General features: G+C 69.8%; 56 protein-coding genes and 1 riboswitch (2 of these 57 cut by a window edge). Of the genes, 32 read left to right on the top strand and 24 right to left on the bottom strand.

Features of this window, described 5'->3' with window-relative positions:
- The 6 genes from ASG52_RS15140 to thiO form a co-directional block, all read right to left on the bottom strand.
- Positions 1 to 445: the 5' portion of an adenine phosphoribosyltransferase gene (locus tag ASG52_RS15140; protein WP_056244670.1), read on the bottom strand. The gene continues 101 nt to the left of window position 1, outside the view; only the first 445 of its 546 coding nucleotides appear in the window; the start codon lies at positions 443 to 445; its stop codon lies off the left edge, out of view.
- 200 nt (positions 446 to 645) lie between these two features.
- Complete coding sequence (locus ASG52_RS15135; protein ID WP_056244667.1) at positions 646 to 1,443, bottom strand: inositol monophosphatase family protein; 798 nt, start codon at positions 1,441 to 1,443, stop codon at positions 646 to 648.
- Positions 1,444 to 1,582: 139 nt separating this feature from the next.
- Positions 1,583 to 2,212, bottom strand: coding sequence for a thiamine phosphate synthase (locus ASG52_RS15130; RefSeq protein ID WP_286159057.1), 630 nt, complete (start codon positions 2,210 to 2,212; stop codon positions 1,583 to 1,585).
- Positions 2,209 to 3,012, bottom strand: coding sequence for a thiazole synthase (locus tag ASG52_RS15125; RefSeq protein ID WP_056244664.1), 804 nt, complete (start codon positions 3,010 to 3,012; stop codon positions 2,209 to 2,211). The genes ASG52_RS15130 and ASG52_RS15125 overlap by 4 nt, the downstream gene beginning before the upstream one ends.
- 4 nt (positions 3,013 to 3,016) lie before the next feature.
- Positions 3,017 to 3,229: a sulfur carrier protein ThiS gene (thiS, locus tag ASG52_RS15120; protein WP_056244661.1), complete on the bottom strand. Its 213-nt coding sequence runs from the start codon at positions 3,227 to 3,229 to the stop codon at positions 3,017 to 3,019.
- Positions 3,226 to 4,440, bottom strand: coding sequence for a glycine oxidase ThiO (thiO, locus tag ASG52_RS15115; protein ID WP_056244657.1), 1,215 nt, complete (start codon positions 4,438 to 4,440; stop codon positions 3,226 to 3,228). The genes thiS and thiO overlap by 4 nt, the downstream gene beginning before the upstream one ends.
- Positions 4,441 to 4,513: 73 nt before the next feature.
- Positions 4,514 to 4,636, bottom strand: a riboswitch (TPP riboswitch).
- Between the two features lie 173 nt (positions 4,637 to 4,809).
- On the opposite strand from thiO, the gene ASG52_RS15110 reads away from it, so the two are divergent.
- Together ASG52_RS15110 and ASG52_RS15105 are read left to right on the top strand one after the other, a co-directional pair.
- Positions 4,810 to 5,316: a retropepsin-like aspartic protease family protein gene (locus ASG52_RS15110; protein WP_056244654.1), complete on the top strand. Its 507-nt coding sequence runs from the start codon at positions 4,810 to 4,812 to the stop codon at positions 5,314 to 5,316.
- 294 nt (positions 5,317 to 5,610) lie between these two features.
- Entirely contained in the window at positions 5,611 to 6,342 is a 732-nt protein-coding gene (locus ASG52_RS15105) for a sulfotransferase domain-containing protein (RefSeq protein WP_200945613.1), read from the top strand.
- Between the two features lie 50 nt (positions 6,343 to 6,392).
- Here ASG52_RS15105 and ASG52_RS15100 read toward each other — a convergent pair whose 3' ends face one another.
- A complete protein-coding gene (locus ASG52_RS15100) occupies positions 6,393 to 7,058 on the bottom strand; it encodes a sulfotransferase family 2 domain-containing protein (RefSeq protein WP_056244648.1) in 666 nt (221 codons plus the stop codon).
- Between the two features lie 484 nt (positions 7,059 to 7,542).
- On the opposite strand from ASG52_RS15100, the gene ASG52_RS15095 reads away from it, so the two are divergent.
- Entirely contained in the window at positions 7,543 to 8,247 is a 705-nt protein-coding gene (locus ASG52_RS15095; protein ID WP_286159056.1) for a right-handed parallel beta-helix repeat-containing protein, read from the top strand.
- 384 nt (positions 8,248 to 8,631) lie between these two features.
- Here ASG52_RS15095 and ASG52_RS15090 read toward each other — a convergent pair whose 3' ends face one another.
- The gene (locus ASG52_RS15090; RefSeq protein ID WP_056244642.1) at positions 8,632 to 9,897 is read right to left on the bottom strand and encodes an adenylate/guanylate cyclase domain-containing protein; all 1,266 of its coding nucleotides are present in this window, start codon (positions 9,895 to 9,897) and stop codon (positions 8,632 to 8,634) included.
- Between the two features lie 206 nt (positions 9,898 to 10,103).
- On the opposite strand from ASG52_RS15090, the gene ASG52_RS15085 reads away from it, so the two are divergent.
- The 3 genes from ASG52_RS15085 (at position 10,104) to ASG52_RS15075 (ending at position 13,037) form a co-directional block, all read left to right on the top strand.
- Complete coding sequence (locus ASG52_RS15085) at positions 10,104 to 10,472, top strand: hypothetical protein (protein ID WP_056244639.1); 369 nt, start codon at positions 10,104 to 10,106, stop codon at positions 10,470 to 10,472.
- A 269-nt stretch (positions 10,473 to 10,741) separates the two neighbouring features.
- Positions 10,742 to 11,722 carry a helix-turn-helix domain-containing protein gene (locus ASG52_RS15080; RefSeq protein WP_056244763.1) on the top strand — a complete coding sequence of 327 codons (981 nt, stop codon included), beginning with the start codon at positions 10,742 to 10,744 and terminating at the stop codon, positions 11,720 to 11,722.
- Between the two features lie 13 nt (positions 11,723 to 11,735).
- Complete coding sequence (locus ASG52_RS15075; RefSeq protein WP_056244632.1) at positions 11,736 to 13,037, top strand: MFS transporter; 1,302 nt, start codon at positions 11,736 to 11,738, stop codon at positions 13,035 to 13,037.
- Here ASG52_RS15075 and carA read toward each other — a convergent pair.
- A complete protein-coding gene (carA, locus tag ASG52_RS15070; RefSeq protein ID WP_056244629.1) occupies positions 12,983 to 14,227 on the bottom strand; it encodes a glutamine-hydrolyzing carbamoyl-phosphate synthase small subunit in 1,245 nt (414 codons plus the stop codon). The genes ASG52_RS15075 and carA overlap by 55 nt on opposite strands.
- 193 nt (positions 14,228 to 14,420) lie before the next feature.
- On the opposite strand from carA, the gene ASG52_RS15065 reads away from it, so the two are divergent.
- Positions 14,421 to 14,879 carry a GatB/YqeY domain-containing protein gene (locus tag ASG52_RS15065; protein WP_056244760.1) on the top strand — a complete coding sequence of 153 codons (459 nt, stop codon included), beginning with the start codon at positions 14,421 to 14,423 and terminating at the stop codon, positions 14,877 to 14,879.
- 3 nt (positions 14,880 to 14,882) lie between these two features.
- Here the strand turns inward: ASG52_RS15065 and ASG52_RS15060 are convergent, their stop codons facing one another.
- Together ASG52_RS15060 and ASG52_RS15055 are read right to left on the bottom strand one after the other, a co-directional pair.
- On the bottom strand, positions 14,883 to 16,037 hold the full coding sequence (locus tag ASG52_RS15060; protein WP_056244626.1) for an L-dopachrome tautomerase-related protein: 1,155 nt from the start codon (positions 16,035 to 16,037) through the stop codon (positions 14,883 to 14,885).
- A gap of 184 nt (positions 16,038 to 16,221) precedes the next feature.
- Positions 16,222 to 17,133 carry an SMP-30/gluconolactonase/LRE family protein gene (locus ASG52_RS15055; protein ID WP_056244756.1) on the bottom strand — a complete coding sequence of 304 codons (912 nt, stop codon included), beginning with the start codon at positions 17,131 to 17,133 and terminating at the stop codon, positions 16,222 to 16,224.
- Positions 17,134 to 17,297: 164 nt separating this feature from the next.
- Between ASG52_RS15055 and dnaG the strand changes: the two genes are divergently transcribed.
- From dnaG to ASG52_RS15040, 3 genes are all read left to right on the top strand, one after another.
- Positions 17,298 to 19,205, top strand: a complete 1,908-nt coding sequence (dnaG, locus tag ASG52_RS15050; RefSeq protein ID WP_056244623.1) for a DNA primase — start codon at positions 17,298 to 17,300, stop codon at positions 19,203 to 19,205.
- 210 nt (positions 19,206 to 19,415) lie between these two features.
- Entirely contained in the window at positions 19,416 to 21,416 is a 2,001-nt protein-coding gene (rpoD, locus tag ASG52_RS15045; RefSeq protein ID WP_056244620.1) for an RNA polymerase sigma factor RpoD, read from the top strand.
- Positions 21,417 to 21,607: 191 nt separating this feature from the next.
- Positions 21,608 to 21,982: a hypothetical protein gene (locus ASG52_RS15040; RefSeq protein ID WP_056244617.1), complete on the top strand. Its 375-nt coding sequence runs from the start codon at positions 21,608 to 21,610 to the stop codon at positions 21,980 to 21,982.
- Positions 21,983 to 22,086: 104 nt separating this feature from the next.
- Here the strand turns inward: ASG52_RS15040 and ASG52_RS15035 are convergent, their stop codons facing one another.
- On the bottom strand, positions 22,087 to 24,744 hold the full coding sequence (locus ASG52_RS15035) for a heparinase II/III domain-containing protein (RefSeq protein WP_056244614.1): 2,658 nt from the start codon (positions 24,742 to 24,744) through the stop codon (positions 22,087 to 22,089).
- A gap of 141 nt (positions 24,745 to 24,885) precedes the next feature.
- Between ASG52_RS15035 and flgB the strand changes: the two genes are divergently transcribed.
- The 10 genes from flgB to fliP all read left to right on the top strand — a co-directional run bounded on the left by flgB (position 24,886) and on the right by fliP (position 31,305).
- A complete protein-coding gene (flgB, locus tag ASG52_RS15030; RefSeq protein ID WP_056244611.1) occupies positions 24,886 to 25,272 on the top strand; it encodes a flagellar basal body rod protein FlgB in 387 nt (128 codons plus the stop codon).
- Positions 25,269 to 25,685, top strand: a complete 417-nt coding sequence (gene flgC / locus ASG52_RS15025) for a flagellar basal body rod protein FlgC (RefSeq protein WP_056244609.1) — start codon at positions 25,269 to 25,271, stop codon at positions 25,683 to 25,685. Before flgB ends, flgC begins: the two co-directional genes overlap by 4 nt.
- Positions 25,686 to 25,695: 10 nt before the next feature.
- Positions 25,696 to 26,031 (top strand): flagellar hook-basal body complex protein FliE, encoded by a 336-nt coding sequence (gene fliE, locus ASG52_RS15020; RefSeq protein WP_056244606.1) that lies wholly within the window; start codon positions 25,696 to 25,698, stop codon positions 26,029 to 26,031.
- A 12-nt stretch (positions 26,032 to 26,043) separates the two neighbouring features.
- Positions 26,044 to 26,832 carry a flagellar basal-body rod protein FlgG gene (gene flgG / locus ASG52_RS15015; protein WP_056244604.1) on the top strand — a complete coding sequence of 263 codons (789 nt, stop codon included), beginning with the start codon at positions 26,044 to 26,046 and terminating at the stop codon, positions 26,830 to 26,832.
- A 59-nt stretch (positions 26,833 to 26,891) separates the two neighbouring features.
- Positions 26,892 to 27,413: a flagellar basal body P-ring formation chaperone FlgA gene (gene flgA / locus ASG52_RS15010; RefSeq protein ID WP_056244601.1), complete on the top strand. Its 522-nt coding sequence runs from the start codon at positions 26,892 to 26,894 to the stop codon at positions 27,411 to 27,413.
- The gene (flgI, locus tag ASG52_RS15005; protein ID WP_056244599.1) at positions 27,413 to 28,555 is read left to right on the top strand and encodes a flagellar basal body P-ring protein FlgI; all 1,143 of its coding nucleotides are present in this window, start codon (positions 27,413 to 27,415) and stop codon (positions 28,553 to 28,555) included. The genes flgA and flgI overlap by 1 nt, the downstream gene beginning before the upstream one ends.
- On the top strand, positions 28,552 to 29,148 hold the full coding sequence (locus ASG52_RS15000) for a MotE family protein (RefSeq protein WP_056244596.1): 597 nt from the start codon (positions 28,552 to 28,554) through the stop codon (positions 29,146 to 29,148). The genes flgI and ASG52_RS15000 overlap by 4 nt, the downstream gene beginning before the upstream one ends.
- The gene (flgH, locus tag ASG52_RS14995) at positions 29,148 to 29,861 is read left to right on the top strand and encodes a flagellar basal body L-ring protein FlgH (RefSeq protein WP_056244593.1); all 714 of its coding nucleotides are present in this window, start codon (positions 29,148 to 29,150) and stop codon (positions 29,859 to 29,861) included. Before ASG52_RS15000 ends, flgH begins: the two co-directional genes overlap by 1 nt.
- 173 nt (positions 29,862 to 30,034) lie before the next feature.
- Positions 30,035 to 30,520: a flagellar basal body-associated FliL family protein gene (locus ASG52_RS14990; RefSeq protein WP_056244590.1), complete on the top strand. Its 486-nt coding sequence runs from the start codon at positions 30,035 to 30,037 to the stop codon at positions 30,518 to 30,520.
- Positions 30,517 to 31,305: a flagellar type III secretion system pore protein FliP gene (fliP, locus tag ASG52_RS14985; protein WP_056244588.1), complete on the top strand. Its 789-nt coding sequence runs from the start codon at positions 30,517 to 30,519 to the stop codon at positions 31,303 to 31,305. The genes ASG52_RS14990 and fliP overlap by 4 nt, the downstream gene beginning before the upstream one ends.
- Positions 31,306 to 31,320: 15 nt before the next feature.
- Here the strand turns inward: fliP and ASG52_RS14980 are convergent, their stop codons facing one another.
- On the bottom strand, positions 31,321 to 31,614 hold the full coding sequence (locus tag ASG52_RS14980) for a type II toxin-antitoxin system RelE/ParE family toxin (protein ID WP_056244585.1): 294 nt from the start codon (positions 31,612 to 31,614) through the stop codon (positions 31,321 to 31,323).
- Complete coding sequence (locus tag ASG52_RS14975; RefSeq protein WP_056244582.1) at positions 31,611 to 31,838, bottom strand: hypothetical protein; 228 nt, start codon at positions 31,836 to 31,838, stop codon at positions 31,611 to 31,613. The genes ASG52_RS14980 and ASG52_RS14975 overlap by 4 nt, the downstream gene beginning before the upstream one ends.
- A 183-nt stretch (positions 31,839 to 32,021) precedes the next feature.
- On the opposite strand from ASG52_RS14975, the gene fliF reads away from it, so the two are divergent.
- The 6 genes from fliF (at position 32,022) to ASG52_RS14945 (ending at position 40,776) form a co-directional block, all read left to right on the top strand.
- On the top strand, positions 32,022 to 33,743 hold the full coding sequence (fliF, locus tag ASG52_RS14970) for a flagellar basal-body MS-ring/collar protein FliF (protein WP_056244579.1): 1,722 nt from the start codon (positions 32,022 to 32,024) through the stop codon (positions 33,741 to 33,743).
- Complete coding sequence (locus ASG52_RS14965) at positions 33,743 to 34,504, top strand: hypothetical protein (protein WP_056244577.1); 762 nt, start codon at positions 33,743 to 33,745, stop codon at positions 34,502 to 34,504. Before fliF ends, ASG52_RS14965 begins: the two co-directional genes overlap by 1 nt.
- 1 nt (position 34,505) lies before the next feature.
- Entirely contained in the window at positions 34,506 to 35,903 is a 1,398-nt protein-coding gene (locus ASG52_RS14960) for a MotB family protein (protein WP_056244574.1), read from the top strand.
- A gap of 233 nt (positions 35,904 to 36,136) precedes the next feature.
- Positions 36,137 to 37,351, top strand: coding sequence for a MotC family chemotaxis protein (locus ASG52_RS14955; RefSeq protein WP_502691068.1), 1,215 nt, complete (start codon positions 36,137 to 36,139; stop codon positions 37,349 to 37,351).
- 46 nt (positions 37,352 to 37,397) lie between these two features.
- Positions 37,398 to 40,187 (top strand): flagellar hook-length control protein FliK, encoded by a 2,790-nt coding sequence (fliK, locus tag ASG52_RS14950; protein WP_056244570.1) that lies wholly within the window; start codon positions 37,398 to 37,400, stop codon positions 40,185 to 40,187.
- Positions 40,141 to 40,776 carry a transglycosylase SLT domain-containing protein gene (locus tag ASG52_RS14945; RefSeq protein WP_082552574.1) on the top strand — a complete coding sequence of 212 codons (636 nt, stop codon included), beginning with the start codon at positions 40,141 to 40,143 and terminating at the stop codon, positions 40,774 to 40,776. The genes fliK and ASG52_RS14945 overlap by 47 nt, the downstream gene beginning before the upstream one ends.
- A gap of 225 nt (positions 40,777 to 41,001) precedes the next feature.
- On the opposite strand, the gene ASG52_RS14940 is transcribed toward ASG52_RS14945, so the two are convergent.
- From ASG52_RS14940 to ASG52_RS14915, 6 genes are all read right to left on the bottom strand, one after another.
- Positions 41,002 to 41,685: a response regulator transcription factor gene (locus ASG52_RS14940; RefSeq protein WP_056244567.1), complete on the bottom strand. Its 684-nt coding sequence runs from the start codon at positions 41,683 to 41,685 to the stop codon at positions 41,002 to 41,004.
- 310 nt (positions 41,686 to 41,995) lie between these two features.
- Positions 41,996 to 42,442, bottom strand: coding sequence for a BspJ family T4SS effector nucleomodulin (locus ASG52_RS14935; protein ID WP_056244563.1), 447 nt, complete (start codon positions 42,440 to 42,442; stop codon positions 41,996 to 41,998).
- A complete protein-coding gene (flhB, locus tag ASG52_RS14930) occupies positions 42,439 to 43,503 on the bottom strand; it encodes a flagellar biosynthesis protein FlhB (RefSeq protein WP_056244560.1) in 1,065 nt (354 codons plus the stop codon). The genes ASG52_RS14935 and flhB overlap by 4 nt, the downstream gene beginning before the upstream one ends.
- 85 nt (positions 43,504 to 43,588) lie before the next feature.
- Positions 43,589 to 44,632: a flagellar motor switch protein FliG gene (locus tag ASG52_RS14925; RefSeq protein WP_056244557.1), complete on the bottom strand. Its 1,044-nt coding sequence runs from the start codon at positions 44,630 to 44,632 to the stop codon at positions 43,589 to 43,591.
- Positions 44,633 to 44,679: 47 nt separating this feature from the next.
- On the bottom strand, positions 44,680 to 45,000 hold the full coding sequence (gene fliN, locus ASG52_RS14920) for a flagellar motor switch protein FliN (RefSeq protein WP_056244556.1): 321 nt from the start codon (positions 44,998 to 45,000) through the stop codon (positions 44,680 to 44,682).
- 82 nt (positions 45,001 to 45,082) lie between these two features.
- On the bottom strand, positions 45,083 to 45,826 hold the full coding sequence (locus ASG52_RS14915) for a competence/damage-inducible protein A (RefSeq protein WP_056244553.1): 744 nt from the start codon (positions 45,824 to 45,826) through the stop codon (positions 45,083 to 45,085).
- Between the two features lie 97 nt (positions 45,827 to 45,923).
- On the opposite strand from ASG52_RS14915, the gene sfsA reads away from it, so the two are divergent.
- Positions 45,924 to 46,646, top strand: coding sequence for a DNA/RNA nuclease SfsA (sfsA, locus tag ASG52_RS14910; protein WP_056244550.1), 723 nt, complete (start codon positions 45,924 to 45,926; stop codon positions 46,644 to 46,646).
- A gap of 105 nt (positions 46,647 to 46,751) precedes the next feature.
- Positions 46,752 to 47,258 carry an AAA family ATPase gene (locus ASG52_RS26445; protein ID WP_082552573.1) on the top strand — a complete coding sequence of 169 codons (507 nt, stop codon included), beginning with the start codon at positions 46,752 to 46,754 and terminating at the stop codon, positions 47,256 to 47,258.
- A 52-nt stretch (positions 47,259 to 47,310) separates the two neighbouring features.
- Here the strand turns inward: ASG52_RS26445 and ASG52_RS14905 are convergent, their stop codons facing one another.
- Positions 47,311 to 48,141, bottom strand: a complete 831-nt coding sequence (locus ASG52_RS14905; RefSeq protein WP_056244751.1) for an FkbM family methyltransferase — start codon at positions 48,139 to 48,141, stop codon at positions 47,311 to 47,313.
- Positions 48,142 to 48,369: 228 nt separating this feature from the next.
- On the opposite strand from ASG52_RS14905, the gene ASG52_RS14900 reads away from it, so the two are divergent.
- Positions 48,370 to 49,134 (top strand): alpha/beta fold hydrolase, encoded by a 765-nt coding sequence (locus tag ASG52_RS14900; RefSeq protein ID WP_056244546.1) that lies wholly within the window; start codon positions 48,370 to 48,372, stop codon positions 49,132 to 49,134.
- 78 nt (positions 49,135 to 49,212) lie between these two features.
- Here ASG52_RS14900 and ASG52_RS14895 read toward each other — a convergent pair whose 3' ends face one another.
- Together ASG52_RS14895 and ASG52_RS14890 are read right to left on the bottom strand one after the other, a co-directional pair.
- Positions 49,213 to 49,446, bottom strand: a complete 234-nt coding sequence (locus ASG52_RS14895) for a hypothetical protein (RefSeq protein ID WP_056244544.1) — start codon at positions 49,444 to 49,446, stop codon at positions 49,213 to 49,215.
- 402 nt (positions 49,447 to 49,848) lie between these two features.
- Entirely contained in the window at positions 49,849 to 50,526 is a 678-nt protein-coding gene (locus ASG52_RS14890) for an HAD family hydrolase (RefSeq protein WP_056244541.1), read from the bottom strand.
- A 300-nt stretch (positions 50,527 to 50,826) separates the two neighbouring features.
- On the opposite strand from ASG52_RS14890, the gene ASG52_RS14885 reads away from it, so the two are divergent.
- Both ASG52_RS14885 and mepA read left to right on the top strand, forming a co-directional pair.
- The gene (locus tag ASG52_RS14885) at positions 50,827 to 51,174 is read left to right on the top strand and encodes a hypothetical protein (RefSeq protein ID WP_056244538.1); all 348 of its coding nucleotides are present in this window, start codon (positions 50,827 to 50,829) and stop codon (positions 51,172 to 51,174) included.
- Positions 51,175 to 51,354: 180 nt separating this feature from the next.
- Entirely contained in the window at positions 51,355 to 52,290 is a 936-nt protein-coding gene (mepA, locus tag ASG52_RS14880; RefSeq protein ID WP_056244537.1) for a penicillin-insensitive murein endopeptidase, read from the top strand.
- A gap of 53 nt (positions 52,291 to 52,343) precedes the next feature.
- On the opposite strand, the gene msrA is transcribed toward mepA, so the two are convergent.
- Complete coding sequence (gene msrA, locus ASG52_RS14875; RefSeq protein WP_056244533.1) at positions 52,344 to 53,003, bottom strand: peptide-methionine (S)-S-oxide reductase MsrA; 660 nt, start codon at positions 53,001 to 53,003, stop codon at positions 52,344 to 52,346.
- 133 nt (positions 53,004 to 53,136) lie between these two features.
- Here msrA and ASG52_RS14870 point away from each other — a divergent pair, with 133 nt between their 5' ends.
- A protein-coding gene (locus ASG52_RS14870) for a PAS domain-containing protein (RefSeq protein ID WP_056244531.1) crosses the window boundary here: on the top strand, positions 53,137 to 53,780 show its 5' portion. It continues 427 nt past the right edge of the window; 644 of the gene's 1,071 nt are visible here — the first part of the coding sequence; its start codon is at positions 53,137 to 53,139; its stop codon lies off the right edge, out of view.

The raw sequence follows: 53,780 nt of genomic DNA, 5'->3' as shown, positions 1-53,780 counted from the left end.
CCATCACCTCGGCACCGAGCTGGCGCAGGAGGTTCACTGCCGCGGTCGCCGTGCCGCCGGTGGCGATGAGGTCGTCCACGAGGATCACCCGGTCGCCGGGGCGGATGGCGTCGACGTGAATCTCGATTTCGTCGGTGCCGTATTCGAGCGCGTAGGCGGTCGAGACGGTCTTGTGGGGCAGCTTGCCCTTCTTGCGGATCGGCACGAAGCCAGAAGAGAGTTGGTGCGCCACCGCGCCGCCGAGGATGAAGCCGCGCGCCTCGATGCCGGCCACCTGATCGATCCGACCGCCCGCGAAGGGATGCACCAGCGAATCGACCGCCCGGCGGAACGCCCGCGGGTCGCTCAGGAGGGTGGTGATGTCGCGAAAGATGATGCCGGGCTTGGGGTAGTCCGGAATCGAGCGGATCGATTCCTTGAGGGCGGAGTGGCGGCGGACTTCCATGCTCGAACTCGTTCTCAAACAGCTGCCGCGGGTTAGATCAGATGGCGGCGCTTGAAGCCAGCGCCACGAAGCAGGAGGCACGGCCGGATGGCCCAGCGCGAAGAGCGCCGCGCGCAGCGGGTCTCGGCGAAGCCGAGGCCGTCTAGCGGAGCGTTAGCCTAAGCCCGCGGATGCGGGCGCCGGCAATTGAGGCCAAACAATCAAGACGCGTTCGCCTTGCGCAGTAACGCGATCAGCTCGCGTTGCAGCACTTCGTTGCCGCAGGCGACGGAGCGGGCGGCGAGCGGCTCGGCGCCGCCGTCCGCGCTGGAGACGAAGCCGCCGGCCTCGCGCACGAGGATGATGCCCGCCGCGATGTCCCAGGTCTGGAGGTCGCGCTCCCAGTAGAGGTCGGTGCGGCCGCAGGCGACGTAGGCGAGGTCGAGCGCTGCCGAGCCGAAGCGGCGGGTGCCGCCCGACACCGCCATCACGGCGGCGACTTCCTTGAGGAGCCGGCCGTGGCTGCCGCGACCGAGATAGGGCGTGCCGTAGGCGACCAGCGCGTCGGCGAAGTCCTGGCGGCCGGAGACGCGCAGGCGGCGGTTGTTGAGGTAGGCGCCCTTGCCCCGCTCGGCGATGAACAGCTCGTCCTTGATCGGATCGTAGATCACTCCGGCCACGATCTGCCCGTCGCGCTCCAGCCCGACCGAGATCGCGAAATGCGGGATGCCGTGGAGGAAGTTGGTGGTGCCGTCGAGGGGATCGACGTGCCAGGTGTGGCTCTTGTCGGTGCCCTCAACGTTGCCGGTCTCCTCCAGGATGAGGCCGTAGCCGGGGCGCGCCTTCATCAGCGCTTCCTTCAGCACCTCCTCGGCCTTCCGGTCGGCGGCGGAGACGAAGTTGCCCGGCCCCTTGCGCGAGACCTGCAGGTTCTCGATCTCGCCGAAGTCGCGCTTGAGCCCGCGGGCGGCCTTGCGCACGGCATCGACCATCACGGTCATGAGGGGGGAGTTGATCATGCGGTCTGGCTCGGGGCGCCCGGCAAGGGCGCGCTCATGGATCGTTCGGGATTGATTCTCGGCCCGGTTCTATACGGGTTGGCGCCGCGCGCCATGGCCCTTCCGCAGATCGGGCATGTCGCCGCCCCCAAAAAGGGGTTCAGCCGCCGAGGGATCGCAGCAGCGCACGGGTCTCGGCTTCGGGATCGGTCGCACGCATCAGCCCGCCCATCACGGCGATTCCGGCCGCACCCGAGGCAAGACAGGCGGGCGCCTGCGCCGCACCGACCCCACCCAGCGCGAAGACCAGGATCGGCAGGGCGCGGCATGCGTCCAGGGCGGAGAGGCCGAGCGCCGGGCCGTAGCCGGGCTTGCTGGTGGTCAAAAAAATCGGGCTCAGCGTCGCGTAGTCCGCGCCAGCACCGGCCGCCGCTGCAACATCGGCGGGTTTGTGCGCCGAGACGCCGATCAAGGCATTCGGGCCGAGCGCAGCTCGTGCCTGCGCGATGTCCACCGCCCCCGCCGCACCGCCGAGATGGACGCCGTGAGCTCCCGTTTCCGCCGCCAGCGCAACGTCGCCACCGACGACGAGGCGCCCCCCAAGCGGCGCCAGAACCGCCAAAGAATCGAGGGCGAGGGCCCGGCGTGCCACGCATTCGAGGTCGCGGTCGCGCAGCCAGACGAAGCGGGCGCCGCCCGCCGCCACCGCCCGCACGGTCTCAGCGAGCGAGCGGGGCGCGCCGTGCCGGTCGGTGACGACGAGAAGCGGCGGCAGCGCCGCACCGGTCACGAGCCGACGAGGCCGAGCTGCGGGCTCGACGGGTCGGCCCGGCCGCGGCGGGGGATGCGGCCGGCGAGATGCGCGAGGCGGCCGGCTTCGACCGCGTGGCGCATGGCACCCGCCATCCGCACCGGATCGTCGGCCTTGGCGACCGCCGTGTTGATAAGGCAGGCGGCGGCGCCGAGTTCCATGGCGATCACCGCGTCCGAGGCGGTGCCGATGCCGGCATCCACGATCACCGGCACCTTGGCCCGGCGGCAGATGAGTTCGATGTTGGCCGGGTTGGCGATGCCCATGCCCGAGCCGATGAGCGAGCCCATCGGCATCACCGCGGCGCAGCCGATGTCGGCCAGCCGCTCGCAGATGACGGGATCGTCGTTGCAATAGGGCAGCACGGTGAAGCCGTCCTCGATCAGATGGCGGCAGGCCTCCATCAGCTCGGTGACGTCCGGGTAGAGCGTCTCGCGGTCGCCGATCACTTCGACCTTGATCCAGGTGGTGCCCAAAGCCTCGCGGGCGAGTTCGGCGGTCATGATCGCGTCGCGGGCCGTCTCGCAGCCGGCGGTGTTGGGCAGGAAGCGGGCGCCTTTCAGCTTCTGGAACGTGTCCGAGCCGTGGCCCTGGAGCGAGACCCGGCGGATCGAGGCGGTGACGACCTCGGCACCGGAGGCGCGCACCGACTGGGCCATGATCTCCTGGCTCGGATAGCCCGCGGTGCCGATGAACAGGCGCGAATTCAGCCGCACGCCCGCGATCTCGAGCACGTCGTCGGCCGCCTTGGGATGCAGCGCGGTATCGTGATGGTTCATGGCCTCAGCCTCCCTGCATGGCACGGACGATCTCGATGCGGTCGCCCTCGTTGATCGCCGTCTCACCCCAGGCGGCACGGCGTACGACGCGGCCGTTGAGCGCGATTGCGATGCCCTCCGGGCTCTCGATGCCCCGCTCCTCGGCCTCCGCGGCGAACAGGGCGGCGAGGTCCGCCGCCTCCCGCTCGCAAGCCTCTCCGTTGACGGTCAGCCTCACGCGACGGCCCTCCCCTCGCCTGCCATTCCAAAGCGCGCCCGGCCGAAGTTTCGGGCGAAGTCCGGCAGTGCCCCCTCATTCACCAGAGCGGCGACGGCGTCGGCGGTGGCCGGCGCCAGCAGATAGCCGTTGCGGTGATGCCCGGTGGCGACGACGAGGCCGGGCGCGGCCTCCTCGATGATCGGCGCGTCGTCGTCCGAGGTTGGGCGGAAGCCGCTCCAGACCGCCTCGATCTCCATCTCCTCGACGCCCGGCAGGATGCGTCGCGCGCCTTCGAGCAGCGCGAACAGGCCGCCCGCGGTGACGCCGGGCTTGAAGCCGCAATCCTCCACCGTGGCGCCGACGATGAGTCCGCCGTCGCCCTTCGGCGCCATGTGCACCTCGGCGGTCCAGACCATGCCGGAGAGCGTGCCGGTGCGGCGCGTGGTGCGCAGCGCCAACGACTGTCCCTTCAGCGGGCGAACCGGGAGAGCGAGGCCGTCCGGCAGAAAGCCGGGCTGCCCGCTCCAGGCGCCGGCGGCGAGGATCACCGTTTCGGCGGCGACCGTGTTCTCACCGGCCCGCACCCCGACGACCCGGCCACCGCGGCGCTCCAGACCATCGACGGCGGTTTCTTCAACGATGACGACGCCCGCCGCTTCGCAGGCGCGTAGCAGCGCGGCCATGACGAGGCGGGGATCGACCTGGGCGTCCAGCGGGCAGAGGATGCCCGCGGTCACGTTCGGCCGCAGCAGCGGCTCGCGGGCACGGACCTGGGAGCCGGACAGCCACTGCGCGGCCACACCCGAGCGCGTCTGCAGATCGAAGCGGAAGCGCAGGCGCTCCACCTCGTCGCGGCCGACCGCCAGCACCACCGTGCCGTCCTCGCGATAATCGACATCCGTACCCGATGCTGCCCGAAGCCTATCGCGGAAAAGCGGCCATCGGCGCAAAGATTCGAGCGCCAGCGGCAGAAGATGGTCGGAGCCGGGCTCGTGCTCGGCGGCCGGGGCCAGCATGCCGGTCGCGGCCAGGCTCGCGCCGTCGCCGACACGGCCGCGCTCGATCACCGCGACGGAGCGGCCGGCCTCGGCCAACCGCCACGCGATCGACAGGCCGATCAACCCGCCGCCGATCACGACGGCGTCGGCGCGCGGGGGCAGGACGGCGGAACGCGGGCGCGTAGCGAGGCCGCGGCGCCGCTCGAATGGGGACGTCAGAATCTCGGACATGGTCAAGCAGTCCGCGGGGTTGCCCGCAGGAACCGGATACCGTGAGCTTCCGATGAAGCGGGCGCGCCTTGCGGCGACGCGTCAGGTCCAATCCCTACGCCGGTATGAGCCGGATCAGGTTCGAAGGATTTCCGCGCTGCCGGTGACGGCTCTAGCGGTTTCTCAGCCCCTTGACGGGGATCTCCCTGGAACGGTTTTCGATTTGGGCCCGCGGGCGCCGTCGGTCAATCCCCTCTGCGGCGTTCGGCGCAAATCGCGCGTTTCGATAGAGGCGCGCGACACCCTCGCCCCAAGCTCGGTTTGGACGGCGACGCTTCCTTCGCCAGGGCGGTCGTCGGGTGAAGCCTGGTAGTGGTCGGAGCGGTTGGCATGGGTCTCAGGGAGATTGCGGTGCTGCTCGGGCTCGCCGTCGCGGCCGGGGCGATGGCGCCCGCACTCGTCAAGGCGCGGTTGTCGGACTCGGCAAGCCCGGCCAAGGCCGCCAGCCCGACCGCTGCGGCGGAGACCGGCACGGTGGCCTTGCACGCGGCGAGCCACGGCCACTTCTACGCCGACGCCGTGATCGAGGGCCGGACGCTGCGGATGGTGGTCGATACCGGTGCGAGCCTGTGCGCGCTGCCCGAGGAGGACGCCGAGCGGCTCGGCCTCCGGCTGCGGCCGGGCGACTTCACACGCGAAGTCTCCACGGCCAACGGCTTGTTGCGCGTCGCGCCCGTCCGGCTCGGATCGGTGCAGATCGGGTCGATCGTGGTGCGCGATGTCGAGGCCGTGGTGGTGCCGCGCGGCCGGCTCGGAACCGGGCTGCTCGGCATGTCCTTCCTCAAGCGCCTGCGCGACTTCAGCATCGCCGGGGGGCGGCTCACGCTGAGGGGGTAGGGTCGAAACCCGATCGGCTTGACTGTGTGGAGGGCGGCCCAGGGTGGAAAGCCGCTATCCAACGTACTCCCGCTCAACGACGGCTTCGTGCTATTACCATTGCTGTCAGCGCTCAATCCCGAAGATAGCATATGAATGAGCATAGCAACGAGTTCATGGGTCATTCTAACTTATCCATAAGAAACAGTTGTAATGCGCCACCATGCCAACCAGTGATGCAAAAAACTTCCTATCGGCCTATTTTGTATAATCGAGCGTGGTGTTGGGCACAGATTTTCGATGCACGATCAGCGCTTGAAGTTTCTGGTGGCCGGCGTTCAGAAAGGCGCCACCACGGCATTGTTTTTCTATCTCGCTCGCCATCCGGATTTACAAGCGCCGCAAATAAAAGAACTGCACATCTTCGATGACGACAATTGGTTGGACACCGCGCCACCCTTCGATCGGTTGCATGCGGCCTACCCCATTGCTGATGATCGACTGAGGTTCGAAGCCACGCCCATCACGATCTACTGGCCGAACGCGCTGGAACGGGTCCGGCGTTATCGCACCGACATTCGCCTCATCTTCCTGTTCAGGGATCCGGTCGAGCGTGCCTTCTCACACTGGAAGATGGAATTCGCCCGCTGCCGTGAGGATCAGTCCTTCGCATGGTGCGTCGGGCCGGGACGCAAGCGGGTAGGGACCGCCCACCGCGTCTACAGCTATGTCGAGCGCGGCTTCTATGGGACGCAGCTCGAACGGATCCGGGCCCTGTTCCCGCGTGAGCAGATCCTGTGTCTCACGACGACGGCGCTGAGGTACGCTCCCGCAGCAACGCTCGAACGCATCACCGACTTCCTCGGGATTCGACCGTTTCCCCCTCTGGAGTACAGGATAGTGCGGCCGGAGATTTCGGCCGTGCGTGAGCCGTCGGACGTGCTCGATCCGGTCCTTGCCGCCGAGTTGCGAGACCTGTATGCCGACGAGATGATCTTGTTCGAAAAGCTCAGCGGTATTTCGGCAGAAGAGCTTGTAGAGCAATAACGTCCTGGAGCCTGTTTGACTTGTTTCTTCAAGCAGGCCCCAAGAGACGTTTACGCCGTCCATTGCCTGTAGAACGCGATCTCGTCGGCCAGCAGTTCCGCGAGTGCCGGGCGGGCGCGTTCGATTTCCTCCTGCGATCGCGCCTCGCCGCGCATACGGCCCGCGTTGACGGCGAGCACCGGGACCGTCGTCTCCAGCACATCTCCGATCGCCCCAGCGATCCCGGCAAAGTCTTCTGCCCGGCCGACGAAGGAAAAGTCTTGGAGCTGCAGCCCTCCGAAGTAGGTTCGGTGGAGGAAGAAGCGCGAGAACGGCAATCGGGCGAAGTCGATCAGACTGAGTTCGTGACGCAGGACGTAATCCCGGATCGGATGCGATGCGAAGCCAGCGTCCTGCTTCCAGAAAAAATAGTGGGAGATCAGGCGATCGATCGGATCACGCAGGACCGTCATCCAACGCGCTTCGGGCCAGACGGCGCGATACTTCGCGGGGTGGAGGTGGCCGTACGCGATGCGGCGACCCAACAGGGCAGCCGCGCCGTCGGCAAAGCGACGCGCGCTGCCCTCCGGATCAATCCGGTGGGCGCTGGCGGGATTGGCGGGATTGTTGTCGTAGTCGAGGAATATGCGATCCTCACCGATCGCGGCGGCGATGCCTTGGCGCAAGGAAGTCCCGGCACATTTCGGCACGTGGACGAACACGATCGGAGGCGTCATCTCATCTCCACGCCGCTCAATGGAGCATGCGGCATCACCGGGAAACGGGATGGGGTCGACACCCCGGACCTTCGTTTCGAGGCAGGTTTAGAGCGGGTTTTCGTTGTCCGCCAGGCAGGACCGCGAACGAAGCAGACGCCTCCATCGCGACGGCCATACTCTTCCGCTTCCAAAGTATTGTCTCTGGTAAAATTCTGAAGCCTGGAACTAACATGTGACGGCATCGGCTCGTCGCCAAAAATGCAACAGGTTTTTGATTTTCGCGAGTCGCCCCGTGATGCATCTTCATGGCCTGCCCCGACTAGAGTAACGCTCCATCGCTCACCTGTCAGGCAGGGCCCGCATCTACAACCGTTGTTTGGCCCTCCCTGATTTTTAGCTTTCATGGGAATTCACCCGTTCCCGCTGGAACTTGGCTTTCAAGATAGGGGCTTGGTCGATGAAGTTTCCAGGATTCGTAGCCGCGACGATCGTTGGGCTCGCCATGACGGTTGCGACGGTCTCCGCGGCTTCCGCGCAGGCGACCCGCACCTGGGTGTCCGGCGTCGGTGACGACGCGAACCCCTGCAGTCGCACGGCGCCCTGCAAGACCTTCGCCGGCGCGATCAGCAAGACAGCAGCCGGGGGCGTCATCGGCGCGCTCGATCCTGGCGGTTACGGTGCAGTGACGATCACGAAGGCCATCACCATCCGGGCCGCCGGCACGGAGGGGGCCATCACAGCCACCGGCAGCAACGGGATCACGATCAACGCCGGGACCGCGAGCGTTGCCCTGGTCGGCCTGAACCTGGATGGGGCGGGAACGGGCCTGACAGGCGTCAACATCATCGGCGCCGCGCAGGTTCTCGTGAAGGACTGCATCATCTCCGGCTTCTCGACCGCCGGCATTCGGATCAGTTCGCCCAACCTGACCCGTGTCGCCATCAATGACAGCACGATCTTCAACAACGCCGTCGGCCTCGCCATCGACGCCCAGGGGGCTCCGTTGAACCGGGTGCTGTTGGATAATGTCTTGGTCGATGGGAATACGACGAACGCCACGGTCAATCAGGCGGCCAGCGTCCTGATCATGCGGCGCTCGACCATGATCAACGCGCCCGTGTCTCTGACGAACGGCGGCGTGCTGCGCTCCTTCGGCGACAACGCCATCGGCGGCGCGACCCCGACCTTCAATACGCCTCTGCAATAATTTCGGGAGATGAGTTGCGAATTGCAATGGCAAGATCGCATCGTGGTCAGCGCATGCGAAACAGTTGGCTCGATTCGCAAAAATCCTTCAGACATCCGGCTTTTTCTCGCCGGTTAATCTAGGCCATTATCAATCAACGTTCAGACCAAAACCCAATCGACCCGACCTTGGCCGTGCAAGCGGCCGCTAGAGCATCGTCCTGGATATCGGATCCAGGGCGATGCTCTATATTCTCGTGCCGCATCGTCTTTTTCCGAAAGCCGGAAACCACCTTTCGGGACGATGCTCTAGCGACCCCATCCAGACCTTTGGCGGTAGCGCCTCATATGTCCGTATGGGGTCGAAAGCAGCCCCTCGCATGGTCGAGCTGAGCGAGCTTAAACCCTAACCCGCCTTCGCCAGCGGCTTCGATTTCCGCTCCGGGCGAAACACCGCCATCGGCTCGGGGAAGCCGTCGAGGGGGTGGCTGCCGAGGGGTTCGGGGTCGCCCCAGAGGAAATCCACGAACGGCTTCGTCATCAGCAGCGGCTCTTGCAGCGTGCGGTTGAGCCGCGCCAGCCGGCTCGCGAGGTTCACGTCGCGGCCGATCACGGTGAAGTCGAGGCGGGTGCCGGAGCCGACATTGCCGTAGGCCGCCTCGCCGTGGTGCAGCGCGATGCCGGCATCGACGGTCTTGCCGGAAAAGCGCCCGACCGCGTTGGCCTCAGCCAGCGCGGCCAGCGCCGATTGCGCGGCGGTGAGCGCGCCCTTGGCGGCGCTGCCCATGTCGTCGCCGGGCTCGCGAAAGATCGCGAGCAGGCCGTCGCCGAGATATTTCAGCACCTCGCCGCCCTCCCGCTCGATCGGCGGGACGAGGCAATCGAAGAAGGCGTTGAGGAGATCGACCGCGCCCTCCGGCGTCAGGTCGGCGGAGAGGCGGGTGTAGTCGCGCATGTCGGCGAACAGGATCGCCGAGCGGATGCGCCGCACCTGACCGCGGCGGATGTCGCCCGACAGGATCGCCCGGTGCGGCTCGTCGCCGACATAGATTCGCAGGACCGTGTCGAGCTGCTTGTTGAGAAGCCGCATCTCCATCACCGCGGCGAGCGTCGGCATGACGAAGCGCAGGATCGCGATGTCCTCGTCGCGAAAGCCGTCGCCGGATCGGGTCGCGAAGGTGATGCCGTTGCGGGTGCCGTTGGTGAAGATCAGGGGGGCGACGATGTAGTGGGTGTAGCCCGCGGCCTTCAGCTCTGGGATGACGGCGTAGGCGCCGTCCGGCGTCCGGGCGAGGTCGAGGACGAGCCACTCGCCCGATTGGTGCACCGTGTAGAACGGGCTCTCGCGATAGGCCTTTTCCGACGCCTCGCCGTGCGGGAAGAGCCGGACGCTTGATCCCTCCTCGCGGGTCCAGCGCCGGCCGACCCCCGAATATTCCGAGTGCAGGGTGTCGATGGCGGTGGTCGCCCGGTCGATCGGCACGCCGATGGCGTCGAGGCGCTGCGCGAGGCCGGCGAGCAGATCGTCGGCCTTGGGCAGCCGCGCGCCCTCCCCGAGCAGCCAGTCGCGGATGCCGACGCAGGCCTGGAGCGCGCCGAACGGCACGTCCTCGGCCTCCGATCCGTCGGCGAGGGCGGTCGGGGCTTGTCGCGGGGCGTCCTCATCGAGCATCGGCCGAAAGTGGTCACTTCGCCGGTCAAAGCAAGGCTTGCCCGGATCATAGCCCCCCTTCGGCCAACCCTCGCGGAAGCGGGACGCCGGGTCAATCGATCGGGACGCCCGGTCAATGCCGCCCGCCGCCCCCTGCCCTACACGCGGCAGGGGGGAGCCGCGAAGCGCGGGTCCCGCGGACGATCCGACGGAAAGCCTTATCGACCATGCTGCGCAAAGCCGTGAGCCTCTCCCTCCTCGCCGTGACGCTGCTGGCCCCGCTGCCGGTGCTGGCGCAAGGCAAGCAGGACTTCACCATCGTCAACCGCACCGGCTACCAGATCGACGAGGTCTATGTCGGCCCGGTGAGCCAGCGCCACTGGGGCGAGGACGTGATGGGCAAGGACGCGATCGGCGACGGCGAGAGCGCCGACATCACCTTCAACGGCGGCTCGAAGGCCTGCAAGTGGGACATCAAGGTCGTCTACAATGACGGCGACGAGTCCGAGTTCCGCGAGGTCAACCTGTGCAACGTCAGCACCGTGACCCTGTTCTGGAATCGCAAGGCCGGCACGACGCGCGCCGTCGTGGAGTAGTCTTGCGGTCGGGCCGCGCGGGAAGAGGGGGCTCTCGTCGCCCGCGCGGCTTAGAGTGCTTACAAAATTCCCGTTCGCCGTCGGCTTCCTGTTCGGACTCGCCAACGCAGCGGGAGTTTTGTGACAGACACTTGGGCGGAATTTGCACAGGACCGTGAACGCGTTACGCAGTCTGGCGGCTTGCCAGTCCAGCCGGCGCGACGGATAAGCTCGGACGAGGCTTCGTCTTGCATCCGCGGGAGAACGGGCCGGCTTTCTCGGTCTTGCCCGTGCCGTCCCAAGCCTTCACCTTCTCGTCCACCGACGTGCCGGACGGCTTCGAGCGATACCGCGAGCTGTACAAGAGCGGGTCCGACGTCGCGGCGGCCGGTGCCGGCTTCAGCGCCTCCGTCAAGGCGCATCAGGTCGGCCGCCTGCTGGTGTTCGACCGGCATCTGCGCGCGGTCGAGCACAGCCGCGATCCCGCCCGCGTGCGGCGCGACGGCTTCGACCATTTCACGCTCCAGCTCCTGCGGGCGGGCCGCTTCCACGGCGGCGCCCTCGGCGACGAGCAGCGCATGCGGCCGGGCGAGGTGGTGCTGTTCGACATGACGCGCCCGCAGCGCACCCGCGCGGACGACGCCCGCTTCGTCACCATCTCGATCGCCCGTGAGCCGGTGGAGCGCGCCGCGCCGAACGCCCGGCGCTATCACGGCCAGCCGCTGCCCGCCGCCGCCTCGGGGCTGCTCGGCGACCTGATGGTGTCGCTGGTGCGCCGCGGCGCGACGCTGCCGCCGACGGCCTCCCACAGTTCGGCCCGGGCGCTGGCCGAGCTGCTCGCCGGCGCGATGGGCCAGGTCGAGCCCGTCGGCGACGCCTCCGCCCTGGTGCTGGCCACGCAGCGCCTGGAGCGGGCCCAGGCCTGCATCGCGCAGCGCCTGTCCGATCCAAGGCTCGATGCCGAGGCGGTCGCCGCCGCCGCGGGCCTGTCGCGCAGCGTCCTCTATCGCCTGTTCGAGCCGTTGGGCGGCGTGGCGCAGTTCATCCTGGCCCGGCGGGTGGCCGCGCTCGCCGCGGCGCTCCGCAACCCGGACGAGACGCGCTCGATCACGACGCTGACCTACGATCACGGTTTCTCCAGCGAGAGCCATTGCAGCCGCGCCTTCCGCGCCGTCCACGGCCAGCCGCCGGGCCGTTTTCGTGAAAGCGTGCGCGCGGCGCGCCCGGCGGGCGGGGATCTGATGCACGCGTGGTTCCGATCGCTCGCCTGACCGCCTCGATCTGATGACCCGATCCGATGGCCTGTCCGGCTGGCCGCTGGTCGTGCTGCTGGCAGCGACCCAGCTCACCGCCTTCGCCGACCGCTTCCTCCTGACGCTCGTGGCGACGCCGGCCAAGCAGGCGCTGGCGCTCAGCGACACGCAGCTCGGCCTGCTCCAGGGCTCGGCCTTCGTCCTGCCCTACGCACTGATCCTGCCCTTCCTCGGGACGCTCGCCGACCGCGGGCGGCAGCGCGGGCTGCTGCTCGCCGGCCTCGCACTGTGGAGCGGCGCCACCGCCGCCTGCGCGCTGGCGGACGGTTTTGCAGGACTGCTCGCGGCGCGGCTCGTGCTCGGGATCGGGCAGGCGGCGGTCGCGCCCACCGCCCTGTCGCTGCTGGCCGCGCGGCTCGACCGGCGGCATCTCGGCCGCGGCGTCTCCGGGCTCACCACGGGCGCCGCGCTCGGCCGCAGTCTCGCGCTGCTGCTCGGCGGGCTCGTGCTCGGCTGGCTCGTGGCCCGCGACGCGCCGCTGCTGCCGGGGCTGGCGCCGTGGCAGACGCTGTTCGTCCTCGCCGTGCTGCCGAATTTTTTGCTGGTTCCGCTGCTGATCGGAGTGCGCTCGACGCCCCGGCCGGTCCGCCCGGTGAGCACGCGGGTTGCGCTGGCCTGGATCGGGCGGCGGCGCGGCGCCTACCTCGCGACGGCTGGAGCCGCCACGGCCTCGGTGCTGATGAGCCAGACGCTCGGAGCCTGGGCGCCGACCTTCTTCGTACGCCGCTTCGGCCTGACGCCAGCCGAGAGTGGGCTCTGGCTCGGGCTGACCGCGGTCGCGGCGGCGCCGCTCGGCCATCTCGCGGGCGGCGCCCTCCTCGACCGCCTGCGCCGGAACGGGCGGAAAGATGCCGCGCCCCGCCTGCTGGCACTCGCGCTGCTTCTCGCGGTGCCGACGACGGCGCTCGCCGGCCTGTCGGCGAGCTTCACGGCCTCGCTCGTAGGGTTCGCCGCCCTCGTCATGGTGCTCGGCGTGGCGAGCCCCGCTTGGCTATCCGGCCTTCAGCTCCTGACGCCGCGGGCGCTGCGGGGCCGGGTCAGCGGGTTGTTTCTCGCCGCCGTCACCCTGGTCGGCCTCGGCACCGGGCCGGCGCTCGTCGGGCTTCTCAGCGACCGGGTGTTCGGGGAGGACGGCCTGGGGTGGGCCCTGGTCGTCCTCTTCGCTTGCGTCGGCGGTCTCGGGGCGCTGGCCGCGACAGCGGCGCGGCGCCAGTGGCCTCAGCCGTCCTTGCGGTTCTCGCGCATCAGCGTCACGAAGCGCTCGAACAGGTAGTGGCTGTCGCGCGGGCCCGGCGAGGCCTCCGGGTGGTGCTGCACCGAGAAGGCCGGGCGGTCGGTCAGCGACAGGCCGCAATTCGAGCCGTCGAACAGCGAGACGTGGGTCTCGACCGCGGTGTCCGGCAGGCTTTTCGGATCGACCGCGAAGCCGTGGTTCATCGAGACGATCTCGACCTTGCCGGTGGTGTGGTCCTTCACCGGATGGTTCGCGCCGTGATGGCCCTGACCCATCTTCACCGTGCGCCCGCCGAGCGCGAGGCCCATGAGCTGGTGGCCGAGGCAGATGCCGAAGGTCGGGACCCGCTCGTCGAGGAGCTGGCGGATCACCGGCACGGCGTATTCGCCGGTCGCGGCCGGATCGCCGGGGCCGTTCGACAGAAAGACGCCGTCGGGCTTCATCGCCATGATCTCTTGCGCCGTCGTCGTGGCCGGCACCACGGTCACGTCGCAGCCGGCCTCCGCCAGCAGGCGCAGGATGTTGCGCTTCACGCCGTAATCGATCGCGACGACCCTCAAACCCTCGCCCGCCGCCCGCGAGCCGTAGCCGCCCTTCACCGCCCAGACGGTCTGGGTCCAGGCCGAAGTCTCGCGCGAGGTCACCGGCGGCACGAGGTCGAGGCCCTCCATCGGGGCGAGCGCGGCGGCCCGCGCCTTCAACGCCTCGCGGTCGAACTGCCCGCCGGGATCGTTGGCGATGACGGCGTTGGGCATGCCGTGGTCGCGGATCAGCGCGGTCAGCGCGCGGGTGTCGATGCCGGTGATGCCGACGATGCCGCGGGCCTTGAGCCAGCCGTCGAGATGCGAGGAGGAGCGCCAGTTCGAGGGCTTGGTGACGGCGGACGCGATCACCGCGCCGCGCACGCCCGAGGCTGGGGCCTGATCCAGGCTCTCGAGATCCTCGTCGTTGGTGCCGACATTGCCGATGTGGGGGAAGGTGAAGGTGACGATCTGCCCGGCATAGGACGGATCGGTCAGGATCTCCTGGTAACCCGTCATCGCGGTGTTGAAGCAGACCTCGCCGTCGGCGACACCCTCATGGCCGATGCCGAAACCTTCGAGCACGGTGCCGTCGGCGAGCACGAGCAACGCCGTGGCCAGCGGCTCGGCCCAGGGTTCGGGAGTCTTGGTCTCGGGGGTGTTGCGCGCGGGATCGGCGCGCAGGGTCGCGGGTTCGTCTTGCAGCATGGGTCCGATCCGGCTTATGTCCGCCGCCTCGCGCGGCCCACATGGTAAGGGCCGCGGGGATGTGCGGGATCTTAGGCCCGGCTCATAGCGAGCCCGCGGCTTCGGGGTCAACTTGGTCGCGCCCGTGCGTGACCGCAACGCGCTGGACAAGCTGGCCAGCCCCGCCCTCAACTCAGCCTGGAGCCGGACCATCATGCTGCGCGCGCGCATCACCGCCGAGATGAAGGAGGCCATGAAGGCCCGCGAGCAGCAGAAGCTCTCGACGATCCGCATGATCCAGGCGGCGCTCAAGGACAAGGACATCGAGGCCCGTGGCCTCGGCAAGGGCGAGACGAGCGACGAGGACATTCTCGCCCTGCTCCAGAAGATGATCAAGCAGCGCCAGGAGGCCGCAAACGTCTACGAGCAGGGCGGCCGGCCCGAACTCGCCGAGTCCGAGCGGGCCGAGGTCCAGATCATCCAGACCTTCCTGCCGCAGCAGCTCGACGAGGCCGAGACCAAGGCCGCCATCGCGGACGCCATCGCCGAGACGGGTGCGGCCGGCCCGAAGGACATGGGCAAGGTCATCGCCGCGCTGAAGGGCAAGTATACCGGCCGCATGGATTTCGGCCGCGCCAGCGGGCTGGTGAAGGACGCGCTAGCGGGGAAGTGACGGTCAGGCTGGCCCCGCGTCGATCTTCATGCGGAAGATCGCGTAGGGCGGCTGTTGCCGGTCCACGCCCTTGTTGTGCTCCGGGCGGCGATTCGCCTGGGCGGCGGAGAGGTAGAGCCAGCCGTCCGCGGTGATCCAGAACGTGTCGGGCCAGACCAGATTCGGATCGCGGGCGATGACCTCGATCCGCCCATCCGGATCGCGCCGGCCGATGGCGCCGAACTCCTGAAGGCTGAGATAGACCCGGTCGCGCGAATCGGCGGCGAGCCCGCCGGTGAGGCCCTTCTCGCCGAGGTCGCGCACGATCTCGGCCACCGACGCGTCGTCGCGGGCGGGGTCGAGGAGCGCCGCGGTCTCGACCGCGTAGAGGCGCCGGCTCATCAAGGGCGTGTAGTACAGGCGCGCGCCGTCGGGGCTGAGCGCGATGCCGTTGGCCCCGCCCTGGATCGGGCTCGTCGTCCCGTCGGCCTTGCGCTTCAGCAAGACGCGGCCCTCGACGATCTTCAGCGTGCCCTCGACCGAGCGCGTGCTGGCGTGATCGGAAAGCCGCCGCAGCGCCCGGCCGCTCGCCAGATCGACGGCGATCAGGGCGCCCGCCCCGTCCTGGCCCTGGTCGGTGATGTAGGCGACCTCGCGGCCCGGCCGCGCATCGACCCGCAGATCGTTCAGCGACGAGGTTTCGGTCACGACATCCTGCAACGGGATCGTCCGGGTGATCGCGTCGGTCGCCAAATCGATGCAGACGAGCTTGGCCGCTCCCGGCACCGGCGTGCCGGACGAGGCCATCAGCCCGGCATCAAGCAGCCACAGCCGCCCACGGACATCGACCACGCCGTTGGGGACGTGGAACAGCCGCTCCCCCGCCTTGGCCGGATCAGGGCGGTTGGCCGCCTCGCTCGGATAGGGGACGACGCGGCCGTCGGGAAAAACCTCGCCCACGGTGAAGACCGTGCGGTCGTCGAAGCGGGGCATGAACAGGAACATCCGGCCGTCCGGCGCCAGCGTCAGCCCGGTCGGCGTCGTCGGCGCCTGCGCGGCAACGATCAATTCGAGCGGGCCGGTGCCGGGCTCGGCCAGGGCCGAACGAAACCCAGTGAGGCTCGCAGTGAACAGGCCTGCCGCGCCGCCGAGGAGGTGGCGCCGTCCGATGCTCGTCATTCGGTATCCTCTCGGAGCCTGTTTACCCATCCCACCCACCCCCTCATCCTGAGGTGCTCCGCGCAGCGGAGCCTCGAAGGAGGGCTCCAGGGATCGCGCGCGAACTGGAGCCCTCCTTCGAGGCTGCTTCGCAGCACCTCAGGATGAGGGGAATGGGTTGGAGGAAGCGGTCGAAAAAAGACCGTCACCCCGGAATCCCGGCCCCGCGCACCCGCGTCTCGACCGCCAGCACCTTGGGTCCGGCGCAGATGTACAGCCGGCGCCCGTCCGGCCCGCCGAAGGCGATGTTGGCGCAGGGGCCCTCGGTCGGGATGCGGCCCAGAAGCGTGCCATCCGGGCTCCACACCCGCACCCCCTCGCCGGTCCCGGAATAGAGGCGGCCGTCGGTGTCGGTCTTGAGCCCGTCGGGCACGCCGGATTCCAGCCGGGCGAAGACGCGGCCGTTGGAGAGATTTCCGCCTGCCACGTCGAGGGCCCGGATCGTCCGCGGCATCGACCCATCGGGCGCCCCGCCGCTCTCGGCGACGTACAGAATCCGGCCGTCCGGCGAGAAAGCGAGTCCGTTGGGTTGATGGAAATCGGTGGCGACCGCCGCGAGCGTGCCGTCCGGCGCGAGGCGGTAGACGAAGCTTCCGGCCTGCTCCGAGGGGCGCGGCGCGCCCTCCGCGGCTTGGGTGATGCCGTAGGTCGGGTCGGTGAACCATACGGCTCCGTCGCCGGCGACGATGGCGTCGTTGGGCGAATTGAGCCGGCCGCCCCGATAGCGCTCGGCCAGCACCGTGAACGACCCGTTGGATTCTTGCCGCACCACGCGGCCGGTGCGGTGCTGGCAGGTGATGAGCCGGCCTTGGCCGTCGATCGTGTTGCCGTTGGCGTTCTCCGACGGATCGCGAAAGACCACCGGAGTGCCGCCGTCGGGGATGCGCATCATCCGATTGCGGCGGACATCGCTGAAGACGAGGCTGCTCAGCGACGGCACCCAGACCGGCCCCTCGCACCATTCCCCGTCCGAATAGAGCGTCCGCACCTCCGCGTCTGGGGCGAGGATCGCGGCGAGCCCGTCGGCGGCGCGCGCCGCGAAGGGCGCCAGCAGCATCAGCCCGAGGAAGGGGCGGCGGGTGAGGGAATGAGCCGTCATCGGCCCGCCAACGCGCCGGGCGGGCGAAGGCTCCGGCGGCGAGACTCCGTTAGGCACTCGGCGCTAAACTACACCCCCACGCCGGAGGGCGTCCGCGGTCGGCCATCGAAGCGAAAAGATCCGTGCGCTACCCGCCCCACATCCTCGAAGAGATCCGCACAAGGCTGCCCGCCTCCGACGTGGTCGGGCGGCGGGTGAAGCTGAAGAAGGCCGGCCGCGAATGGCGCGGCCTGTCGCCGTTCAACGCGGAGAAGTCGCCGAGCTTCTACGTGAACGACCAGAAGCAGTTCTACCACTGCTTCTCCTCCGGCAAGCACGGCGACATCTTCACCTTCCTCATGGAGACGGAAGGCGTCAGCTTCCCCGAGGCCGTCGAGCGACTGGCGGGCGAAGCCGGGGTCAGCTTGCCGAAGATGACCGTCGAGAGCGAGCAGGCCGAGGCCCGCCGCACCGGCGCGCTCGACATCATGGAATTGGCCGCGCTCTATTTCGAGGAGCAGCTGCGCGGCCCCAACGGGGGCGAGGCCCGCGCCTATCTCGACCGACGGGGCCTGGGCGAAACCACGCGAAAAAAATTCCGGCTCGGCTATGCCGGTGGCGCCCGCTACGGCCTGCGCGACCACCTCGCCGGCAAGGGCGTCGAGCGCGACACGATGCTCGAACTCGGGCTGCTGGCCACCGCCGAGGGTGTGGCCGTGCCCTACGACAAGTTCCGCGACCGGGTGATGTTTCCGATCCGCGACGTGCGCGGGCGGGTCGTCGCCTTCGGCGGCCGGGCGATGCAGGCCGAGGCCAAGGCGAAGTACATGAACTCGCCGGAGACGCCGCTCTTCCACAAGGGGCGGATGCTCTACAACCTCGATCTGGCCCGGAAGAGCGCCCACGACCGCTCGCGCATCGTCGCGGTGGAGGGCTACGTCGATGTCATCGCCATGACGTTGGCGGGCTTCCCCGAGACGGTGGCACCGCTCGGCACGGCGCTCACCGAGGACCAGCTTGCCCTGCTGTGGCGCCACGCCGACGAGCCGATCCTGTGCTTCGACGGCGACGGCGCCGGCCAGCGCGCCGCCTTCCGGGCGCTCGACGTGGCCCTGCCGATGCTGGAGCCCGGCAAGTCGCTGCGCGTCGCCATGCTGCCGGGGGGCCAGGACCCGGACGACCTCGCCCGCTCCGGCGGTGCCGCCGCGATCGACGCGGTGCTGGCCTCGGCCCAACCGCTCGTCGACGTGCTGTGGGCCCGCGAGACGGCCGCCGGCGCCCTCGACACGCCCGAACGCCGGGCGGGTCTGGCCAAGACCCTGCGCGAGGCGGTGGCCGGCATCCGCGACGAGACGGTCAAGCGCTTCTATCGCGACGAGATCGAGGGGCGGCTGCGCGGACTCTCGGGACGGCCGGAGCGCGCCGAGAGCGGTTATTCCGCAGGGCCGCGCGTCCCCCGCGCCCCGTTCCAGCGCCGGCCGCGCCCCGGCGATCCGCCGCCTTCGCCGCGCATCGTCACCGGCTTCAACCCGCTCCTGAAGGTCACCACCCAGGCCCCCGTGCAGGGCGGACGCTTGGCCAAGCGCGAGGCGATGATCGTGGCGAGCCTGCTCGCCCACCCGGAACTGCTCGGGATCGAGGAGGAGGCGCTCGCCGCCCTCGAACTCGTCAACCCGGACGCCCAGGCCCTGCGCGACCTGCTGCTGGAGCGCGCGGCGGACGTGGATGCGCTGGAGCCGGAACTGATGGAGGCGCGCCTGCGCCGGGCCGGTCTGGAGGAGGCGCATGCGCGGCTGACGGCCCTGGTCACGTCCGGCGACCGCTGGATGCTCGATCCGCATGCCGATCCGGCGCGCCTGGAACACACCCTGCATCAGGCGGTGATCTTGCACCGGCAGGCGGGAGCGCTACATAGCGAACTTCACCAAGCTGAGCGCGCCCTTGCCGAGGATGGGTCGGAAGCCCATTTCGCGTGGCTCTGCGACGTGCAGCAGCAACTCGCGGTGATCGCCGCAGCGGAAGCCGAAGCGGAGGTCTCCCGGGACGATTGATTTCGCGCGAGCGTGGCCCCGCTGCGACGGCGGCAGGCCGGTCGTTATGGTTAACGGACGGTCAAGGGACGTCAGGCTAGAGCGAATGCAACGAGAATCGGCGCGGGCACTCGACAAGCGCGCCATTCCCCTACATTGCGACGTGTCTTTCGCGGGGAGCGCGCGGGCTCGAAAAGCCCCGGCCGCCGTCACGAGAACAATAGGCTGAGCATGGCAACGAAGGCAACCGAGCGGGACGATGCGGACTCCGCCCAGGAGCAACCGACGGACGGTCCGCTCCTCGACCTGACGGATGCCGCCGTGAAGCGGATGGTGAAGCTCGCCAAGAAGCGCGGCTACGTCACCTACGAGGAGATCAACGAGGTCCTTCCCGACGGTCAGGTGGACGGCGACCAGATCGAGGACGTGCTCGCCCAGCTCGACGACATGGGCATCCGCGTCGTCGAGGCCGAGGAGTCCGAGGAGACCGCGACCGAGGCCAAGGCCAACGGCGAGGCCTCCGAGGACGAGGAGGCGTCCGAGGGCGGCGAGGTCGCCGAGACCACGACGGCGCGCGCCGTCACCGTCGCGACCCCCACCGCCAAGGAGCCGACCGACCGCACGGACGATCCGGTGCGGATGTACCTGCGGGAGATGGGCTCGGTCGAGCTGCTGTCGCGCGAGGGCGAAATCGCCATCGCCAAGCGCATCGAGGCCGGCCGCGAGGCGATGATCGCCGGCCTGTGCGAGAGCCCGCTGACCTTCCAGGCCATCATCATCTGGCGCGACGAACTCGTCGACGGCAAGGTGCTGTTGCGCGACATCATCGATCTCGAAGCGACCTACGCCGGCCCCGACGCCCGCGGCGCGCCGCAGGCGCCCGAGGAGGGCGCGGAGGAGTCCGAGGAGGCCGAGGGCCCCGTCCCGCCGGAAGGCGGCGACGACGAGGACGACATGGAGAACAACGTGTCGCTCGCGGCCATGGAGGCCGAGATCAAGCCGCGCGTGCTCGAGACCTTCGACAACATCGCCTCGAACTACCGCAAGCTGCGCAAGCTCCAGAACGAGGAGACCGAGCTGAAGGCGGGCGGCGGCACGCCGACGGCCGCGCAGGGCAGGAAGCAGGCGGAGCTGAAGGACATCGTCGTCACCGACGTGAAGTCGCTCTCGCTCAACGCCAACCGCATCGAGGCCCTGGTCGAGCAGCTCTACGACATCAACAAGCGCCTCATCTCGCATGAGGGCCGCCTGATGCGCGCCGCCGAGAGCCACGGCGTCGCCCGCGACGAGTTCCTGCGCCACTACCAGGGCTGGGAACTCGATCCGAACTGGATGCAGCGCGTCGCCACGCTCGGCGGCAAGGGCTGGAAGAACTTCGTCGAGCGCGGCGGCCGTCAGGTCGCCGACCTGCGCGAGCAGATCCTGACGCTCGCCTCCGAGACCGGCCTTCAGATCGGCGAGTACCGCAAGATCGTCTCGATGGTCCAGAAGGGCGAGCGCGAGGCCCGTCAGGCCAAGAAGGAGATGATCGAGGCCAACCTCCGCCTCGTGATCTCGATCGCCAAGAAGTACACCAACCGCGGCCTGCAGTTCCTGGACCTGATCCAGGAGGGCAACATCGGCCTGATGAAGGCGGTCGACAAGTTCGAGTACCGCCGCGGCTACAAGTTCTCGACCTACGCCACGTGGTGGATCCGGCAGGCGATCACCCGCTCGATCGCCGACCAGGCCCGCACGATCCGCATTCCGGTGCACATGATCGAGACGATCAACAAGATCGTCCGCACGTCGCGGCAGATGCTGCACGAGATCGGCCGTGAGCCGACTCCGGAGGAGCTGGCCGAGAAGCTGGCCATGCCGCTGGAGAAGGTGCGAAAAGTCCTGAAGATAGCCAAGGAGCCGATCTCCCTCGAGACGCCTATCGGCGACGAGGAGGATTCGCATCTCGGCGATTTCATCGAGGACAAGAACGTCGTCCTGCCGATCGACGCGGCGATCCAGTCGAACCTGCGCGAGACCACGACCCGCGTGCTGGCCTCGCTGACGCCGCGCGAGGAGCGGGTCCTGCGCATGCGCTTCGGCATCGGCATGAACACCGACCACACCCTCGAAGAGGTCGGCCAGCAGTTCTCGGTGACCCGCGAGCGCATCCGCCAGATCGAGGCGAAGGCGCTGCGCAAGCTCAAGCACCCGAGCCGGTCGCGCAAGCTGCGCAGCTTTCTCGACAACTGATACGGTCTGCGGACCCAGGCATCGGCCGCCCCCTCGGGCGGCCGTTTGCGTTTCGGCGGCGAGTCTTGCCAGGGCATGGCCCAAAAGGTTCCCGCCCGCGTCACAAAAAACCCAGACTTGCCCGGCATCCCAGGGTCTCACGAGGCCGGGACGCCAGAATCACCGGTCGGCTCGTTTTGGGGGTTTGCCGGATGACGTTCGACGACGCGCGCGACGACTTCTCGCGCCTGCACCGCCAGTTCACGCTGCATCTCGGGGTGGCGGTCGGCCTGTCGTGGCTGACGGCGCTGTACGCGGCGGCGTATGCCCCGTGGGTGCGCAACATCCGGGCGCTGATCGATCCCGCCGGCCCGCTGCGGGTCGAGAGCACGCTGTCCTACCTGTTCGTGCTGCCCGCCGTGCTGACCTTCGCCTGGGCCTCCGCCTATTTCGGCCGCGAGACCATGCGCCGGTTCCAGACCCTGCCGAACCAGACGCTCGAATTCGCCGCCGCGGCGGCCGTCGCCTTCGGCGTGTTCTACCTGTCGATCGACCGCGCCGTCGCGGTTCTCCTGGCCGGCTTCTAAAGCCCTTACCAAGTTGCACGGACCGAGGTCCGTGCGTCCGGCGGACGACCGCCGCTCCACATTCGTGGAGGCAAGCGACGATGAGATCTTCGTCGTCGCTTGATTCAGCCCCCCTCCGTCAGCCGCCGCACGGCGTCCGTCCCGAGCAGCCGCACGAGGCGGCGTTCGGCCTCCGCGTCGACGGCAAGCATCATGCCGCCGCAGACGCTGCCGCGGCCGTGAAAGGCGTAGCGTAGAACCGGCGCCGCCCGCAGGCTGCCGTTGCCCGCGGCGACGAAACCCTGCATCCGCCCCGGCCGGTCGCTGCGCCCGATCACCACGTCGAGCCCCGCCGCCTGCCCCGTCACGGTCCAGGGCTGGAGGTCGAGCCGCCCGCCATCCTGCCGCGCCAGCGCCCGGCGCGGGCCCGACAGGGCGACGAGGGTCTCGGGCGGCAGGTGCAGCAGCCCTTCGAACGCGATCGCCCGGCCCGCCGCGTCGCCGACCCGCACGAAGCGGTCCAGCACCGCCAGCCCGTAGAGATCGTCGAGGACGAGGAACAGGCGGGCATGCGCATAGTCCGGCCCGTGAACGGTGCTGGCGAAGGCCAGCAGACGCCCGCCGTCGAGATCGAGCCGCCCGAGGGGCCATGACCGCCCCGCCATCGGCTCGCGCCCGTCGGGAATCGCGACATTGTGGGCGCGGGGCGAGAGCAGGTAGTGGCGCGCCGGCCCCGTCTCAGTTCCCTCTCCGCCGCCCTCCACGATCCAGCGTGAGCCGCCCGTGGCGAAGACGAAGGAGGTAGCGTCGCGGTGCTCGGGCAGCGACTGACCGGCATGCTGGCAGGCAAAGTAGGCCCAGCCCCGCTCCGGCCCGTCGTAGCGCAGGACCGTGACGTCGCCCGCCTCCGCGGGCTCGGCGGGCGCCTCCCCGCGGGCGGCGAACAGTTCCGACGACTCGGACACGGCGAGCCGGGCGATCCAGCCGGCATGGTCGATGGCGGTGGCGCCGTCGCCGAAGGGCGGCAGGCGCCCGCCCGGATCGAGCAGCCGGGCGAGGCCGGGCAGAGAAGCCGCGACGCGGGCCGCGATCGTCGGGCCGGGCGCCGTGTCGCCGAGCGCTTCGGCCACGCCACGGCCCAATCCCAAAAGATCGAGCCGGCGCTGCACGGCGGATTCGGCGAAGCGCCCGTCGGCGCTCAGCAGCGCGTCGAAGCCCTGATCCAGGCTGCGGCGGGCCAGGGTCTCCCAGAACGGCGCGAACGGGAAGGCCGGCAGCGCGCGGGCCAGCGCCAGCAGGGCGGCCGCCGCCTGAAGGCCGGGGAGCCCGCGGGCGAGGGTGTTCGCCCCGACGATCTCGGCGAGCGCGAAACCGTGCCGCGCGGCCTCCGCCGCGATGGCGTCGCGATCCTCGCCCTCGTCGAGGAGGAGGCTCGCCAGCACCTCGGCGCGGGGGGCGAGCGCGGCCGGATGCAGGCTCAGCGGGTCGCTCGGCTGGCCCCAGGGGTTGGCCGCCGACCAGGACGCGGCGAGCCCACGGGCGCGGGCGATACCTTCCGGCTGGCCGGCGAGCGGGAGGAGCCACGTCAGCGACTGGTAGACGAGGCGCCATGCAACGGTGCGAAACGGGTCTTCACGCCAGTCCGGCACATCCGAAAAGGTCCAGTCCGGCAGGCCGGCGAGGCCGAGGGCGACGCCGCCCTCCGGGTCGAGCCGGGCGCTGCGGTCGGGTCCGGCGCGCAGCGCACGAGCGCGGGCGAGCGGGGCGACCCCCTCACCGATCGGGGCGAGCCAGCCCGCGGGCGCATCCTCGGACAGGCCGAGCCGGTCGGCGAGGCGGGCGAGGAAGGCCGGGGCATCGAGGGCGTCGTCGCCGCACAGGCTCTCCAGCCGCAGGTCGTCTTCGAGCGCGAGTTCGGGCACGCCGATCAGCTCGGCACCGGTCGGACGCTCCGCATCCTCCCACGGGCCGAGATGGAGATCGACCGCCGCCGCCCCCGTGGGCGGGCGCAGGTCCAGGGTGAAGCGGCGCGCCTGGGGCACCGCGGCGAGGTTGAACACCGCCCCGAGCCCCGGCACCGAGAGCGCACCGGGATAGGGCGGCGCCATCTCGGCGCCCGCGCCGTCACGGTAGACGAGGCGCACCCGCGCGGCGTGCTCGTCGGGCACCGGGGCGTAGAGCTGGCCGCGCAGCGCCAAGGCCACGCCGTCCGGCAGCGCGAAGTGCAGCGACAGCGGGCTCTCGTCGAGCAGGCGACGGCGCGGTGCCGCGGCCGGATCGGGCTCGCCCACGAGGATCACCGCATCGGACACGGTGACCGGGGCGGTGTTGCGCCAGGAGCGCACGGTGACGGCGAGGTCGCGGGCCTGATCGGGCATGCGGAAGGCGACGCGCACCAGATCATCTGCGAGCGCCGGCCCCGGCACCCAGGCGGCGTGCGGGTCGAGCAGGCTGCGCACCAGCCCCGGCACGTGGTCGAGATCGAGGCTCGACCCGTCGCCGGCCAGGAAGTCGAAGCCCAGCGCGAGGCTGTCGGGGCTGAGGCTGGACGCTTCCGCTTCGTCGTAGGCCAGCGCAAGGCGCAGGCAGGCCCAGGCGCCGGGGCGTAGGCGCTCGAAGCCGAGCACGGCGCGGGCGAAGCGATGGTGCGAGGCGACGACGTGCCAACCCGCGCGCCCACCGGGCCCGGCGCCGCCGGCATAGCGGGCCGAGACCGGCACGCGCAGGCTCACGGCCTCCCCGGCATCGCTCTCCGGACTCGGGTCTTCGTCGCGTGCGTCCATCAGGGCAGGCGCACCGGGCGGGGGCTCCCTGTCAAGCCGGGAGCCAGCCCCGTGCAAGATTGCCGACCTAAACCCCGGGAAGACGAGGGGGCTTCCCCCCTTTGAGCCACCGACGGGCCCTTTCAGGAGGGGGACGTTGCCATGACGACGGGCGTCTACCTGTTCGACCTCGCCTCGCAGCACGCGCGCTACCTCGCGGTGCGGCAGGCCACCATCGCGGGCAACGTCGCCAACGCGAACACCGCCGGCTACAAGGCCCGCGACGTGGTGCCCTTCGCCCAGGTGCTGGCGAAGACCGGCCTCGACATGCAGATGACGGCGGGCCGCCACATCGAGGGACAGGGCGCCCGCATCCCGGTGCGCACCGATTCCGGCGGCGGCTGGGAAACCCTCGAAACGGCGACCGGGGTCAGCCTGGAGCAGGAGATGCTCAAGGGCGGCGAGGTCTCGCGCCAGAGCAGCCTCGACAACGCGGTGGTCAAGTCGTTCCACCGGATGCTGATGTCGGCCGTGCGGAGCGGGTCATGATCGATCCGCTGCTCTCCGCATCCCGGCTGGCTGCGGCCGGACTCCAGGCCCAGTCGGTGCGCATGCGCGTCGTCTCGGAGAACCTCGCCAACGCGCAATCGACCGGTGAGACGCCGGGTGCCGACCCCTATGCCCGCAAGACGGTGACGTTCCGGGCCGAACTCGACCGCGCCGCCGGCTTCGCCTCGGTGCGGCTGTCTAAGCTCGACACCGACAAGACCCCGTTCCGCACCGAGCACGACCCGGCCAACCCGGCCGCCGACGAGGACGGCAACGTCAAGCTGCCCAACGTCAACATGCTCGTCGAGATGGCGGACATGCGCGAGGCCAACCGCTCCTACGAAGCGAACCTCCAAGTGATCAAGCAGGCCCGCGCGATGGTCGCGGGCGTGATCGATCTCCTCAAGTCTTGAGACAACAACGATGATCGAGGCACTCACCTCGCTGTCGGCCTTCGACAAGGTCGCCGGCACCTCCTTCGCCGGGGCCGCACCGGTCCAGCGCGCGGCGCTCCCCGTCCAGGCGGCGGCGCCCGCCGCGGGCGCCGACTTCGGCGACATCATGGCCCAGTTCGCCACCCAGGCGCGCGACGCCCTGCGGGTCGGCGAATCGACCTCGATCGCCGGCATCCAGGGCACGGCCTCAGCCCAACAGGTGGTCGAGGCGGTGATGTCCGCCGAGCAGAGCCTCCAGACCGTCGTGGCGATCCGCGACAAGGTGGTGGCCGCCTATCTCGAACTCAGCCGCATGCCGATCTGAGGACCCTGACCCATGCGCGCTCTCGCCATCGCCGCCACGGGCATGTCGGCCCAGCAGCTCAACCTCGAAGTGATCGCGAACAACATCGCGAACCTCAACACCACGGGCTTCAAGGGCGCGCGGGCCGAATTCACCGATCTGCTCTACCAAGCGGAGCGCCAGCAGGGCGCGCCGAACCAAGCGGGCCAGGAGGCGGTGCCGGAGGGCGCGATGCTGGGCCTGGGCGTGCGCGCCGCCGCGATCCGCAACCTGCATCGGCAGGGCCAGCTCGCCAACACCAGCAACCAGCTCGATCTGGCGGTGAACGGGCGCGGCTACTTCCAGATCACCAGCCCCGGCGGCGAGATCAACTACACCCGCGCGGGCGCCTTCAACAAGAACGCCACCGGCCAGCTCGTGACGCTCGAAGGCTATGCTATCGATCCGGCGATCCTGATCCCGCAGAACACCAGCCAAGTGACGATCAACGAATCCGGTCAGGTCTTCGCCAAGGTCGAGGGCCAAGTGGCGCTACAGAACATCGGCCAGTTGACGCTGGCCAACTTCGCCAACGAATCCGGCCTGGAGCCGCTCGGCAACGGGCTCTACCGCGAGACCCCGGCCTCCGGCGCGCCGGTCGTCGGCAATCCCGGCGACGTCAGCTACGGCCGGCTGCACCAGGGCTACCTCGAAGGCTCGAACGTCGATCCGGTCAAGGAAATCACCAACCTGATCACGGCCCAACGCGCCTTCGAGATGAATTCCAAGGTGATCCAGGCCGCCGACGAGATGGCCGGCACCGTCTCGAAGGGCATCCGCTGACGCTGTCTTTCGCGTCGCGACGCCCGCCCTCCCCTCACCCTCGTATCGGCGCGATCCCCATGGCCCGCACGCTTCTCGCCCGCTGCCTGCTCGTCTCCCTGCTCGCCGCCTCGGCGCAGGGGACGGCGCTTGCCGTCGACGGCATGGCCGCCCCCTTGGCGGCCCCCTTGGCCGCCCCCTTGGCGTCCCCCGAGATCATGCTGCCGGTGCCGGTCGTCACGATCTATCCCGGCGACACGATCAAGGAATCGATGCTGCGGATGCAGGCCTATCCCTCGACCTTCAAGGCGCGGGCGGCCGTGATCGACGCGCCGCTCGCCATCGCCGGTCGGCAGGCGCGGCGGATGCTGCTGCCGGGCGAGCCGGTGCCGGTCAACGCCGTCGACGATCCCCGCCTCGTGAGCCGCAACACCCCGACCCAGATGGTGTTCGAGGAGAACGGCCTCGTCATCACCACCGTCGGCTCGCCGCTCCAGAACGGGGGGCTCGGCGAGACGATCCGGGTGCGCAACACCGACACCAACCGCATCGTGCTCGGCACCGTGATGGCCGACGGCCGCATCAAGATCGGCGCGCAGTGATGCTCCGCCGACCGACGCACCGTATCCTCATCGCGGTCCTGCTCGGCCTCGTCACGGGCCTCGGTTTCGCCCTGGTCGCCGGCCCCGCCCGCGCCGCGCCGGGCACCCGCATCAAGGACATCGCCACGCTCAAGGGCGTGCGCGACAACCAGCTGTTCGGCTACGGCCTCGTCACCGGCCTGCAGGGCACCGGCGACACCCTGCGCAACGCGCAGTTCACCGAGCAATCGCTGCAATCGCTGCTCGACCGGCTCGGCATCAACGTGCGCGACGCGCGCCTGCGCACCCGCAACATCGCCGCCGTCATGGTGACCGCCGACCTGCCGCCCTACACCGGCACCGGCTCGCGCATCGACGTCACCGTCACCTCCATGGGCGACGCCACCTCGCTGAAAGGCGGCACCCTGCTGATGACGCCGCTCACCGGCGGCGACGGCCTCGTCTACGCGGCGGCGCAAGGCCCGCTCGCGGTCTCGGGCTTCACCGTGCAGGGCGCGGCTGAGCAGCTGACGCAGGGCGTGCCGACGGCCGGCCGCATCCCCAACGGGGCGCTGATCGAGCGCGAGGTGCCCGGCACGTTCCGCGATCTGCCCGAACTCGTGTTCGAGTTGAAGAACCCCGACTTCAAGACCGCGACGCAGATCTCGGACGCGATCAACGCGTGGTCGCTCGGCGCCTTCGGCCGCCGCATCGCCTCGGCCCGCGACCAGCGCTCCGTCGTGGTGATGCGCGGGCGCCAGATCGCGCAGACCCGGCTGGTGGCCGAGATCGGCGATTTGACGATCCAGCCCGACACCCCGGCCCGCGTCGTCGTGGACCAGCGCACCGGCACCGTCGTGATCGGCCGCAACGTGCAGATCTCGACCGTCGCCGTGACCCACGGCAACCTCACGGTGCGGGTGACCGAGGCGCCCGAGGTGTCCCAGCCCGCGCCCTTCTCCAACGGCCAGACCGTGGTGGTGCCCCGCACCGAGGTCGCCGCCCAGGAGCAGATGGGCAAGCTCGCCATCCTCGGCGGCTCCGACCTCCAGACGCTCGTGCGCGGCCTCAATCAGGTCGGCCTGAAACCCACCGACATCATCGCGATCCTGCAGGCGGTGAAGACCGCCGGCGCGCTGCAGGCGGAGCTCGTGGTCCAATGAGCCGCCTCCCCCACACCCTCGCCCTCTGGCTCGCTCTCTCCGGCGCCGCCTTCGCGGCCGGCGGCGGCGACAAGCCGGATCCGGCGAAAGAGGCCGCGATGAAGGCGCTCGCCATCCGCGATGCGCCGAAGGAGGTTACGGCCCAGGATTACGTCGCCAAGGAGCCGGCGAAGTCCGGCTACTGCGCCAACATCGCCGACGCGGCGGCGGATGCCCGCTTCGCATGGCAGAAGGAGCAGTTGGCGACCCTGGAGCGCCAGGTCGAGGAGCGGATCAAGGCGCTGGAGGAGAAGCGGGCCGAGTACGAGACCTGGCTCAAGCGCCGCAACGAGTTCCTCGCAAAAGCCGACGAGAGCGTGGTCGCGGTCTACGCCAAGATGAAGCCCGACGCGGCGGCGCTCCAGTTCGCCAACATGCCCGAGGAATCGGCCGCCGCGCTGCTGACCAAGCTCAACGCCCGCGCGGCCAGCGCCATCCTCTCCGAGATGGAGGCGACGCGCGCGGCCAACCTCGCCCGCAAGATGTCGGACGCCGGCCGCAAGGACGCTCCGCCTGCGCCCGCGCCGGCCCCGAGAAAGAACGAGAGATCGTGATGCGCAGGCCTTCCCTCGCCCTCGCCGGCTGCCTCGCGCTGAGCGTCGGTGCCTGCCAGACCAACGAGCTCGACCGCCTGGGCCGCGCGCCCGTGCTGACCCCGGTCGGCACCGGGCTCAACGCCCCGCGCGAGCCGCTGCCGACCACCTTCGGCGCGTACGGCCCGCGCCACAGCTATCATTCGACGTGGTCGCCCGCGAGCGCGGACCTGTATCAGGACCCGCGCGCCAAGAACGTCGGCGACGTCATCACGGTGGCCATCGCCATCAACGACAAGGCCCAGTTCGACAACGCGACCGAACGCGAGCGCAGCCAGAAGAGCTTTTTGGGCTTCGATTTCGGCTACGGCGTCTCGGCGCTCAAGGACTCGGCCACCGCCGACACCGGCATCCGCTCCGGCACCTCGACCAAGGGTCAGGGCAACATCGACCGCAAGGAGACGCTCAGCCTCTCCGTCGCCGCGATCGTCACCGAGGTTCTGCCGAACGGCAACGTGATGATCTCGGGCTCGCAGGAGGTGCGGGTCAACAACGAGGTGCGCGTGCTCAACGTCGCCGGCATCGTCCGCCCGCGCGACATCTCGCGCAAGAACACCATCGACTACGACAAGATCGCCGAGGCCCGCATCTCCTACGGCGGCCGCGGCCGCCTCACCGACGTGCAGGGGCCGACGCTGGGCCAGCAGATTTTTGAAAACGTGGCGCCGTTCTGACGATCGGCGCCATCCCACCCTCCCCCTCATCCTGAGGTGCCGGAGCGAAGCGGAGGCCTCGAAGGAGGGCTCCAGACATCACCGCGATCCCTGGAGCCCTCCTTCGAGGCCCGCCGAAGCGGGCACCTCAGGATGAGGGTCGGGGTGGGACAAGCACCGGCGGAAGACGCATCATGGCCGAGACCAAGGACGGCGCGAAGAAGGGCGGCAAGGGCTGGATCGGGGCGCTGCTGCTGGTCACGCTGGTCGCCGTCGGCACCGGCGGCGGGCTCGGCGTCTACCTGCTCGGCAACGTCGAGAAGTCGGTCGATCTCAAGAAGCGCGACGAGGCCGACAAGGCGGTCAAGGTGCTCAACTACACCGGCGACCTGTCGCTCCGCAGCGTCGGCTCGGCGGTGACGAACCTCGCCGAGCCCGCAGACGCCTGGGTGCGCATCGAATCCTCCATCGTCTTCAAGACCGGCACCCTGCCGAACCCGGACGTGACGCTCGCCGAAATCCGCGCCGACGCGGTGGCCTACCTGCGCACCATGTCGCTGGCCCAGATCGAGGGCGCCAGCGGCCTCCAGCACCTGCGCGAAGACCTCAACGAGCGCGTCGCCATCCGCACCAAGGGGGCCGTGCGCGAACTCATCGTCGAATCGCTGGTGGTTCAATGAGCCGGGCCGTGGCACGCGCATCCTGGATCGCGGCGGCGAGCTTCGCCGTCGTGAGCCTCACCGCCACCGCCGCCTTTGCCCAAGGCGCGGCCGGCGGCGGCGCCACCGGCGTGCCCGGCCTCGATGCGCTGCTGCCGGCCGGCAACGGGGCGGCGTCTGGGCGCATCATCCAGCTCGTCGCGCTGCTGACCGTGCTGTCGCTGGCGCCGGGCCTGCTCGTCATGGTGACGAGCTTCACCCGATTCGCCGTCGCGTTCTCGTTCCTGCGCTCGGGCCTCGGCCTCCAGAGCACGCCGGCCAACATCTTCCTCGTGTCGCTCGCCCTGTTCATGACCTTCTACGTCATGGCCCCGACCTTCGACCGCGCCTGGAACGAGGGCGTGAAGCCGTTGCAGGAGAACCGCATCGGCGAGGAGGAGGCGTTTTCCAAGATCGTCGAGCCGTTCCGCGAGTTCATGACCCAGCACGTGCGCCCGAAAGACCTCCAGACCTTCACGGACCTGGCCAGCCGCAACTTCCCGAAGGCGGAGGCCGGCGAGAAGATCGACCTGCGCATCCTGATCCCGGCCTTCATGATCTCCGAGCTGCGCCGCGGCTTCGAGATCGGCTTCCTGATCGTGCTGCCGTTCCTCGTCATCGACATCATCGTCTCCACCATCGTGATGTCGATGGGCATGATGATGCTGCCGCCGACCGTGATCTCGCTGCCGTTCAAGGTGCTGTTCTTCATTTTGATCGACGGATGGAATCTGCTGGTGAGCGGGTTGGTGCGGTCGTTCTTCTGACCGTTCGGCCGGCGTCTACGGCACAGGCCGCCGTGCCGTATGGCGGAAGGGCTGCACGATGATGGCCGCGTCGGTCACGACGTCGTCGATCAGATAGGGGTAGGGGACGAGATAGAGACGACGCACCCCGGCGACCGACGTCCTGACGCCGAGTTGCGGATGCTCTCGAAGTCGCTGAATCAGGTGCGTAAGCCGTGCCTCGATCTTCGCCGCGCCTTGCGGCGAGCGGCCCTGGACGTAGCCGAGCGCCTCGTCGATCTGCCGGAGCGCCCGCGCTTGGAAGCGCGGTTCGCGCGGCAACAGACTCACCCGCGATACTTCGCGAAAACGGCCTCGACGGCGGCGGCGTCAGCGAACTCGCCGCGCTCCATCTCGCCGCGCGCTTCGAGCAGATCGGCCCCTTCCTCGGGTGTCAGCACGAGAACTTCGTCGTCCTTACCGGCATAGGCGAGGACGAGGCTGGCGATCTCGTCCTGTAGGTGGGCCGGGAGGGATCGAACCCGCTCCATGGCCTGCTCCAACCGCTTCGTCATGCATCGACCTCTCGCACCGCGCGAAGACCACTCCGACACGGATTTTGGACGCGCAACGGCCCGGTGTCGATGGACGTCGTGCCGGAGCGCCCGTCCGCTCACCCCCACGCAACCCCCACGCAAGGCTGACCGGCGACATGGGAGCCGGACCAAGGACCCGGTCCGGTTCGGGATGGCTTCAGGATGCCCGGTCGCGAGCAAGCCGAGAGATTGTGGAGCAACATCGTCGATCTCGGCGCGAGGCGGTTGATCGCCCTCGGGCTGGTCGGCCTGCTGGTGTTCCTCGGCGTCGGAATCGGCGCCTACTACCTGAGCCGCCCGGCGCAGGAGATGCTCTATACGGGGCTGTCGCGCGAGGATGTCGGCCGCATCGGCGGCGTGCTCAAGGACAACGGCATCCCCTTCGACGTGTCGGCGGACGGCTCGGCCGTGCTGGTCTCCTACGGCCACACCGCCCAGGCCCGGATGCTGCTCGCCGAAAAGGGCCTGCCGCAGAGCTCGAAGTCCGGCTACGAGCTGTTCAACGACCTCGGTTCGCTCGGCATGACCTCGTTCATGCAGGAGGTGACCCGCGTCCGCGCGCTCGAAGGTGAGATCGCCCGCACGATCCAGGGCATGAAGGGCGTGCGCGCCGCCCGCGTCCATCTCGTGCTGCCCGACCGCGGCTCGTTCCGCCGCGACCAGCAGCCGGCCTCGGCCTCCGTGGTGGTGCGCACCGAGCCCGCCGACGACGTGTCCGGCGCCCAGGCCATCCGCCATCTCGTGGCCTCCGCCATCCCCGGCATGAAGCCCGACCGCGTCACCGTGATCGGCTCCGAGGGCACCGTGTTGCTGGCCGGCGACGACGCGGCCTCCGCGCCCACCGGCAAGATGGCGACGCTGGAGAAGTCGGTCAGCCGCGAGATGCAGGACAACATCCGCCGGACGCTGTCCCCCTATCTCGGCGTCGGCAATTTCGAGGTCAGCGTCGCGACGCAGCTCAACACCGACAAGACGAGCACCAACGAGACGATCTACAACCCCGACCAGCGCGTCGAGCGCTCGGTCCGCTCCGTGCGCGAGAGCGAGAACGCGCAGAACCGCGCCAGCCAGCGCCCGACCAGCGCCCAGGAGAACCTGCCCGACCAGCGCGCCCGCTCGGACGGCAACGACCAGTCGAGCAACGAGACCTCGAAGAAGGAGGATCTCACCAACTACGAGATCTCCCAGAAGACCGTGCAGACGGTGAGCGACGGCTACGCCATCCGCCGCCTCTCGGTCGCCGTGCTGGTCAACCGCTCGCGGCTCACCGCGCTCGCCGGCCCCGACGACAAGGCGGCGCTCGAGAAGCAGATCGCCGAGATCGAGGAACTGGTGGGCTCGGCCTCCGGCTTCAGCAAGGAACGCGGCGACACGATCAAGGTCGCAGCGGTCGGCTTCGTCAACGACGGCCAGCCGCTGGAGCCGGTGCCGCCGCTCTCCGTCACCGACGTGCTGATGAAGCAGTCCGGCACCCTCATCAACGCCGTCACCATCCTGGTCGTCGCCGCCCTGCTGATCTGGTTCGGTCTCAAGCCCGCGCTCCGCTCGATCCTCGCCGTGCCGGAGGCGCAGCAGGCGGAGGTGGCCGCGCTCAACGCTCCCCAGGGTGCGCCCGCGCTCGCCGCCGGGGTGGCGGCGGCGCAGCAGGCCGGTTTGGCGGGCGGCACCGTCGAGGGCGCCCCCGCGCTCGCGGCCCCCGGCACGGTGGCGGCCCCCGGCGAACCGCAAAAGCTCATGGCGCCCGGCATGGCCGGCCTGATGGAGGAACTCGAGGACAAGGCGGCCCGCTCGCCGCAGAAGCGGCTGGAGCAGCTCATCGACATCGACGAGGAGCAGGTCGCCGCCGTCCTCAAGCGCTGGCTGATGCGTGAGGAGCCGGCGTGATGGAGGGCCTGATCGCCCGGCTCCTGCCCGAGATCGGACAGGCGCCGCCCCCGGCCGCGGCCGGCGCGCCGGATTTCGACGGGAACTGGTTCCGCCCGGTGCAGCGGGCCAAGCCGCCCGCCGCGCCTGCTCCGGTCGCCGTGCCGGACGTCACGATGGCGCCGGTGTCCGAGATCGTGACCGCGGGCCCCGGCGGCCCGGGGTTCGCCCCCGTGGGCCTCGCGCCCACCCCGGCGCGGCCGGCGGAGGACCGCGCGGCGCTGATCGCGGCGGCCGAGGCACGCGGGTATGAGGCCGGTCGCGCCGAGGCTCTGGCCGAGGCCGAGGAGCGGCTCGCGGAGGAGCGCGCCGCCTTCGAGACGCGTCTCGCCGACGCGCGCCGCGCCTGGGCGGAGACCGAGGGTACGGTGCTGGCCGGACAGCTCGCGGCGGCCTTCGCCGGCCTCGACGCGACCCTGTCGGAGCGCGTCGCCCGGCTGCTCGCGCCGGTCTTGAACCAGGCCCTGCGGCGGCAGGCGGTCGAGGCGCTGTCCGGTGCGGTGACGCGGCTGCTGGCCGAGCCGCAGCCGGCGGCGATCTCCATCACCGGCCCGGAAGACCTGATCGCGGCCCTGTCCGGGCGGCTATCCGGCCTGTCGGCGGCGGTCGCCTTCACCGCCGCGGACGTCACCGAAGTCACCGTGAGCGCGGGCGAGACCGTGATCGAGACCGAATTGTCGGCCTGGGGCCGGCTGATCGCCGACGCCGTGGCGGGGGCGTGAGATGTCCGAGCACCAAGAGATCATCATCATCAAGCGCCACGGCGACCACGAAGAGGGTCACCACGGCGGCGCCTGGAAGATCGCGCTCGCCGACTTCATGACGGCGATGATGGCCCTGTTCCTCGTGATGTGGCTGATCAACTCGACCAGCAAGGAGCAGAAGCAGACCATCGCCGAGTACTTCAACCCGGTGAAGCTCGCCGAGGTCACGCACGACCGGAAAGGGGTCAACGACCCGCAGGACGTGCCGAACGATCCCGCGCCCGACGGCAAGGGCAAGGGGGACAGCGAGGGCGAGGGCAAGGCCGGAACGGCAGGCGCGCTGGGCAGCCGCGCGCGCGAATCCGCCCTGTTCCAGGACCCCTACGCCGTGCTCGCCAAGCTCGCGGCGGATGTCGAGGGCGCCCCCGAGGCCGCGAGCCCGGACGCCTCCGCGCTCGAATCCGGCCAGCCGGGCATCACCGGCGGCGAGATCAGCCGCGACCCGTTCGACCCGCTCTACTGGCAGGTCGCGCCCCTGCCGCGCCGCCGCACCGAGACGCCCGGCGCCCTCGACACCGGCGCGGCGGCGCCGTCCGAGACCCGCCTCGACGCCAAGGGGCAGTCCGGCGGGGTGGCGGCCAAGGACGCGGCCAAGGAGACGCCCAAGGAGCCTTCGAAGGACGCGGCCAAGGACGCAGTGAAGGACGCGGCGAAGAAGGAGGCCGCGCGCCAGAGCCTGCAAGAGGCGATGAAGGCGGCGGGCGTGCGCCTCGCCTCCGCCGAACCGATGCCGGTCGTGCCGGAAGCCCTCACCAAGGAGCCCGAGCCGAAGCCGGCCGCAGCGCCCGCCGAGGTGAAACCCGTCGAGGCGAAGGCGCTGGAGGCCAAGCCTGCCGAGATCAAACCGGCGGCGGTGAAGGAGCCTGCCGAAGAGGCGAAGGCGGCCGAGACCGCGGCGATGGCGGCGCTGAAGGCCGAGATCGCCAAGGCGGTGCAGCCGCTGGCTACCGCGAGCCCGGCGCCGAACGTCGAGGTGCGCCGCACCGGCGAGGGCATCCTCATCAGCATCACCGACGAGATCAATTTCAGCATGTTCGGGATCGGCTCGGCCGAGCCGACGCCGAAGGTGGTCAAGGCGCTGGAGCGCATCGCCAAGGTGATCAACGGGCGCCCGGGCAAGATCATCGTGCGCGGCCATACCGACGGTCGGCCGTTCAAGTCCGACACCTACGACAACTGGCGCCTGTCCTCGGCGCGCGCACAGATGGCGTCCTACATGCTCGTGCGCGGCGGCGTCGACGAGGCTCGCGTCGAGCGGATCGAGGGCTATGCCGACCGCCAGCCCCGCACGCCCGCCGACCCCAAGGCGGCGGAGAACCGCCGCATCGAAATCCTGCTGCGGGGGCTGCCGGAATGATGCGGCACGTCTTTGCTCATTTGCCACTGTGGACGGCAGCGCGCGCCGCCTCCCCTCTCCCCTCCGCGGGAGAGGGTGGCCCCCGAAGGGGGTCGGGTGAGGGGCCGGCTCAGGTTCCTCCGGAAGCGTCGCTCCCCTCTCCCGCCCCGCATCCGCGAGGCACCCTCCCCCGCAGAGGGGGGAGGGTTTTGGGTGGCGCCTTCCTCGTGAGCCTATTGCTCGCCCTCCCCGTCATGGCAGCGGACCACGGCGGCGGCCATGCCGCGCCCGCAGCCGATTCCCACGCCGCCCCGGCGGACGACCACGGCGGGCATGGCGGCCACGGCGCGCCGGCCAAACCGATCGAACCGCTGCCGGTGACCCCGCATGGGCTGCCGGTGGAACTCGTCCGCACGCTCCAGCTCTTGCAGGACCGCATCGCCCGCGGCTCGACCCAGGCCCACCTCGCCCAGCGCCAGCTTCTGGTCCACATCGAGCAGAAGCTGACCGAACTCGATCCCGAGACCTGGGCCGCGCCGGAGAACGTGCGCGCCGTCGTCACCTTCGCGCTCGCCGGCGGCGGGCCCGGGGCGCTGCGCCGCGTCATCGCCACCGGCAAGGTGCCGGAGGCGGAGGCGCCGCTGGCACAGGGCGCGCTCGACTTCCTCCAGGGCCGCGAGAAGGAGGCCCGCGCCCGGCTCGCCGGTCTCGAAGCGCGGACGTTTCCGTCGGGGCTCGCGGGCCAGCTCGCGCTGACCCAATCGGCGCTGCTTGTGCGCGAGGCGCCGGTGCGCTCGCTCGAGCTCCTGGACCTCGCCCGTCTGCTGTCGCCGGGCACGCTCGTCGAGGAAGGCGCCCTGCGCCGCCAGATCTTCGTGGTGGCGCAAGGGGGTGACGCCGCACGCTTCGAGGCGCTGTCGATCCAGTACCTGCGCCGGTTCCGCCGCTCGGTCTACGCCGGCAACTTCCGCCAGCGCTTCGCCGCGGCGCTGACCCGGCTCGACTTCGACAGCGACCGCACCCGGATCGTCAGCCTGGAGCGGATGCTCGACGAGATCGAGCCGGAGAGCCGGCGCGACCTCTACCTCCTCGTCGCCCGCGCCGGGCTGGAGCAGGGACGGCGCGAGACCGCGCTGTTCGCCGCCGAGCGCGCCGCCGGTCTGGCAGGCCCGGACACCCGCGCCGCCGCCCAGGCCCGGCTCTACCGCGGCGCGGCGCTGATCGTCGCCGACGGCCGGTTCGAGGAGGGCACCGACGCCCTGCGCGGCCTCGACCGCGCCGCCTTCACGGAAGCCGACGCCGAACTTCTCGACTCCGCCCTCTCCGCCGCCGGTCAGATCCGGGGTCCCCTGCCGCTCCCGGCGCCGACGCCCGCCGAGGCGAACGCCCGCCGCGCCGTGCCGGAGGCGCCGGCCATCGGCCGCGCCCGCGAGGCCCTGGCCCGCGCCGAGCGAGCGCTGGAACCCTGACACTCCTTCTCCTCGCCGCCGCCCCCTGGAGCCCCGATCCCGCGTGATGACGCCCCTCGACACCCTGACGCTTCTGCGCCCCAAGGCCGAGGCCAACCGCGCGCCGACGGGCGACGAGGCCGGCCCGCGCGCGGCCCCCGGCTTCGAGGCGATGCTGGAAGCGTTCGAGGCGCGCCCCGCCCCCGCGGAGGCCGGCGCCGAAGGCGAGCAGGCCGGGCCGCTCCCCATGCCGGCCGATCCGCGCGTGGGCGAGCCCCGGACCGACGAATCCGGCGCCTCCCTGCGCGACCTGATGGCGCTCGCCGCACCCATCCCGGCGGCCCCCGCCCCGGCCTTGGCACCGGAAGCCGCCCTGTCGGCGATCGTGCAACGCGCCGCCGCCCGCGCGGGCGTGCCTGCCGCGGAAGCCCCCGCGCCCGCGCCGCGCATGACCCTCGTCGGCATCGAGACGCATTTCGCACCGGTCCAGACCCGCGCCGTGCCGGGGGCCGCGGCCGGGCAGAACGCGGGATTCACGGTCCCCGGTCCGGAGCAGAGCCCAGCACCGGCCGCAACGGCCCTCGCTCCGTCCGCGCAGACGCCCGAAGCCGCGCCCACGGCCGCCCGCGCACCCCAGTTCGATTCGCGCGCCACCGGCCCGACGCCGCCCACCGCCCCGCCGCAGGCGACGATCGCGCGTCCAGCCGAGACCGCCGACACCGGAGCGCGGGGCGGATCGCCGCCCACCGTCGTCCCCTCGGCGGGGACGGAGGCGGCCTTTTCCGCACCCACCGCGGCTTCGCCCTTGACCGAGCCCCCGGCCGCACCGCGCATTCCCCCGGCCGTGGCACCCACCGCTCCCGCGGCCCGTCAGGCTTCCCCCGAGGCCGCGGCGACGCCGCCGATCGGCCCCCAGGCGGCGGGCACGGCATCGCGTCCGGCCATGGTCTCCTCGTCGCCTGACATCTCCCCCGTCGCGACCGAGGCGCCGGCCGCACGCGGCATCGACGTGCCGGCCCAGGCGCCCGCTGCGCCATCCGCGTCGACCACCCCGCCCGTCCTGCCGCACGCGTCCGCACCGCGTTCGCTCCCCGCGACCGCGGAAGTCGGGGCGCCGCCCAATCCGGCAAACGCTCACCGGGACGGTCCGGCCGAGACGCGCGCCGCCCCCGCGGTGACGGTGTCGTCGGATACGCGCGCCGTGCCCGGGACGTCGGCGGAACCGTCTCCCGGCCTGCCGCAGGCACGGCCCACGGCAGCCCCCGCGACGGCGTCCGTTGCGACGACGGCGGACCGGTCCGCTCCCTCCCCGGCCAGAGCGGACGATGCGCATCCGGCGGTCGTTGCAAGCGATCCAGTGCCGACCGCCCGGACCACCCGCTCTGCCACCGCAGCCGCGACGGCCGAGGCGCTTCCGACCGCCGCCGCGCGCGATCCGGCGCCGACCCTGAACGCCGCCCTTCCGGCGGCCGAACCCGCTCAGACGGCTCCGCAGTCGGCACCGGTCGCCGCATTGCCCTCTGAGGCTTCGGTGGAGCGCGCCGCCACGGCGGCGACACCGGCCTCCGCCCCGATGGCAAGCGGGCCGCAGACCGCCATGCCGCAGCCGGCCATGCCGGTGCCGCCTGCCCCTCCGGCAGCGGCCGTGGCATCCGCCGCCGTGCAGCCGCAGAACGCCGCACAGCCCGGCCCGAGCGACGCCCCGCGCCTCGCGGCCACCGCGTCCACGGTCGCGACCGGCGTGGTTTCGGCGGCCCCACGGGTGGCGCGCGGCGAGGCGCAGCACCCGCTCGACCCGGCGGCACCCACGCAGGACGCGAGCGCCGAGGCCACGCCGCAGCCGGCTCCCAGCGCCAGCCATACGGCGACGCCACCTGTTCCGACCGGCACCGCACATGGTGCGACCGTGGAACGGCAAGCTGCGACTCAGGCCGGTCTATCGGGCAGCGCCGCCCCGTCGGCGCGCGACGCGGGGCCGGCCACGCAGGCCTCGGACGCCGCCGCCCCGCCGGCTCTGCCCGCAGGCGCGGGGGCCGAACCTGCCGCCGCCTCGCTTCGCGCGGACGACGCGCCGGGCGCGGTGACGGACGATGCGCCGTCCCTGTCGTCGGCGAATGCCGGGGCGATGCCGGCCGTCGCGCCGTCACGGGCCGAAACGGTCCTGGCGCCGCAGCGGTCGGAGCCGACGGCGAGCGTCCCACCCGCGCGGGTCGAGACGGCCCTCGGCGCGGAGCGGCGCCCGGAGGAGAACCCGGTCGCGGCCGAGGCCCCGGCCGAACCGCGCGCTCCGGAGGCGCCCGCGCCCGTGGCCCCGGTGCCGTCGGCGTCCGTCGCCCATCCGATGCCGGCCTCGCCGCTGCGCCAGATCGTCGATGCGGTGAGCGCGCAGTTCCCGCAGGCTCCGGCCTCGGCGCCGGTTCGGACCGCCCTGCCGAGCGAGGCCGGGCCGCTGCGCATCCTCACGCTGCAACTGCATCCGGCCGATCTCGGCACCGTGCTGGTGCGGATGCGGCTGCAGGACGGGCGGCTGGAAATGAACCTGCGCACCGGCCGCGAGGACACCGCCGAGCGCCTGCGCCGCGAGGGCGGCGCTCTCTCGGAGTTGCTGCGCGAGGCTGGCTACGCCCCGCAATCGCTCACCATCGAGGCGGGCGGCGGCCTCGGCACCGCGTCGGAGCGCGGCGCCCCGCAGAATTTTTCCGCAGGCCTTCAGAACGGACAATCGGGTGGGGCTTCGGCCGACCAGCCGCCGGGCCGGCGCCCGTCCCGCGAGGGACAGGAGCCCGCGCCCCGCGCCAAGGAACAGGACCATGACGGCACGTCTTCCGATCGCAATCGCGGCGATCTGTATCTCTAGCGCGGCGCTGGCCGCGACGAGTGCGCCGCCGGTCTCCGGGGGCACCCGCAACGCCACCGCCTCGGAGGGGCCGGACGGCAACGCGCGGGCGGGCTCGAACATCTGCGAGCAGCAAATGGCGCGCGCCGCTGCCCGCTACGGCGTGCCGCTCGGCATGCTCTACGCGGTCGGGCTGACGGAGAGCGGCAAGCGCGGCTCGCTCCAGCCCTACGCCATGAACATCGGCGGGCGGGCCTATTTCGGCACCGGCCCGGCGGACGTGATCGCCCGGATGGGGCAGGCCCAGCGCGAGGGCGTGCGGCTGGTCGATCTCGGCTGCATGCAGATCAACCATCGCTACCACCGGGAAAAGTTCGCGTCGCTGGAGGCGATGATCGACCCGGCCCAGAACGTCGAATACGCGACCCGCTTCCTCAAGGAGCTGCGCGACCGCGAGGGCAGCTGGACGCTCGCGGTGGCGCGCTACCATGCCGGGCCGAACAACAACCCGGCCCAGAAGGTCTATGTCTGTCGCGTCATCGCCAACATGGTCGCGACCGGTTTCGGGAATTGGACGCCGGGGGCGAAGTCGTTCTGCCAGCCGGGATGATTCTTTGTGTTCGCGGCTGCTGCGGCCCCGATCGAACGACGTCGGACAAAGAGTTCAGCGCGCCGCCGTCATTCCGAGGCGCCGCAGGCGAACCCGAAATCCACCCGTGATGCGCGGCAACACGGACGGTCGAGGCCAGTCGTGGATTCCGGGTTCCGCTACGCGGCCCCGGAATGACGGCGGAGTATCGAAGTATTGGTGGCGATCAGCTTCAGCAGCGCCGCCTCACCCATTATAGGTGTACCCCATATACCGTTTCGCCTCGATCGGGTCGTGGCCCAGCCGCTCGCTGAGCTTCTTGCGCAGCTTGCTCACGTGGCCCTCGATCACGCTCTCCTCGACGCCGTTGCTGTAGACGCCGTAGACCACGTTGAAGACCTGGGTCTTGGTGAGCCGGCGCCCGCGGTTGCGCACGAGGTATTCGAGGATGTGGCGCTCGCGCCGCGGCAGGGAGAGGGGTACGCCGTCGATCTCGGGGTCGCGTCCGTCGTGGAACACCTTGAGGCGCTCCACCGTCGGCGCGGATTCGGTGGGTGCGGGCAGCGCGCCGTTGACCCGGCGCCAGATCGCCTCGGAGCGGGCCAGGATCTCGCGCACGTGGACGGGCTTCGGCAGCACGTCGTCGATGCCGGCATCGAGGAGTTGCACCGTCTGCTCCAGCGAGCGCAGGTCGGCGAGCGCGATGATCGGCGCGCGGGAATGACGGCGGATCGAGGTGGCGCACTTGGCGCGCTCCTCGAAATCGCCGAGCAGAAAACCCTGCACCGCGTCGAGATCGCTCTGCGAGGCCGCCTCGATCCAGCTCAGGAACTCGTCCGGCAGCAGGCCGAAGGAAGAGACGCCCTCCCGCTCGAAACTGGCCTTGTACCCCTCGTTCACCGCTTCCCGTGGATCGACCAGGAAATACATCGACGGTTCTTTCCCCACACCCGGCGGGAGACGACCCGGCCGGTGGCCACCGGAAGCACACGATCTCCCACCCCGGAAGCCCGCGCGCACCTTCGATTCGCGACCGTCCCATCCATGTCGCACCGCAACAGAGTGGTCAATTCCATTGCGCGATATTTAATTTCCAAGCGCGAATGTTGCGCGTCGACCCGTGCGAGTGGTGCATTCCTACCACGACCGGGGTCGCGCACCAGTATTTTGTTAACTTTTGGGAATGTTGGTCGAGGATAACGACCCATCCAGGCGTTTTTGCGGTGTGCTCAGCCTCGGATCAGGCGTGGCCGACGCGGGCCTGGGCGAGCGCGGTGGCGAAGCCGTCGAGGCAGAGCGCGGCGGCGTCCTCGGCGACGATGCGCTGGATCGCGACGCCGGCGAACATCTCGTCGAGGACGAGCTTGAAGAACACCGTCAACGGCTCGGCCGAGAATTCCAGGTCGAGCACGACCTGCATCGAGCGGCCGAAATCGAGGTTCACATCGGCCACGTCGGCATAGGTGAGCACCGAATCCTTGAAGAACAGTTCCGCCGAGGAGGCGACCACGTCGGCGATGTTGCCGTGGTGCTGGCCGCGAATCCAGCCGATCAGCACGCCGCCATCGACGAGGCAGAGTTCGCCGATGAAGTCGCGGAGCGCATTCGCGAAGATCTCCTCCGCGGCGGCGATGCCGGGGGGCAGGCCGGGCGGGGTGGGCGAGAGGGAAGTGGCCTGAGAGGTCATCGGGCTCTCGCGAACAGGAAGAAAAGAATCTGTGCCACGGCGCGGTAGAACTCCGCCGGAATCGTCTGATCGACCTGCACAGCATCGTACAGCGATCTTGCGAGAGGCTTGTCCTCGATCACGGCGATGCCTTTTTCCTCGGCGATCGCGCGAATACGTAATGCAATCAGGTCCTGACCCTTGGCCAGCACCAGCGGCGCCGGGTTTTCGCTGGGCTCGTAGCGCAGGGCGATGGCGAAATGGGTCGGGTTGGCGATCACGACGGTGGCGCGATCGACGTTGGCGAGCATCTTGTTGCGGGCGCGGTCCTGGGCGAGCGAGCGTAGCCGCGCCTTCACCGAGGGGTCACCCTCGGACTGCTTGTGCTCGTCCTTGATGTCCTGGTGCGACATCCGCAGCGAGCGCTGCCAGCGGATGCGCGACCAGACGAGATCGCCCGCAACGATGACGATGATGGCGATCGCGACCGCCGAGACGAGGCGGATCGAGACGGTGAGGATCAGCTCCGGGAGCTGGCTCGGATCGACGAACATGGCATTGACGGCTCTTGTCCGCTCCGAGCGAAGGAGCAGGATGGCGACCACAGTGACCGACAGGAATTTAACGACGGATTTCAGGAACTCGACTTGACCCTGCAACCCGAAGATTCGCGACATCCCGGCCATCGGTGAGACCCGCGACCATTTCGGCGTGATCCGGTCGCCGACGAAGCGCGGCAGGTTCTGCAGCAGCGAGGCCGCGAGACTGCACACGCACAGCAGCAGCAGGAACGGCAGCAGGAACCGCCCGGTCGCGAGCGCCACCTGATGCAGCAGCATCGTCGCGTCCTCGCCGCTCTCCAGGCGAAAGCCGCGCGGCTCGTCGAGGAGCGGCGACAGGTTTTTGGCCAGCTCCGTCGCCTGTCCGCGGGCGAAGAAGGCGAGGGCCAGCAGGAAGCCGAGGATCGAGGCGAAGACCGGCGCCTCGCGCGAGAACGGGATGTCACCCTTCTCGATCGCGTCGCGGACCCGCTTCTCGGTCGCGGCTTCTGTCTTGCTCTCCTTGTCGGTGTCCTCCGCCACGCCTCAGCCCCGTCGGGCATCGGGGCGGGGGACGGAGCGCCGACGATCCCGGCACGGGCACGCGGCAAAGTCCCAAAAGAATCCTTCAGCGGATGAGGGCTTCATCCTCGCCTCCCGGATTGATCTCGATCTCGCCGCGGCCGGCCATCTCCATGGCGGTGTCGGTGATGGAGCGGCGCGCTTCCATGACGTCGCGCTGCGCCGCCGGCTCGCCGCCGTTGAGTTCGTGCTCGACCATGCGGCGCACGCGGGCCGAGAGCGCCGAGAGCACGGTGCCGCGGAACTCCGCGTCGGTGCCCTTCAGCGCCAGCACGAGGCGGTCGTTCGGCACGGCGTCGAACAGGGTGGTGCGGGCGCGCGGGGCCAGCTTGACGATGTCGTCGAAGGTGAACAGCAGGCCTTTCAGGATCTCGACGGATTTCGGCCGCGACTCGCCGAGGCTGGTGAGCACGTCGTCCATCTGATGCCGCTCCATCTTGTTGATGATGTCGGCCATCTTAGCGTGGGTGTCGGCGCCGGAATTGCGGGCGCCGTTGATCATGAAGTCCTCGTGCAGCGTCTTCTCGATGCTGAGCAGCACCTCGTCGACGATCGGCTTGAAGCTCAGCATCCGCCGCATCACCGTGTTGCGGGTCGGCGCGGGCAGGTGGCCCATCACCTTGGCGGCGGTGGCGGGCTTCACCTTGGACAGGATCAGCGCCGCGGTCTGCGGGTGCTCCTTGACGAGGTAGCTCGCCAGCACGCTCTCCTGCACGGTGCCGAGGCGCTCCCAGACCGAGCGGGTGGCGTTGCCGCGCACCTCGGACAGGATGTCGGCGATCTGGTCGGCGGGCAGCAGCCCGGAGAGCAGTTTCTCGACCTCGTTGGCCGTGCCGACGAGGCTGTTGCCGGCCTTGAACTCTTCCGAGAAATTCTCGACCACAGCATCGAGCTGGTCGGGGCTCACGGCACCGAGCTGCGAGGCCGAGCGGGTGATGCGCTTCAGCTCGTCCGGCTCGAAATACTTGATCAGCCGCCCGGCGGACGACTTGCCCATGGCGAGCAGCAGCGCGGCGACCTGATCGGTCGGATCGAGCCGGCGGGCCATGGCGCGGCCCGGTGCGGGAGCGGGAACGGGGCTCGCGGACATCCTCACCCTGACGGAGTGCTAGAGCACGATGCGGAAAGAAGGTGAGACTAGCCGTTCTGGTCGGAACCGGAAGGCCCGACCACTTCGGTGAGCGAGATGCCGAAGCGGGAATTGTCTTCTTCCACGATGACGATCTCCCCGCGGGCGATGACCCGGCCGTTGACCATCACGTCCACCGGCTCGCCGACCCGGTGGTCGAGGGGCACGACGGCGCCGCGGCCGAGCTTCATCAGGTTGGCGACCGGCATGGTCGCCGAGCCCAGCACCACCTGCATCAGCACCGGGATGCGCAGGATCGAATCGAGGTTGCGGCCCTCGCCGATCAGGGTGTCGGCGGCGGTCTCGGTGTCGGGAAACGGGCTGCTCATCGCGGGTAAGCTCGGTGGGTGTGAAGCCTGGCCTTACCGTCGCTCTAGCGCCCGTGGCTGACGCGAGGCTGTCGCCGCGCGGCTACCGCAGCCCCTCCAGCATCGCCTCGATGGCGGCCCGCGCCGCCGCGACGGCTTCGGCCTCGCGCCCGCGCACGACGATGCGGTTGCGAAAGCCCTCCGCCGTCATCGACGGATAGGAGCCGATCGACACGCCCGCATGCGCCGCCGCGAGGGTGCCGAGCGCGCCGGCGAAGTTGCCCTCGGGAATGGCGCCGGCCTCGATCGTCTCGGAGATGACCGGCGCGTTCGAGGTCAGCGTCGGGCGGATCTCGTCGAGCATCGCGTTCATGATCTGCGGCACGCCCGCCATCACGTGGACGTTGCCGATGCGGAAGCCCGGCGCCTTCGAGATCGGGTTGGCGATCAGCTCCGCCCCGTGCGGGATGCGAGCCATGCGCAACCGCGCCTCGTTGAGGTCCTCCGGGCGGTGGCGCTCCAGCAGCATGGCACGGGCCCGCTCGTCCACGTCGATGCCGACCCCGAAGGCTGCTGCCACGCTGTCGGCGGTGATGTCGTCGTGGGTCGGGCCGATGCCGCCGGAGGTGAACACGTAGGTGTAGCGGGCCCTGAGCGCGTTCACAGCAGTGACGATCTCGTCCATCACGTCCGGGACGATGCGCACCTCGCGCAGGTCGATCCCGATCTCGGTCAGCACGTCGGCGATGGCGCCGATGTTCTTGTCCTTGGTGCGCCCCGACAGGATCTCGTCGCCGATGATCAGGATCGCGGCGGTCACCTCGGTTCGTTGTGATTCCTGGGACATGCGGCCTCGGCGACGAATTCGGCTCTGGAAGCTAGAGCGCGGATCGGCGAAGGCGAAGCCGCCGCGCGCTTCCGGCGCGGCGTCACGGGTGCGACCGATGCGCTTTCCCTCGGAGCTGACCGAAGGCCGCCTCGTGCGGCGCTACAAGCGTTTCCTCGCCGACGTGACGCTCGCGGACGGGCGCCTCGTCACCGCGCATTGCGCCAACCCCGGCGCGATGCTCGGCCTCAACGCGGAAGGGTCGCGGGTCCTGCTTTCGACCTCGACCAACCCGTCGCGAAAGCTGCCCTATTCGTGGGAGTTGGTGGAGGCGGACCTGCCCGGCGGGCCGCAATGGGTCGGCATCAACACAGCGCGCCCGAACGCCCTTGTGGCGGAGGCGTTTCGCGAAGGCCGCCTCGCCCCGCTCGCGGGCTACGACACGCTCCGGCCCGAGGTCGCCTACGGCAAGGCGAGCCGCGTCGATTTCCTGGCGAGCGGCGGCGGCCTGCTGCCCTGCCACGTCGAGGTGAAGAACTGCCACCTGATGCGCCAGCCCGGCCTCGCCGAGTTCCCCGACTGCAAGGCCGCCCGCTCGGCGCGACACATGGAGGAACTGGCCAACGTGGTGCGCGAGGGCGGCCGGGCGATGCTGATCGTGGTGATCCAGATGCGGGCGGAGCGGTTCGATGTGGCGCGCGACATCGATCCGGGGTTCGATCGGGCGTTTCGGGGGGCGTTGGCGGCGGGGGTCGAGGTGTATGCGTATCGGTGTGATGTGGGACCGGAGGGGGTGGTGATTGCGGATGCTGTGCAGATTGTTAGTGGCGTCCCAAACTGAGTAATTTTCTACTGTAATGCACCGACTTATTACCCATTGCGGACGTGAGGCAGATGCTCGATCCGTATCCGACGATTCACGAAGGAAAGCAGTTGAGACTTCCGTATGGGGGCCAAAAACTACCTGATCGAAGGTATTTCCGGAACAGGCAAAACTTCGGTCTGTAATGAGTTGCTCCGGCGTGGGCACCATTCAATCCATGGCGATAGGGAGCTTGCCTATCAGGGCGATCCGATAACGGGGAAGCAGCGTGCTGGCTTTTCCCATGAGAATCATATCTGGAATGTTGATAAGGTAAGGGCACTCGTGAATGACCACAGTCACGCGGCGACCTTCTTCTGCGGTGGCTCCAGAAATTGGAACGTTTTCTTAGGCTTGTTTGATTTCGTATTTATCTTGGAATTGGATAGCGACACCTTAAGCCGAAGACTAACCTCAAGATCAGAAAATGAGTGGGGCGGGCGGCAGAGTGAAAAGGACTTCATTTTGAAGCTTCACGCTTCCAAAAATGGCCTTCCGAAGTCAGGTTTGAGCATCAATGCCGCAAGGCCGATAGAGGACATCGCGGAGGATATCCTACAGCGATGTTCGCTGTCTCTGGATGTCCGCTAATCCTCAAAGCGGATCAGACAAATCGAACGAAAATCAGGTAAAGACCAACCCCTCACCCCACCCGCTCGAACACCAAATTCAACCGCGTCCGCGATATCCGCCGATACCCGTACCCCTCCAGCAACGCCGGCAGATCCATCTGCCACTGCTCGGTGCCGTCCTCGACGATCAGCAACGCCGGCCGCAAACTCTCCGGCGCCTCGCGCAAAAAAGGCTCCAGGATCAGGTCCTCGGCGCCCTCGACGTCGAGCTTGATCGCGTCGATGCGCTCGATGCCCTCCGAGCGGCACAGGCTGAGCAGGGTCACGGCGGGCACGCGGATCGCCGCGCTCTTGTGGGTGCCGACGATCTTCACGCTCGATTCGCCGCGGTTGCGCGGATCGATGAACAGGGTCAGCTCGCCGGCCCGGTCGGCGACCGCGCAGGCGATGGCCTTGATCGTGCCGAACGGGTTCTGAGCGATGTTGTAGGTCAGCCGGTCGAACACGTCGGGCTGCGGCTCGACCGCGAGGATGCGGGCGCGCGGGCCCGTGAGCGCCGCCACGAACAGCGCGTAGGCGCCGATATTGGCGCCGACATCGAGGAACACCGCGTCGTCCGACAGGCGCGCCTTCAGGATCGCCCGCTCCTGCGAATCGAAGAACTGCGGCGTGAACAGCACCTTCTTCTCGCAATTGTTGTTGTAGGGGTGCAGCCGCATCCGCGCGCCGTAGCGCTCGACATCGAGCGGTTGGCCGCCGAGCATCGAGATCGCGATCCGGCGCAGCAGCATCGCCATCCGCCGCCCGCGCCAGGAATGCTCGTCGAGCGTCTGCGTCCGCTGCGCGATCCGGGCGACGAGCCCGGTCGGGGCGTAGGTGCCGTAGGGCTGGGAATCCGTCATCGTGCGCGCCTGATGCCAGCCGATTGGGGCCACGGCAAGTCGTGCCCGAAGAGACGGCCGTTTCTCGAAGCCGCCCAGCGGCTTCGCGGCGCGAAGAGAGCCGCGCGCAGCGGCCTCGGTGAAAGCCTGAGCCCGCGGAGGCGTGCGCCGGCGATTGAGGCTACAAAGGGAGAGGGATGGATGCTGAGGCCTTTGACAGCCCGGGGCGCGAGGCTGCATGTCGAGTCGATGCAGAGCTTCGATTCCGACGGCGTTGAGATCGCCTATATCGACGTGCCGGCTCAAGGCGGCACCGGCGACCCGATCCTGCTGATCCACGGCTTCGCCTCGAACCATGCGGTGAACTGGGTCAACACGCTCTGGGTCAAGTTCCTGTCGGAGGCCGGCTACCGGGTCATCGCGCTGGACAACCGCGGCCACGGCCAGAGCGAGAAAGTCTACGAGCCGGAGGCCTACGGGGCCGACCTGATGGCGGGCGACGCGTTGCGCCTGCTGCGCCATCTCGGCATCGGCCAAGCCGACGTGATGGGCTACTCGATGGGCGCGCGCATCGCCGCCTATCTCGCCCTCGACTATCCCGACGTGGTGCGCTCGCTGCTGATCGGCGGCCTCGGCTTCCATCTGGTGGACGGGCGCGGCCTGCCGCAGGGCATCGCCGAGGCGCTGGAGGCGCCCGCCGGCACGCCCGCGCCGAACCCGACGGCGGCGAGCTTCCGGATGTTCGCCGAGCAGACCAAGAGCGACCTCAAGGCGCTCGCCGCCTGCATCCGCTGCTCGCGCCAGACCCTGTCGCGGGCCGAGTTGTCCGCCATCGACACGCCGACGCTGGTCTCGGTCGGCACCCTCGACACGGTCGCCGGCTCGGGCAGCGAACTCGCCCGGCTGATGCCGAACGCCCGCGCCCTCGACCTGCCGGGCCGCGACCATTCCACGGCGGTGGGCGACAAGCTGCACCGCCAGGGCGTGCTGGAGTTTCTCGCGCAGCGGCCCTGAGGGACATCGACCGCGCATGAAGAAACCGGCGGCCGTGCTCGGGCCGCCGGTGCAAGTCCGTCTCGGGATAAACGCCGCTTATGCGCGCAGGCGCATCGCGCGGCTCTTGTCGCGGGCGGCGCGGGCCGCCTGCTCGACATTGCGGAACAGGGTGCCGTCGAGGCCGTCGAAGCGGCGCTCGGACGAGAAGAACCGCACGCCGCCGCGCTCGGGAACGGCGATGCCGGCGGTGAGGTCGCCGATCTCGATCACGCGCGTGGGCGGGCCGTCCTCGGCGGCGAGGATGTCGGCGAAGGGTTGGACACGGGTCATGACGGGGTGAACTCCTGCGGCCTCTTCAGGGCCGGTTGTCGGTGAGGCGTTCGTGCCGGGCTCCTAGCCCAGGAACATGACTGCCCGACAACACGCCCGCCCCCGTCCGGCCCAGCCGCCGACAAGTCTAGAAGTTTTCAAATGCGAAAGACCGTTCAAGGCAAGTCCTCCTGATTGGCGAGGACCACGGCGCACAATGCTCCGTGATGCATTAGCGTTTGATAACGCGGCGCAAGCGTGCCATGACAAATCACCGCGGTGCGGAGACGACCGCACGCTCTGAAGATGAGCCCTCAGGCCTTCACGGTCAACGGAATGTTCTTTCGAAGATCAGCTTGACAGGGAAAGAACACGTCGGCCTTCGGGCCGAATCCGACGTGTCTTGCCTTTGGGGTCCGAGGCTTAGCTCTCGGCGACGATCCGCCTGAGATCGGCATGCGCCGTGAAGACGCAAGCCGCGCCCACTTCCAACAACTCCTGCCCGGTCCGGTCGTGGCCCCAATGGCCGCCGCCGGTGAAGCCCGCGACCCGCATCCCCGCGGCCCGGGCCGCCTGCACGCCCGGCACGCTGTCCTCGATCACGAGGCAGGCGGCGGGTTCGGTACCCATCCGGGCGGCGGCGTGGAGGAAGAGGTCCGGAAACGGCTTTCCGCGGGCCACTTCGGCCGAGGAGAAGATGCGCCCGTCGAAGAACGGCAGAAGGCCGGTGAGGGTCAGGGAGCGCCGCAGCCGCACCGGATCGCTGCTGGAGGCGACGCAGAACGGCAGGGAGAACCCGGCGAGCGCCTCGGCGATGCCGGCCATCGCCGACAGCTCCGCCTCGAAGGCACGCAGCGTCTCGGCCTTCACCCGCTCGGCAAAACCCTCGGGCGGCGCGATGCCGCCCTCGTCCGCGATCCGCTGCATGATCGACACCATGGAGGTGCCGGCATAGCGCGCCCGCACCGTCTCGACGTCGATCGCGAGACCGATCTGGTTGAGGCCGCGGGTGAGCACGCCGAGGCTGATCGGCTCGCTGTCGACCAGCACGCCGTCGCAGTCGAAGATCACCAGGGCGGGAGGGGAATGCGGGTCCGTCATCGGGCACGGGCTCTCGCACGCGCGCGATGGCGCCGCAACGCGACGCGGCGCCGTCCTCGCAGGAGGAACGGCCGTTTGGCCGGGCGCGAAGAGCGCCCCGCGCAGTGGGCTTCGGCAAGGCCGAAGCGTCTAACGAAGCAAGCAGCCAAAGCCGCGGACGCGGCTGCCGGCGCTTGAGGCCGAGCAGGAATCCGCGGCTGCCGGCGCTTGAGGCCAACGAGGAAGAAACTTGCCAGCGGCGTCGGGCTCGGCCTAGTCAGTCGGCCAAGCGCGGCGGCTTGAGCCCGCGCGAGGTCGGACATGCTGCGAAACGTCGCCCGCTTCCTCGGATTGCCGTTCTTCAGCCGCGCGATCGGGCTCGTGGTCATGGCGGGGGGCTTCGTGCAGCTCTGCTACGACGGGGCGCGCTCCATCGCCAATAACGGCCTGCGCATCACCACCGTCGCCGACTGGATCCACGCCCTGCCGCAGGACCGCACCGCGGCGCTCGGCCAGACGGTCGAAAAGATCGCGCCCTGGGCCGACGCGGTGCTGCTGGCCCCGCTCGGCCTCGTCCCCGCCTCGCTGTTCGCGCTGGGCGTCGGCGCCGTGCTGATCTGGCTCGGCCAGCCGCCGCGGGAGCCGATCGGTTTCCTGACCGGGCCGTGAAGCGGGCAACGGGCCATTGCTGTGCCGCATCGGCTTTCTTCCGAAAGCCGGTTCCCACCTTTCGGGCCGATGCTCCGAGGCTGCAACATTATGACGGCCTGCCTTGAAAAACGCCCACCTCGGCGGGCACGGTCGGGGCGCTCGCCGAACCCTGCCCCTCATCCGGACGAACCGACGCGCATGACGCTGCCCCGCCTGTCCCTCTCCGCCCTCGTCGTCCCCCTGGCCCTCCTGGCGCCCCTCGGGTCGGCCGCCGCGCAGGATCGCGGCAGCGTCAACCCGAAGCCGCTGCCGCCGCTCGCCAACCCGAACGATCCCTCGACGCCGGCGAAAGCTCTGTTCGGGCGCGTGACGGGGCCGACCGGCGGGCAGCCGCAATCCTTCGGCTCCTACGCCAAGGGCTGCTTTGCCGGCGGCGAGGCGCTGGCGATGGACGGGTCGAACTGGCAGGTGATGCGCCCCTCGCGCAACCGGATGTGGGGCGTGCCGCATCTCGTGAACTTCATCGAGCGGCTGGCGAGCCAAGCGCCGCGGGCCGGCTGGCCGGGCTTGCTCGTCGGCGACATGTCGCAGCCCCGCGGCGGGCCGATGCTGACCGGCCACGCCTCGCACCAGCTCGGCCTCGACGTCGATGTCTGGCTGACCCCGATGCCGGGCCACCGCCTGAGCCGCGCCGAGCGCGAGGAGACCTCGGCGACCAACGTGGTACGTTCCGATCGGCTCGACATCGACCCCGACATCTGGACGCCGCAGCACACGGCACTGATCCGCATGACGGCGCGGCAGCCGGAGGTGGCGCGCATCTTCGTCAACCCGGCGATCAAGCGGGCGCTGTGCCGCGAGGCCGGGGGCGAGCGCGGCTGGCTCAACAAAGTGCGCCCGATGTACGGGCACAACTACCACTACCATATTCGGCTGGCCTGCCCCGGCGGCGAAGCGGCCTGCGACGACCAAGCCCCGCCGCCCCCCGGCGATGGCTGCGGCGCGGAACTCGACTACTGGTTCAGCCCGGCGATCATCAACCCGCCCAAGCCCAAGACCCCGCCGAGGCCCCGCCCGCCGATGACGCTGGCCGGGCTGCCGGATGCGTGCCGGGCGGTGCTGCACGCGCGGTAGGGGCGGCTTCAGGAGGCTTCGGCCTTCACGCCGGGGTGTCCCCGGCGTCGGCGTCACGCCGCGGCGATGCCGGTCCCCACCGGGCAGGACACGCCGGTGCCGCCCAGCCCGCAATAGCCGCCGGGGTTCTTGGCCAGATATTGCTGGTGGTACTCCTCGGCGAAGTAGAACGTGCCGAGCGGCTCGATCTCGGTGGTGATCGGCCCATAGCCACGGGCCTGGAGGGCGGGAGCGTAGGCGGCGCGCACGGACCGCGCGGTCTCTCCTTGCGCTTCGTCCGCAGTGTAGATGCCGGAGCGGTACTGCGTGCCGACATCGTTGCCCTGGCGATATCCTTGCGTCGGGTCGTGGCTCTCGAAGAACACCTTGAGGAGGTCCGCGAGCGGAAGCAATGCGGGGTCGTAGGCCACCAGCACGACCTCGTTGTGGCCGGTGCCGCCGCTGCAGACCTCCTCGTAGGTCGGATTCGGCGTGAAGCCGCCGGCATAGCCGACCGCAGTGACGTGGACGCCGCGCGGCAACTGCCAGAACTTGCGCTCGGCACCCCAGAAGCAGCCGAAACCGAGGACGACCGTCTCGATGCCCGGCGGATACGGACCTTTGAGCGGATTGCCGTTGACGAAGTGGGCTTGCGCCGTCGGCAGCGGCGTCGGCCGGCCCGGCAGGGCCTCGGAGGGCGCGGGCATCTCGGGGCGCTTGCGGAAGAACAGCATCAGGCTTCCCTCGATCGTGACGGGGATTTGTGTCGCGGAGTGGCTTCCCCTGATATGGTCATCCCCGCGCGCTTTGACGACGGCCCCGGCGGTCCGATTCGGGGAACCGCGACAGGGGAGCGTTCAGGAGCGGATGGGGCCGGACGACGACGACTGGCAATTGACCGAACGGGTGCGCATCAGCGCCCGCCAATCCGGCAAGGGCGATCCGTTCGCCGCGGCCGTGCGGGCGACCCGCATGGCGATGATCATCACCGACCCGCGCCGTCCCGACAACCCGATCGTCTTCGCCAACGACGCGTTCCTGGCGCTCACCGGCTACACCCGGCTCGAAGTCAACGGTCGCAATTGCCGCTTCCTGCAGGGGCCGGAGACCGACCTGAACGAGATCGCACGGGTGCGGGACGCGATCGCCGCGGAGCAGGACATCCACGCCGAGCTGCTGAACTACCGCAAGGACGGCACGACCTTCCACAACGCGCTGTTCCTCAGCCCCGTCCACGACGAGGACGGCACACTGCTGTTCTTCTTCGCCTCGCAGCTCGACGTGAGCGACCGCTATGCCCTGCGCGACGAGCGCGACCGCACGCGGGCCGCGCTCGATGCCAACGCGCATCTGCTGCGCGAGGTCGGGCACCGGGCCCGCAACGACCTGCAGATGATCAGCGCGATGCTGGTCCACCAGAGCGGCGACAGCACCGATCCGGCGGTGCGGGCGGCGCTGGCCGTCGCGATCGGGCGGATCGATGCGCTGGCCGCCCTCTACCGCATGCCGCA

It is taken from the genome of Methylobacterium sp. Leaf456 (assembly GCF_001425465.1).
In the GTDB taxonomy this organism is placed as follows: Bacteria; Pseudomonadota; Alphaproteobacteria; order Rhizobiales; family Beijerinckiaceae; genus Methylobacterium.
The sequence above is the reverse complement of the archived record's forward strand: the minus strand, read 5'-3'. Positions and strand labels throughout refer to the sequence as shown.

What these genes read in the sequence shown, in the direction of transcription:
- ASG52_RS26445 (WP_082552573.1), top strand. Translation starts at nt 46,752, where the DNA reads ATGGGGGCCAAAAACTACCTGATCGAAGGTATTTCCGGAACAGGCAAA.
- flgI (WP_056244599.1), top strand. Translation starts at nt 27,413, where the DNA reads ATGCTCCGCCGACCGACGCACCGTATCCTCATCGCGGTCCTGCTCGGC.
- ASG52_RS14955 (WP_502691068.1), top strand. Translation starts at nt 36,137, where the DNA reads ATGGCAGCGGACCACGGCGGCGGCCATGCCGCGCCCGCAGCCGATTCC.
- ASG52_RS15085 (WP_056244639.1), top strand. Translation starts at nt 10,104, where the DNA reads ATGCTGCGCAAAGCCGTGAGCCTCTCCCTCCTCGCCGTGACGCTGCTG.
- ASG52_RS15100 (WP_056244648.1), bottom strand. Translation starts at nt 7,058, where the DNA reads ATGACGCCTCCGATCGTGTTCGTCCACGTGCCGAAATGTGCCGGGACT.
- ASG52_RS14890 (WP_056244541.1), bottom strand. Translation starts at nt 50,526, where the DNA reads ATGACGGACCCGCATTCCCCTCCCGCCCTGGTGATCTTCGACTGCGAC.
- ASG52_RS15065 (WP_056244760.1), top strand. Translation starts at nt 14,421, where the DNA reads ATGCTGCGCGCGCGCATCACCGCCGAGATGAAGGAGGCCATGAAGGCC.
- ASG52_RS14915 (WP_056244553.1), bottom strand. Translation starts at nt 45,826, where the DNA reads ATGTCCCAGGAATCACAACGAACCGAGGTGACCGCCGCGATCCTGATC.
- ASG52_RS15110 (WP_056244654.1), top strand. Translation starts at nt 4,810, where the DNA reads ATGGGTCTCAGGGAGATTGCGGTGCTGCTCGGGCTCGCCGTCGCGGCC.
- ASG52_RS14900 (WP_056244546.1), top strand. Translation starts at nt 48,370, where the DNA reads ATGCAGAGCTTCGATTCCGACGGCGTTGAGATCGCCTATATCGACGTG.
- ASG52_RS14895 (WP_056244544.1), bottom strand. Translation starts at nt 49,446, where the DNA reads ATGACCCGTGTCCAACCCTTCGCCGACATCCTCGCCGCCGAGGACGGC.
- ASG52_RS14975 (WP_056244582.1), bottom strand. Translation starts at nt 31,838, where the DNA reads ATGACGAAGCGGTTGGAGCAGGCCATGGAGCGGGTTCGATCCCTCCCG.
- fliN (WP_056244556.1), bottom strand. Translation starts at nt 45,000, where the DNA reads ATGAGCAGCCCGTTTCCCGACACCGAGACCGCCGCCGACACCCTGATC.
- ASG52_RS15060 (WP_056244626.1), bottom strand. Translation starts at nt 16,037, where the DNA reads ATGACGAGCATCGGACGGCGCCACCTCCTCGGCGGCGCGGCAGGCCTG.
- ASG52_RS14925 (WP_056244557.1), bottom strand. Translation starts at nt 44,632, where the DNA reads ATGTCCGCGAGCCCCGTTCCCGCTCCCGCACCGGGCCGCGCCATGGCC.
- ASG52_RS14885 (WP_056244538.1), top strand. Translation starts at nt 50,827, where the DNA reads ATGCTGCGAAACGTCGCCCGCTTCCTCGGATTGCCGTTCTTCAGCCGC.
- ASG52_RS15000 (WP_056244596.1), top strand. Translation starts at nt 28,552, where the DNA reads ATGAGCCGCCTCCCCCACACCCTCGCCCTCTGGCTCGCTCTCTCCGGC.
- flgB (WP_056244611.1), top strand. Translation starts at nt 24,886, where the DNA reads ATGACGACGGGCGTCTACCTGTTCGACCTCGCCTCGCAGCACGCGCGC.
- flgA (WP_056244601.1), top strand. Translation starts at nt 26,892, where the DNA reads ATGGCCCGCACGCTTCTCGCCCGCTGCCTGCTCGTCTCCCTGCTCGCC.
- ASG52_RS14940 (WP_056244567.1), bottom strand. Translation starts at nt 41,685, where the DNA reads ATGTATTTCCTGGTCGATCCACGGGAAGCGGTGAACGAGGGGTACAAG.
- carA (WP_056244629.1), bottom strand. Translation starts at nt 14,227, where the DNA reads ATGCTGCAAGACGAACCCGCGACCCTGCGCGCCGATCCCGCGCGCAAC.
- fliK (WP_056244570.1), top strand. Translation starts at nt 37,398, where the DNA reads ATGACGCCCCTCGACACCCTGACGCTTCTGCGCCCCAAGGCCGAGGCC.
- ASG52_RS15035 (WP_056244614.1), bottom strand. Translation starts at nt 24,744, where the DNA reads ATGGACGCACGCGACGAAGACCCGAGTCCGGAGAGCGATGCCGGGGAG.
- ASG52_RS15125 (WP_056244664.1), bottom strand. Translation starts at nt 3,012, where the DNA reads ATGAACCATCACGATACCGCGCTGCATCCCAAGGCGGCCGACGACGTG.
- ASG52_RS15090 (WP_056244642.1), bottom strand. Translation starts at nt 9,897, where the DNA reads ATGCTCGATGAGGACGCCCCGCGACAAGCCCCGACCGCCCTCGCCGAC.
- ASG52_RS14945 (WP_082552574.1), top strand. Translation starts at nt 40,141, where the DNA reads ATGACGGCACGTCTTCCGATCGCAATCGCGGCGATCTGTATCTCTAGC.
- sfsA (WP_056244550.1), top strand. Translation starts at nt 45,924, where the DNA reads ATGCGCTTTCCCTCGGAGCTGACCGAAGGCCGCCTCGTGCGGCGCTAC.
- ASG52_RS14965 (WP_056244577.1), top strand. Translation starts at nt 33,743, where the DNA reads ATGGAGGGCCTGATCGCCCGGCTCCTGCCCGAGATCGGACAGGCGCCG.
- fliF (WP_056244579.1), top strand. Translation starts at nt 32,022, where the DNA reads ATGCCCGGTCGCGAGCAAGCCGAGAGATTGTGGAGCAACATCGTCGAT.
- ASG52_RS14935 (WP_056244563.1), bottom strand. Translation starts at nt 42,442, where the DNA reads ATGACCTCTCAGGCCACTTCCCTCTCGCCCACCCCGCCCGGCCTGCCC.
- ASG52_RS15135 (WP_056244667.1), bottom strand. Translation starts at nt 1,443, where the DNA reads ATGATCAACTCCCCCCTCATGACCGTGATGGTCGATGCCGTGCGCAAG.
- ASG52_RS14960 (WP_056244574.1), top strand. Translation starts at nt 34,506, where the DNA reads ATGTCCGAGCACCAAGAGATCATCATCATCAAGCGCCACGGCGACCAC.
- flgC (WP_056244609.1), top strand. Translation starts at nt 25,269, where the DNA reads ATGATCGATCCGCTGCTCTCCGCATCCCGGCTGGCTGCGGCCGGACTC.
- ASG52_RS14990 (WP_056244590.1), top strand. Translation starts at nt 30,035, where the DNA reads ATGGCCGAGACCAAGGACGGCGCGAAGAAGGGCGGCAAGGGCTGGATC.
- thiO (WP_056244657.1), bottom strand. Translation starts at nt 4,440, where the DNA reads ATGTCCGAGATTCTGACGTCCCCATTCGAGCGGCGCCGCGGCCTCGCT.
- rpoD (WP_056244620.1), top strand. Translation starts at nt 19,416, where the DNA reads ATGGCAACGAAGGCAACCGAGCGGGACGATGCGGACTCCGCCCAGGAG.
- ASG52_RS15095 (WP_286159056.1), top strand. Translation starts at nt 7,543, where the DNA reads ATGACGGTTGCGACGGTCTCCGCGGCTTCCGCGCAGGCGACCCGCACC.
- mepA (WP_056244537.1), top strand. Translation starts at nt 51,355, where the DNA reads ATGACGCTGCCCCGCCTGTCCCTCTCCGCCCTCGTCGTCCCCCTGGCC.
- ASG52_RS15055 (WP_056244756.1), bottom strand. Translation starts at nt 17,133, where the DNA reads ATGCTGCTGGCGCCCTTCGCGGCGCGCGCCGCCGACGGGCTCGCCGCG.
- fliE (WP_056244606.1), top strand. Translation starts at nt 25,696, where the DNA reads ATGATCGAGGCACTCACCTCGCTGTCGGCCTTCGACAAGGTCGCCGGC.
- flgH (WP_056244593.1), top strand. Translation starts at nt 29,148, where the DNA reads ATGCGCAGGCCTTCCCTCGCCCTCGCCGGCTGCCTCGCGCTGAGCGTC.
- ASG52_RS14905 (WP_056244751.1), bottom strand. Translation starts at nt 48,141, where the DNA reads ATGACGGATTCCCAGCCCTACGGCACCTACGCCCCGACCGGGCTCGTC.
- flgG (WP_056244604.1), top strand. Translation starts at nt 26,044, where the DNA reads ATGCGCGCTCTCGCCATCGCCGCCACGGGCATGTCGGCCCAGCAGCTC.
- ASG52_RS15040 (WP_056244617.1), top strand. Translation starts at nt 21,608, where the DNA reads ATGACGTTCGACGACGCGCGCGACGACTTCTCGCGCCTGCACCGCCAG.
- ASG52_RS15075 (WP_056244632.1), top strand. Translation starts at nt 11,736, where the DNA reads ATGACCCGATCCGATGGCCTGTCCGGCTGGCCGCTGGTCGTGCTGCTG.
- msrA (WP_056244533.1), bottom strand. Translation starts at nt 53,003, where the DNA reads ATGCTGTTCTTCCGCAAGCGCCCCGAGATGCCCGCGCCCTCCGAGGCC.
- fliP (WP_056244588.1), top strand. Translation starts at nt 30,517, where the DNA reads ATGAGCCGGGCCGTGGCACGCGCATCCTGGATCGCGGCGGCGAGCTTC.